At 66.2% G+C, this 54479-nt stretch carries 59 protein-coding genes, 4 tRNA genes and 2 rRNA genes (2 of these 65 running past the window's edge); 60 read left to right on the forward strand and 5 right to left on the reverse strand.

Annotation, left to right across the window (positions count from 1 at the left end; genetic code table 11):
• From KGQ91_RS05510 to rplQ, 48 genes are all read left to right on the forward strand, one after another.
• Nucleotides 1-1161 (forward strand): 23S ribosomal RNA (locus KGQ91_RS05510) (it extends 1525 nt beyond the left edge of the window).
• Between the two features lie 145 nt (nucleotides 1162-1306).
• Nucleotides 1307-1422 (forward strand): 5S ribosomal RNA (rrf, locus tag KGQ91_RS05515).
• A gap of 171 nt (nucleotides 1423-1593) precedes the next feature.
• Nucleotides 1594-2580, forward strand: coding sequence for a biotin--[acetyl-CoA-carboxylase] ligase (locus KGQ91_RS05520; RefSeq protein ID WP_224415934.1), 987 nt, complete (start codon nucleotides 1594-1596; stop codon nucleotides 2578-2580).
• Nucleotides 2577-3416, forward strand: coding sequence for a type III pantothenate kinase (locus KGQ91_RS05525; protein ID WP_163648083.1), 840 nt, complete (start codon nucleotides 2577-2579; stop codon nucleotides 3414-3416). The genes KGQ91_RS05520 and KGQ91_RS05525 overlap by 4 nt, the downstream gene beginning before the upstream one ends.
• A 107-nt stretch (nucleotides 3417-3523) precedes the next feature.
• Nucleotides 3524-3607 (forward strand) — tRNA-Tyr (locus KGQ91_RS05530).
• A 47-nt stretch (nucleotides 3608-3654) separates the two neighbouring features.
• Nucleotides 3655-3728: transfer RNA gene (locus KGQ91_RS05535), tRNA-Gly, on the forward strand.
• A 14-nt stretch (nucleotides 3729-3742) separates the two neighbouring features.
• Nucleotides 3743-3817, forward strand: a tRNA-Thr gene (locus KGQ91_RS05540).
• A 143-nt stretch (nucleotides 3818-3960) separates the two neighbouring features.
• Nucleotides 3961-4036, forward strand: a tRNA-Trp gene (locus tag KGQ91_RS05545).
• 73 nt (nucleotides 4037-4109) lie between these two features.
• Entirely contained in the window at nucleotides 4110-4478 is a 369-nt protein-coding gene (gene secE / locus KGQ91_RS05550) for a preprotein translocase subunit SecE (RefSeq protein ID WP_163648084.1), read from the forward strand.
• Nucleotides 4479-4486: 8 nt separating this feature from the next.
• Nucleotides 4487-5020 (forward strand): transcription termination/antitermination protein NusG, encoded by a 534-nt coding sequence (nusG, locus tag KGQ91_RS05555; protein WP_224415933.1) that lies wholly within the window; start codon nucleotides 4487-4489, stop codon nucleotides 5018-5020.
• A gap of 92 nt (nucleotides 5021-5112) precedes the next feature.
• Entirely contained in the window at nucleotides 5113-5544 is a 432-nt protein-coding gene (gene rplK, locus KGQ91_RS05560) for a 50S ribosomal protein L11 (protein ID WP_133484167.1), read from the forward strand.
• 2 nt (nucleotides 5545-5546) lie between these two features.
• Complete coding sequence (rplA, locus tag KGQ91_RS05565) at nucleotides 5547-6239, forward strand: 50S ribosomal protein L1 (protein WP_163648086.1); 693 nt, start codon at nucleotides 5547-5549, stop codon at nucleotides 6237-6239.
• 239 nt (nucleotides 6240-6478) lie between these two features.
• Nucleotides 6479-6979 (forward strand): 50S ribosomal protein L10, encoded by a 501-nt coding sequence (gene rplJ / locus KGQ91_RS05570; protein ID WP_224415932.1) that lies wholly within the window; start codon nucleotides 6479-6481, stop codon nucleotides 6977-6979.
• A 90-nt stretch (nucleotides 6980-7069) separates the two neighbouring features.
• Nucleotides 7070-7441, forward strand: a complete 372-nt coding sequence (rplL, locus tag KGQ91_RS05575) for a 50S ribosomal protein L7/L12 (RefSeq protein WP_163648088.1) — start codon at nucleotides 7070-7072, stop codon at nucleotides 7439-7441.
• A gap of 247 nt (nucleotides 7442-7688) precedes the next feature.
• Nucleotides 7689-11765 (forward strand): DNA-directed RNA polymerase subunit beta, encoded by a 4077-nt coding sequence (gene rpoB, locus KGQ91_RS05580; RefSeq protein ID WP_224415931.1) that lies wholly within the window; start codon nucleotides 7689-7691, stop codon nucleotides 11763-11765.
• 83 nt (nucleotides 11766-11848) lie between these two features.
• A complete protein-coding gene (rpoC, locus tag KGQ91_RS05585; RefSeq protein ID WP_224420489.1) occupies nucleotides 11849-16066 on the forward strand; it encodes a DNA-directed RNA polymerase subunit beta' in 4218 nt (1405 codons plus the stop codon).
• Nucleotides 16067-16205: 139 nt separating this feature from the next.
• Nucleotides 16206-16580: a 30S ribosomal protein S12 gene (gene rpsL / locus KGQ91_RS05590; RefSeq protein WP_026300677.1), complete on the forward strand. Its 375-nt coding sequence runs from the start codon at nucleotides 16206-16208 to the stop codon at nucleotides 16578-16580.
• A 115-nt stretch (nucleotides 16581-16695) separates the two neighbouring features.
• Nucleotides 16696-17166, forward strand: a complete 471-nt coding sequence (gene rpsG / locus KGQ91_RS05595) for a 30S ribosomal protein S7 (protein ID WP_163648091.1) — start codon at nucleotides 16696-16698, stop codon at nucleotides 17164-17166.
• An 18-nt stretch (nucleotides 17167-17184) separates the two neighbouring features.
• Nucleotides 17185-19305 (forward strand): elongation factor G, encoded by a 2121-nt coding sequence (fusA, locus tag KGQ91_RS05600; protein WP_224420490.1) that lies wholly within the window; start codon nucleotides 17185-17187, stop codon nucleotides 19303-19305.
• Nucleotides 19306-19334: 29 nt separating this feature from the next.
• Entirely contained in the window at nucleotides 19335-20528 is a 1194-nt protein-coding gene (tuf, locus tag KGQ91_RS05605; RefSeq protein ID WP_163648093.1) for an elongation factor Tu, read from the forward strand.
• 160 nt (nucleotides 20529-20688) lie between these two features.
• Nucleotides 20689-21000: a 30S ribosomal protein S10 gene (gene rpsJ / locus KGQ91_RS05610; RefSeq protein ID WP_011505728.1), complete on the forward strand. Its 312-nt coding sequence runs from the start codon at nucleotides 20689-20691 to the stop codon at nucleotides 20998-21000.
• A 145-nt stretch (nucleotides 21001-21145) separates the two neighbouring features.
• Nucleotides 21146-21784, forward strand: a complete 639-nt coding sequence (gene rplC / locus KGQ91_RS05615) for a 50S ribosomal protein L3 (protein ID WP_224420491.1) — start codon at nucleotides 21146-21148, stop codon at nucleotides 21782-21784.
• Nucleotides 21785-21797: 13 nt separating this feature from the next.
• Nucleotides 21798-22403 carry a 50S ribosomal protein L4 gene (rplD, locus tag KGQ91_RS05620; RefSeq protein WP_224420492.1) on the forward strand — a complete coding sequence of 202 codons (606 nt, stop codon included), beginning with the start codon at nucleotides 21798-21800 and terminating at the stop codon, nucleotides 22401-22403.
• Nucleotides 22400-22696, forward strand: a complete 297-nt coding sequence (rplW, locus tag KGQ91_RS05625; protein ID WP_163648096.1) for a 50S ribosomal protein L23 — start codon at nucleotides 22400-22402, stop codon at nucleotides 22694-22696. Before rplD ends, rplW begins: the two co-directional genes overlap by 4 nt.
• A 17-nt stretch (nucleotides 22697-22713) precedes the next feature.
• Complete coding sequence (rplB, locus tag KGQ91_RS05630) at nucleotides 22714-23541, forward strand: 50S ribosomal protein L2 (RefSeq protein WP_224420493.1); 828 nt, start codon at nucleotides 22714-22716, stop codon at nucleotides 23539-23541.
• A 22-nt stretch (nucleotides 23542-23563) separates the two neighbouring features.
• Complete coding sequence (gene rpsS / locus KGQ91_RS05635; RefSeq protein WP_009098993.1) at nucleotides 23564-23839, forward strand: 30S ribosomal protein S19; 276 nt, start codon at nucleotides 23564-23566, stop codon at nucleotides 23837-23839.
• 18 nt (nucleotides 23840-23857) lie between these two features.
• Nucleotides 23858-24190, forward strand: coding sequence for a 50S ribosomal protein L22 (gene rplV, locus KGQ91_RS05640; RefSeq protein ID WP_129141358.1), 333 nt, complete (start codon nucleotides 23858-23860; stop codon nucleotides 24188-24190).
• 11 nt (nucleotides 24191-24201) lie between these two features.
• On the forward strand, nucleotides 24202-24903 hold the full coding sequence (rpsC, locus tag KGQ91_RS05645; RefSeq protein ID WP_163648099.1) for a 30S ribosomal protein S3: 702 nt from the start codon (nucleotides 24202-24204) through the stop codon (nucleotides 24901-24903).
• A gap of 15 nt (nucleotides 24904-24918) precedes the next feature.
• A complete protein-coding gene (rplP, locus tag KGQ91_RS05650; protein ID WP_224420494.1) occupies nucleotides 24919-25332 on the forward strand; it encodes a 50S ribosomal protein L16 in 414 nt (137 codons plus the stop codon).
• Nucleotides 25332-25523 carry a 50S ribosomal protein L29 gene (gene rpmC, locus KGQ91_RS05655; protein WP_019020535.1) on the forward strand — a complete coding sequence of 64 codons (192 nt, stop codon included), beginning with the start codon at nucleotides 25332-25334 and terminating at the stop codon, nucleotides 25521-25523. The genes rplP and rpmC overlap by 1 nt, the downstream gene beginning before the upstream one ends.
• A gap of 1 nt (nucleotide 25524) precedes the next feature.
• Nucleotides 25525-25785, forward strand: coding sequence for a 30S ribosomal protein S17 (gene rpsQ, locus KGQ91_RS05660; RefSeq protein WP_163648313.1), 261 nt, complete (start codon nucleotides 25525-25527; stop codon nucleotides 25783-25785).
• Between the two features lie 50 nt (nucleotides 25786-25835).
• Nucleotides 25836-26207 (forward strand): 50S ribosomal protein L14, encoded by a 372-nt coding sequence (gene rplN / locus KGQ91_RS05665; RefSeq protein ID WP_031384770.1) that lies wholly within the window; start codon nucleotides 25836-25838, stop codon nucleotides 26205-26207.
• A gap of 14 nt (nucleotides 26208-26221) precedes the next feature.
• Nucleotides 26222-26539, forward strand: coding sequence for a 50S ribosomal protein L24 (rplX, locus tag KGQ91_RS05670; protein ID WP_163648101.1), 318 nt, complete (start codon nucleotides 26222-26224; stop codon nucleotides 26537-26539).
• Nucleotides 26540-26557: 18 nt separating this feature from the next.
• Nucleotides 26558-27097, forward strand: coding sequence for a 50S ribosomal protein L5 (rplE, locus tag KGQ91_RS05675; protein ID WP_163648102.1), 540 nt, complete (start codon nucleotides 26558-26560; stop codon nucleotides 27095-27097).
• 10 nt (nucleotides 27098-27107) lie between these two features.
• Nucleotides 27108-27413, forward strand: a complete 306-nt coding sequence (gene rpsN, locus KGQ91_RS05680) for a 30S ribosomal protein S14 (protein WP_224420495.1) — start codon at nucleotides 27108-27110, stop codon at nucleotides 27411-27413.
• 31 nt (nucleotides 27414-27444) lie between these two features.
• Nucleotides 27445-27837: a 30S ribosomal protein S8 gene (gene rpsH, locus KGQ91_RS05685; protein WP_163648104.1), complete on the forward strand. Its 393-nt coding sequence runs from the start codon at nucleotides 27445-27447 to the stop codon at nucleotides 27835-27837.
• A gap of 9 nt (nucleotides 27838-27846) precedes the next feature.
• Nucleotides 27847-28377, forward strand: coding sequence for a 50S ribosomal protein L6 (rplF, locus tag KGQ91_RS05690; protein WP_224420496.1), 531 nt, complete (start codon nucleotides 27847-27849; stop codon nucleotides 28375-28377).
• Nucleotides 28378-28386: 9 nt separating this feature from the next.
• Nucleotides 28387-28737, forward strand: coding sequence for a 50S ribosomal protein L18 (gene rplR / locus KGQ91_RS05695; RefSeq protein WP_224415925.1), 351 nt, complete (start codon nucleotides 28387-28389; stop codon nucleotides 28735-28737).
• Nucleotides 28738-28748: 11 nt separating this feature from the next.
• A complete protein-coding gene (gene rpsE, locus KGQ91_RS05700) occupies nucleotides 28749-29249 on the forward strand; it encodes a 30S ribosomal protein S5 (RefSeq protein ID WP_163648107.1) in 501 nt (166 codons plus the stop codon).
• 6 nt (nucleotides 29250-29255) lie between these two features.
• Complete coding sequence (gene rpmD, locus KGQ91_RS05705) at nucleotides 29256-29438, forward strand: 50S ribosomal protein L30 (protein ID WP_129141347.1); 183 nt, start codon at nucleotides 29256-29258, stop codon at nucleotides 29436-29438.
• A 3-nt stretch (nucleotides 29439-29441) separates the two neighbouring features.
• On the forward strand, nucleotides 29442-29876 hold the full coding sequence (rplO, locus tag KGQ91_RS05710) for a 50S ribosomal protein L15 (RefSeq protein ID WP_163648108.1): 435 nt from the start codon (nucleotides 29442-29444) through the stop codon (nucleotides 29874-29876).
• A complete protein-coding gene (gene secY, locus KGQ91_RS05715) occupies nucleotides 29877-31208 on the forward strand; it encodes a preprotein translocase subunit SecY (protein ID WP_163648109.1) in 1332 nt (443 codons plus the stop codon).
• Between the two features lie 31 nt (nucleotides 31209-31239).
• Entirely contained in the window at nucleotides 31240-31353 is a 114-nt protein-coding gene (gene rpmJ / locus KGQ91_RS05720) for a 50S ribosomal protein L36 (RefSeq protein ID WP_031384759.1), read from the forward strand.
• 123 nt (nucleotides 31354-31476) lie between these two features.
• On the forward strand, nucleotides 31477-31833 hold the full coding sequence (gene rpsM, locus KGQ91_RS05725; RefSeq protein ID WP_163648110.1) for a 30S ribosomal protein S13: 357 nt from the start codon (nucleotides 31477-31479) through the stop codon (nucleotides 31831-31833).
• 37 nt (nucleotides 31834-31870) lie between these two features.
• Nucleotides 31871-32257: a 30S ribosomal protein S11 gene (gene rpsK, locus KGQ91_RS05730; protein WP_011505752.1), complete on the forward strand. Its 387-nt coding sequence runs from the start codon at nucleotides 31871-31873 to the stop codon at nucleotides 32255-32257.
• A gap of 12 nt (nucleotides 32258-32269) precedes the next feature.
• Complete coding sequence (gene rpsD / locus KGQ91_RS05735; RefSeq protein ID WP_224415923.1) at nucleotides 32270-32890, forward strand: 30S ribosomal protein S4; 621 nt, start codon at nucleotides 32270-32272, stop codon at nucleotides 32888-32890.
• Between the two features lie 90 nt (nucleotides 32891-32980).
• The gene (locus tag KGQ91_RS05740; RefSeq protein ID WP_224415922.1) at nucleotides 32981-33979 is read left to right on the forward strand and encodes a DNA-directed RNA polymerase subunit alpha; all 999 of its coding nucleotides are present in this window, start codon (nucleotides 32981-32983) and stop codon (nucleotides 33977-33979) included.
• Between the two features lie 34 nt (nucleotides 33980-34013).
• Nucleotides 34014-34400, forward strand: coding sequence for a 50S ribosomal protein L17 (gene rplQ / locus KGQ91_RS05745; protein ID WP_163648113.1), 387 nt, complete (start codon nucleotides 34014-34016; stop codon nucleotides 34398-34400).
• Nucleotides 34401-34526: 126 nt separating this feature from the next.
• On the opposite strand, the gene uvrA is transcribed toward rplQ, so the two are convergent.
• Entirely contained in the window at nucleotides 34527-37397 is a 2871-nt protein-coding gene (gene uvrA, locus KGQ91_RS05750; RefSeq protein WP_224420497.1) for an excinuclease ABC subunit UvrA, read from the reverse strand.
• Nucleotides 37398-37675: 278 nt separating this feature from the next.
• Here uvrA and KGQ91_RS05755 point away from each other — a divergent pair, with 278 nt between their 5' ends.
• From KGQ91_RS05755 to KGQ91_RS05765, 3 genes are all read left to right on the forward strand, one after another.
• The gene (locus KGQ91_RS05755) at nucleotides 37676-39055 is read left to right on the forward strand and encodes an MFS transporter (RefSeq protein ID WP_224420498.1); all 1380 of its coding nucleotides are present in this window, start codon (nucleotides 37676-37678) and stop codon (nucleotides 39053-39055) included.
• Nucleotides 39056-39083: 28 nt separating this feature from the next.
• Nucleotides 39084-39632, forward strand: coding sequence for a single-stranded DNA-binding protein (gene ssb, locus KGQ91_RS05760; protein ID WP_224420499.1), 549 nt, complete (start codon nucleotides 39084-39086; stop codon nucleotides 39630-39632).
• Between the two features lie 239 nt (nucleotides 39633-39871).
• Nucleotides 39872-41995 carry a sensor domain-containing diguanylate cyclase gene (locus KGQ91_RS05765; protein WP_224420500.1) on the forward strand — a complete coding sequence of 708 codons (2124 nt, stop codon included), beginning with the start codon at nucleotides 39872-39874 and terminating at the stop codon, nucleotides 41993-41995.
• 38 nt (nucleotides 41996-42033) lie between these two features.
• Here the strand turns inward: KGQ91_RS05765 and norR are convergent, their stop codons facing one another.
• Nucleotides 42034-43614 carry a nitric oxide reductase transcriptional regulator NorR gene (norR, locus tag KGQ91_RS05770; RefSeq protein WP_224420501.1) on the reverse strand — a complete coding sequence of 527 codons (1581 nt, stop codon included), beginning with the start codon at nucleotides 43612-43614 and terminating at the stop codon, nucleotides 42034-42036.
• A 229-nt stretch (nucleotides 43615-43843) separates the two neighbouring features.
• Between norR and hmpA the strand changes: the two genes are divergently transcribed.
• The 6 genes from hmpA to mnmH all read left to right on the forward strand — a co-directional run bounded on the left by hmpA (nucleotide 43844) and on the right by mnmH (nucleotide 50662).
• Complete coding sequence (hmpA, locus tag KGQ91_RS05775; protein WP_224415915.1) at nucleotides 43844-45022, forward strand: NO-inducible flavohemoprotein; 1179 nt, start codon at nucleotides 43844-43846, stop codon at nucleotides 45020-45022.
• 132 nt (nucleotides 45023-45154) lie between these two features.
• A complete protein-coding gene (locus KGQ91_RS05780) occupies nucleotides 45155-46252 on the forward strand; it encodes an alkene reductase (protein ID WP_224415914.1) in 1098 nt (365 codons plus the stop codon).
• Nucleotides 46253-46350: 98 nt separating this feature from the next.
• Nucleotides 46351-46824, forward strand: a complete 474-nt coding sequence (locus KGQ91_RS05785) for a copper resistance protein NlpE N-terminal domain-containing protein (protein WP_224415913.1) — start codon at nucleotides 46351-46353, stop codon at nucleotides 46822-46824.
• 91 nt (nucleotides 46825-46915) lie between these two features.
• On the forward strand, nucleotides 46916-48295 hold the full coding sequence (radA, locus tag KGQ91_RS05790) for a DNA repair protein RadA (RefSeq protein ID WP_224415912.1): 1380 nt from the start codon (nucleotides 46916-46918) through the stop codon (nucleotides 48293-48295).
• Nucleotides 48296-48530: 235 nt separating this feature from the next.
• Nucleotides 48531-49568 (forward strand): selenide, water dikinase SelD, encoded by a 1038-nt coding sequence (selD, locus tag KGQ91_RS05795; protein ID WP_224415911.1) that lies wholly within the window; start codon nucleotides 48531-48533, stop codon nucleotides 49566-49568.
• Nucleotides 49565-50662 carry a tRNA 2-selenouridine(34) synthase MnmH gene (mnmH, locus tag KGQ91_RS05800; protein ID WP_224420502.1) on the forward strand — a complete coding sequence of 366 codons (1098 nt, stop codon included), beginning with the start codon at nucleotides 49565-49567 and terminating at the stop codon, nucleotides 50660-50662. Before selD ends, mnmH begins: the two co-directional genes overlap by 4 nt.
• Nucleotides 50663-50704: 42 nt before the next feature.
• Here mnmH and KGQ91_RS05805 read toward each other — a convergent pair whose 3' ends face one another.
• On the reverse strand, nucleotides 50705-51388 hold the full coding sequence (locus tag KGQ91_RS05805; protein WP_224415909.1) for a type 1 glutamine amidotransferase: 684 nt from the start codon (nucleotides 51386-51388) through the stop codon (nucleotides 50705-50707).
• Nucleotides 51389-51511: 123 nt separating this feature from the next.
• Here KGQ91_RS05805 and KGQ91_RS05810 point away from each other — a divergent pair, with 123 nt between their 5' ends.
• The 3 genes from KGQ91_RS05810 to KGQ91_RS05820 are packed head-to-tail and all read left to right on the forward strand — an operon-like array spanning nucleotide 51512 to nucleotide 53247.
• Nucleotides 51512-51808: an MGMT family protein gene (locus tag KGQ91_RS05810; RefSeq protein WP_224415908.1), complete on the forward strand. Its 297-nt coding sequence runs from the start codon at nucleotides 51512-51514 to the stop codon at nucleotides 51806-51808.
• 26 nt (nucleotides 51809-51834) lie between these two features.
• Nucleotides 51835-52434 (forward strand): YjaG family protein, encoded by a 600-nt coding sequence (locus tag KGQ91_RS05815; RefSeq protein ID WP_224415907.1) that lies wholly within the window; start codon nucleotides 51835-51837, stop codon nucleotides 52432-52434.
• Nucleotides 52435-52461: 27 nt separating this feature from the next.
• Nucleotides 52462-53247: a CHAD domain-containing protein gene (locus tag KGQ91_RS05820; RefSeq protein WP_224415906.1), complete on the forward strand. Its 786-nt coding sequence runs from the start codon at nucleotides 52462-52464 to the stop codon at nucleotides 53245-53247.
• Between the two features lie 35 nt (nucleotides 53248-53282).
• On the opposite strand, the gene KGQ91_RS05825 is transcribed toward KGQ91_RS05820, so the two are convergent.
• Both KGQ91_RS05825 and hisF read right to left on the reverse strand, forming a co-directional pair.
• Nucleotides 53283-53798: a hypothetical protein gene (locus KGQ91_RS05825; protein ID WP_224420503.1), complete on the reverse strand. Its 516-nt coding sequence runs from the start codon at nucleotides 53796-53798 to the stop codon at nucleotides 53283-53285.
• Between the two features lie 7 nt (nucleotides 53799-53805).
• Nucleotides 53806-54479 carry the 3' portion of an imidazole glycerol phosphate synthase subunit HisF gene (gene hisF / locus KGQ91_RS05830; RefSeq protein ID WP_224415904.1) on the reverse strand. The gene runs 100 nt beyond the window's last position, so only the last 674 of its 774 coding nucleotides appear in the window; its start codon lies beyond the right edge, outside the window; its stop codon occupies nucleotides 53806-53808.

Below are 54479 nucleotides of genomic sequence, written 5' to 3' on the forward strand. Positions count from 1 at the left end.
GCCGGTCGAAGATACCAGGTGGCTGCAACTGTTTATTAAAAACACAGCACTCTGCCAACGCGTAAGCGGACGTATAGGGTGTGACGCCTGCCCGGTGCCGGAAGGTTAATTGATGGTGTTAGCCGCAAGGCGAAGCTCCTGATCGAAGCCCCGGTAAACGGCGGCCGTAACTATAACGGTCCTAAGGTAGCGAAATTCCTTGTCGGGTAAGTTCCGACCTGCACGAATGGCGTAATGATGGCCACGCTGTCTCCACCCGAGACTCAGTGAAATTGAAATCGCAGTGAAGATGCTGTGTACCCGCGGCTAGACGGAAAGACCCCGTGAACCTTTACTATAGCTTCACACTGGACGCTGATGTTGCTTGTGTAGGATAGCTGGGAGGCTTGGAAACCCGGACGCCAGTCCGGGTGGAGCCAACCTTGAAATACCAGCCTGGCATCATTGGCGTTCTAACTCCGGCCTGTCATCCAGGTCGAGGACAGTGTGTGGTGGGTAGTTTGACTGGGGCGGTCTCCTCCCAAAGTGTAACGGAGGAGCACGAAGGTACCCTCAGCACGGTTGGAAATCGTGCATTGAGTGCAAGAGCATAAGGGTGCTTGACTGCGAGACAGACACGTCGAGCAGGGTCGAAAGACGGTTCTAGTGATCCGGTGGTTCTGTATGGAAGGGCCATCGCTCAACGGATAAAAGGTACTCCGGGGATAACAGGCTGATACCGCCCAAGAGTTCACATCGACGGCGGTGTTTGGCACCTCGATGTCGGCTCATCACATCCTGGGGCTGAAGTCGGTCCCAAGGGTATGGCTGTTCGCCATTTAAAGTGGTACGCGAGCTGGGTTTAGAACGTCGTGAGACAGTTCGGTCCCTATCTGCCGTGGGCGTCGGAAGTTTGAGAAGTGCTGCTCCTAGTACGAGAGGACCGGAGTGGACGTACCGCTGGTGTTCCGGTTGTGATGCCAATCGCATTGCCGGGTAGCTATGTACGGACGGGATAACCGCTGAAAGCATCTAAGCGGGAAGCCCCCTTCAAGATGAGACTTCCCCGGGGCCTCGCGCCCCCTGAAGGACCCTCGAAGACGACGAGGTTGATAGGCACGGTGTGGAAGCGCTGCAAGGCGTTGAGCTAACGTGTACTAATGGTCCGTGAGGCTTGACCATATAACACCCAAGGGGCCTGTGTGGCCCATGGGCGAGACACAGCGCGGATACGCGCGAGTCGATCAAGACGCTTGATTGCCCATTGTTGAAGACAGGTAAACAGGGCGCTGGCCCGGCAACCGCCACCCAGCGTGCCAGAGTTACGCCTGACGACCATAGCGAGCGGGTCCCACCTGATCCCATGCCGAACTCAGCAGTGAAACCGCTCAGCGCCGATGGTAGTGTGGAGCTTCTCCATGCGAGAGTAGGTCATCGTCAGGCATCTATCCCGCAAAACCCCGGCCCAACGGCCGGGGTTTTTGCGTTGGGGGCCGGGAAAATTGGCCCGCGCTCCTCTCGCGCTACCCTGTCGTTTATCCACTTTGGTCGCTAACATTCCCGCCGACCGGCGCCTTCCGCTAAAATGACGGTTTTTCCGGCGGGACGAGGCCCATGACCATCGGCGATCTCATACGCTTGCTGAGCGACGGCGGCTATCACTCCGGCGAGCAGCTCGGCGAACGCCTCGGCGTTTCGCGCACGGCCATCTGGAAGCAGCTCAAGAAGCTCGAGGCCATGGATATTCCTCTCGAGGCGGTCAAGGGGCGGGGCTATCGCGTGGCCCAGCCGCTCGAGCTGCTCGACGGCCAGGCGATCATCGCCGAGCTGCCACGCGATTCGCGACGCCGCCTGGCCAGGCTGTTCATCGAGGAAACCCTGCCTTCCACCAATCTCTTCGTGCGCGAACGCTTTACCCAGGGGGCCGGGCACGCCGAGGTGTGCCTGGCGGAAGGGCAGAGCGCCGGGCGAGGGCGTCGTGGCCGTCAGTGGGCGAGCCCCTGGGGACGCAACCTGCTGCTCTCGGTGGGCTGGCGGTTCGAGGGCGGGGCCGCCGTGCTCGAGGGGCTGAGCCTGGCCGTCGGCGTCGTGCTGGCCCGCGTGCTGGAGCATCACGGCGTCGAGGCGCTGCTGAAATGGCCCAACGATGTTCTGATGCGGGATCCGGCCAGCGGCGAGCTGCGCAAGCTCGCCGGCATCCTGCTGGAGCTCAGCGGCGATGCCCAGGGCCCCTGCGAGGTGGTCGTCGGCATCGGCCTGAACATGGCGCTGCCGCCCGAGGTGCGCGAGCGCATCGACCAGCCGGTGGCGGCGGTCGCGGATCTGGCGCCTGATGCGGGGCGCAACACGCTCGCCGCCGAACTGATCGCCGGCCTGCTGGATCTGCTGGACGGCTTCGAGGCGACCGGCTTCGCCCCTTGGCGGGCGGAATGGAACCGGCGTCACGCCCATGCCGACACGGCCATCGACATCATTCGTGGCGACGAGCGCCAGGCGGCGATCGCCACGGGGGTCGATGCGGCCGGTTGTCTGCTGGTCCGCCGCGAGGGCGTCGAGGAACGGCTGTTCGGCGGCGAGATCAGCGTGCGTGGGCGATCATGATTCTCGATCTGGACATTGGCAACACGCTGTCCAAGTGGCGCCTGAAGGATATCGCCAGCAGCGAGATCCGCTCGCGCGGTGCGGTGTGGACGCGCGAGGAATGGCGCCCGCGTGCCGACATTCCCGATCTCGACGTGGTCAGTACCGTGCGTATCTCCAGCGTGGCGCGGCGTGCCGTACTGGACGAGACCGTGGCGCTGCTGAGGCGCCGGGTGGGGGCCGTGCACGTGGCCCGCTCGATGCCCGAGGCGCTGGGCGTGACCTGCGGCTACGAGGAGCCCGAACGGCTGGGTGTCGATCGCTGGATGGGCGTGCTGGCCGGCTACCACCTCACCGGTGGCTGCTGCACGGTGGATTGCGGCAGCGCCATCACCGTCGACTTCGTGCTCCCGGGCGGCCGCCACCTGGGCGGCTATATCGTGCCCGGGCTGCGCCTGATGAAGGAAAGCCTCAAGCTGGGCACGCGCAACGTGGCGATCGACCCCGACAGCGAGGCGGACGATCTGCTGCTGCCGGGCCGCAACACCGCGGCGGCGGTCAATCACGGCATCTTCATGGCCGCGGTCAGTGCCGTGAACCGCATCTACAGCGAGGTCTGTGACTCCGAAGGGACCGCGCTGCCGCTGCTGCTGACCGGCGGAGACGCCCGGGTCGTGTCGCGGGGGTTGCGCATTCCGCATGCCGTCTGGCCCGACATGGTGTATGCCGGGCTGGAAGCCTGCTTTCCGCTGACTGCCGCCGAGCGGGCGGGGCGCATGTCGGGGGCGCCGAGGGTGCCGCAGGCGGCGTCCCTGGAAAAAATTCGCGCAAGCCTTGCAATCTCCATGCTGCTTTGACACAATGCGCGGCGTTCGAGGCGATGCCGGGCCGAAACGGCCGTCAAGTTACTGAAAAACAAGTGCTTGACACTATCGTCTCAAGCGGTAAAATTTGCCGCCATGCTGGAGGGGTTCCCGAGTGGCCAAAGGGAGCAGACTGTAAATCTGCCGCGAAAGCTTCGAAGGTTCGAATCCTTCCCCCTCCACCAGTTTGCTGTCGGCACGGCGCTGGCGGGTCGACAAGAAGAGTGGGCAGGCGGGCATAGTTCAATGGTAGAACCTCAGCCTTCCAAGCTGATGATGCGGGTTCGATCCCCGCTGCCCGCTCCAGAAAGTGTTGTAACGCTCATGTAGCTCAGGGGTAGAGCACACCCTTGGTAAGGGTGAGGTCGACGGTTCAAATCCGTCCATGAGCTCCAGTTTCGACAGGAAGGCGAGCCGAGGCTCGCCTTCCTGCTTTCGAAAGCCTCGAAACGACGGGGTTGTCAGGGCAAGTTGGTTACGCTATCATCCTGCCCGCTGTCGCGTTGCAGCCTGCAACAGGTTGCCGCGCTATCCATGCAGGCCAGTAGCTCAATTGGCAGAGCAGCGGTCTCCAAAACCGCAGGTTGGGGGTTCGATTCCCTCCTGGCCTGCCAGTCTTCCCCAGGCTGGCGTTGTCCCATATACTTCCGTCTTTTCGATTGCCGCACCTTGAGGAGTTCCATTGTCATGAAACAAAACGCCGAGGTGCAGGAGTCGCGCCACGACGGTCTCAAGTGGGCGGTGGTCGTTGTTCTCGTTGCGCTGGCCGTGGTCGGCAATGCCTATTTCTCGGACCAGGCTCTCCTGTATCGCGTGCTGGGCGTCGTTGCCCTGGGGCTTGCTGCCGCCGGCGTGGCACTGACCACGGCGAAGGGGCGCAGCCTCGTCGAGCTGGCTCGCAGCTCGCGCCGTGAAATCCAGCGCGTCGTCTGGCCGACGCGTCAGGAAACCGTCCAGACGACCGCCATTGTGCTGGTGGCCGTGCTGCTGGTCGGCCTGATGCTGTGGCTGATCGACACCCTGCTGGGCTGGGCCATGTCCAGCATCATCGGTTAGGAGATTCCATGTCCAAGCGTTGGTACGTCGTTCACGCCTATTCCGGCTTCGAGAAGCATGTCATGCGCTCGCTGATCGAGCGCGTGAAGCTTTATGGCATGGAGGATCAGTTCGGCGAGATCCTGGTGCCTACCGAAGAAGTCGTCGAGATGCGTGACGGCAAGCGGCGCAAGAGCGAGCGCAAGTTCTATCCCGGCTATGTGCTGGTCGAGATGGAAATGAACGACCAGACCTGGCACCTGGTCAACGAGACGCCGCGCGTCATGGGCTTCATCGGCGGCACGCCCGAGAAGCCGGCGCCGATCACCCAGAAGGAAGCCGACGCCATCCTGCGCCGTGTCCAGGACGGCACCGACAAGCCGCGGCCGAAGACGCTCTTCGAGCCGGGTGAGGTGGTGCGCGTCGTCGACGGTCCGTTTGCCGATTTCAACGGGGTCGTCGAGGAAGTCAACTACGAGAAGAGTCGCCTGCAGGTCAGCGTGCTGATCTTCGGACGTGCGACGCCGGTCGAGCTCGAGTTTGCCCAGGTCGAGAAGGACTGAGCGAACCTCGCTGTCACGATTTTCGCCGGGCCGCTGCGGCGGCCCGCTAAACCGGGGAGCCGCAAGGCGCTACTACCCAACTGGAGTGCAACATGGCTAAGAAAGTCCAGGCCTACATCAAGCTGCAGGTTGCAGCGGGCAAGGCCAACCCGAGTCCCCCCGTGGGCCCCGCGCTGGGTCAGCACGGTGTCAACATCATGGAGTTCTGCAAGGCGTTCAACGCCGCGACCCAGGACATCGAGCCGGGTCTGCCGACACCCGTGGTCATCACCGTCTATTCCGACCGCAGCTTCACCTTCATCACCAAGACGCCGCCCGCGGCCGTCCTGCTGAAGAAGGCGGCCGGCATCAAGTCCGGCTCCGGCGAGCCGAACAAGACCAAGGTCGGCACCGTGACCCGCGAACAGCTCGAGGAGATCGCCAAGACCAAGGAGCCGGACCTGACGGCTGCCGATCTCGACGCCGCGGTGCGCACCATCGCCGGTAGCGCCCGCAGCATGGGCCTCAACGTGGAGGGTCTCTGATCATGGCCAAACTGTCCAAGCGCGCACAGATGATCCGCGAGAAGGTCGACGGTACCAAGGTCTACTCCATCGACGAGGCCGTGGCCCTGCTCGGCGAGCTTTCCAAGGTCAACTTCAAGGAATCGCTCGACGTCGCCATCAACCTGGGCGTTGACCCGCGCAAGTCCGACCAGGTCGTGCGTGGCGCCACCGTCATGCCCAATGGTACCGGCAAGGACGTGCGTGTCGCCGTCTTCACCCAGGGTGCCAACGCCGATGCCGCCAAGGAAGCCGGTGCCGACATCATCGGCATGGAAGAGCTGGCCGAGGACGTCAAGAAGGGCAACCTGAACTTCGACGTGGTCATCGCCTCGCCGGACGCCATGCGCGTGGTCGGCCAGCTGGGCCAGATCCTGGGGCCGCGTGGCCTGATGCCGAACCCCAAGGTCGGCACCGTGACGCCCGACGTCGCCACCGCGGTGAAGAACGCCAAGGCCGGCCAGGTGCGTTTCCGTACCGACAAGAATGGCATCATCCACACCACGCTGGGCAAGGTCGATTTCCCGGCGGATGCCATCCGCGGCAACCTGGAGGCGCTGGTCAACGACCTCAAGCGTCTCAAGCCCAGCACGTCCAAGGGCGTCTACTTCAAGAAAATGACCCTGTCCACCACCATGGGCCCGGGTCTGACCGTCGACCACTCCGCGTTCGTCTGACGTGTCAAGCCGAGCAGTCACTTTGCGGTCCCCGGCCCTCGCGGGCGGGGCGCCGTCAAAGACCGCAGGCGTCACCTCCGGGTGACTTAATGGCCCTCGGTCGCCTGCGCAGATGGTGCGCCCCGCCAGTTCGCTGGTGAGCACCATCATTCCGCGATCCGCCGCCCGCGGCGGGTCGAGAAGGTAACCTCCGAGGTGGTCTTGCCCGGCAAGCCCCTCGGCACGAAGGAGTGAACACTGTGCCACTAGGTCTCGAAGACAAGAAAGCGATTGTTGCAGAGGTCAGTGAAGCAGCCAAGGACGCTCTCTCCGTTGTAGTGGCCGACTCTCGCGGCGTCGATGTTGGCGCGATGACCGACCTGCGCAAGCAGGCGCGCGAGAATGGCGTGCAGATCCGTGTTGTGCGCAACACCCTGGCACGCCGTGCCCTGTCAGGTACTCCCTGGGAGTGCCTGAGCGAGACGTTCGTGGGTCCGACTCTGCTGGCCTTCTCCTACGAGCATCCGGGCGCCGCCGCCCGCCTGTTCAAGGAGTTCGGCAAGAGCGAGAAGGACTTCGAAGTCAAGGCGCTGGCCTACGAAGGTGAGTTCATCCCGGCCGCCGATCTGGACCGTCTGGCAACACTGCCGACGTACGACGAGGCGATCGCCAAGCTGATGTCCGTCATGAAGGAAGCTTCTGCCGGCAAGCTGGTGCGTACCCTCGCCGCGCTGCGTGATCAGAAGGAAGAGGCCGCCTGAGGCCCCTGCTGACCGCAGTCGACATCGTCTACCCAGTTACCGAGCGCCGATACCGGTTCGGGGCGCTCCGCAAAGTTTAGGAAAGCAATCATGGCACTGACCAAAGAAGACATCATCAACGCCGTCGCCGACATGACCGTGATGGAAGTCGCCGAGCTGATCGAGGCGATGGAAGAGAAGTTCGGCGTGACCGCCGCGGCTGCCGTCGTGGCCGGCCCGGGTGGCGGTGAAGCGGCCGCTGCTGAAGAGCAGACCGAGTTCGACCTGGTGCTGACCGGCGCCGGCGAGAAGAAGGTCAACGTCATCAAGGTGGTTCGCGAGATCACCGGTCTCGGCCTGAAGGAAGCCAAGGGTGCCGTCGACGGCGCTCCGGCGACCCTCAAGGAAGCCATGAGCAAGGATGACGCTGAAGAAGCCAAGAAGAAGCTGGAAGAAGCCGGCGCGTCCGTGGAGCTCAAGTAACCCTTGTGCCCCAAGGCTTCACGCGCTGCGTAAGCTTCCATGGCTGGTGGCGGGATGCCCGCTGCCGGCCTTTTTCTGTTGTCACTAGCGTCCTATCGTGTACCCATCACTGACGATTCGAACGCTAGGCGAATTCCGACGGCGAGCCTCCCGAGGGGGCTTGCCGTCAGCGCCTGACAGGGACGCCCCCGTCAGGTGGCGCCGACCACGCATCGGTCACCCATGGTGAACAAGCTGGGGAATACAGATGGCTTACTCATACACTGAGAAAAAACGCATCCGCAAGGATTTCGGCAAACTGCCCCAAGTGATGGATGTGCCCTACCTGCTGGCCATCCAGCTTGATTCCTACTACGACTTCCTCCAGCAGGACCGGGCGCCCCAGGAGCGCCTCGAGGTCGGCCTGCACGCCGCCTTCAAGTCCGTGTTCCCGATCGAGAGCTTCTCCGGCAACGCCGCCCTCGAGTACGTCAGCTATCGCTTCGGCACTCCGGCGTTCGACGTCAAGGAATGCCAGCTGCGCGGCGTCACCTATTCGGCACCGCTGCGGGTCAAGGTTCGCCTTATCATCTACGACAAGGACTCGGCGAACAAGGCGATCAAGGATATCAAGGAGCAGGAAGTCTACATGGGGGAAATCCCCCTGATGACCGAGAACGGTACCTTCGTGGTCAACGGTACCGAGCGGGTCATCGTCTCCCAGCTTCACCGCTCGCCGGGCGTGTTCTTCGACCATGACAAGGGCAAGAGCCACTCCTCCGGCAAGCTGCTGTATTCCGCGCGGGTGATTCCCTACCGTGGTTCCTGGCTGGATTTCGAGTTCGATCCCAAGGACAGTGTCTTCGTGCGCATCGACCGTCGCCGCAAGCTGCCGGCGACCGTGCTGCTGCGCGCGTTGGGCATGAGCGCCGAGGAGATCCTCGACCTGTTCTTCGACACCAGCACCTTCCACATCGAGAAGTCCGGCTTCTCCGTGGATCTGGTGCCGTCGCGGCTGCGCGGCGAGACCGCGACCTTCGACATCAAGGATGCCGACGGCAGCGTGATCGTCGAGGAAGGCCGGCGCATCACCCAGAAGCACATCCGGCAGATGGAAAAGTCGGGCCTCGAGCGTCTCGAGGTGCCGATGGAGTACCTGTACGGCAAGGTGCTGGCCAAGGATCAGGTCGACCCCAACACCGGCGAGCTGGTCTGCGAGTGCAACACCGAGATCACCCCGGAGGTGCTGGAGAAGCTGGCCCAGGCCGGCATCACCCGGCTCGAGACCCTCTACACCAACGATCTCGACTGCGGTCCGTTCATCTCCGACACGCTGAAGCTCGACACCACGCGCTCCCAGCTGGAGGCGCTGGTCGAGATCTACCGCATGATGCGCCCCGGCGAGCCGCCCACCAAGGAAGCGGCCGAGACGCTGTTCCACAACCTGTTCTTCACCGAGGACCGTTACGACCTGTCCTCGGTGGGGCGGATGAAGTTCAACCGCCGGCTGCGTCGCGAGTCCGACACCGGCCCCGGCGTGCTCGACAACGGCGATATTGTCGCCGTGCTCAAGGAGCTGATCGCCATCCGCAACGGCTTCGGTGACGTCGACGACATCGACCACCTGGGCAACCGTCGCATCCGCTGCGTCGGCGAGATGGCCGAGAACCAGTTCCGCGTGGGTCTGGTGCGCGTCGAGCGTGCGGTCAAGGAACGCCTGTCCATGGCCGAGAGCGAAGGCCTGATGCCGCAGGACCTGATCAACGCCAAGCCGGTGGCGGCGGCGGTGAAGGAGTTCTTCGGCTCCAGTCAGCTCTCGCAGTTCATGGACCAGAACAACCCGCTCTCCGAGGTCACCCACAAGCGCCGTGTCTCCGCGCTCGGCCCGGGCGGCCTGACCCGCGAGCGGGCGGGCTTCGAGGTGCGCGACGTTCACGCCACCCACTACGGCCGCCTGTGCCCGATCGAGACGCCGGAAGGGCCGAACATCGGCCTGATCAACTCGCTGGCCACCTACAGCCACGCCAACAGCTACGGCTTCCTCGAGACGCCGTACCGCAAGGTGGAGAACGGTCAGGTCACCGACGACGTGGTGCGCCTGTCGGCGATCGAGGAAGGTGGCTTCGTCATCGCCCAGGCCTCGGCCACCGTGGACGAGGCCGGCCGGCTGGTCGACGACCTGGTGCAGGTCCGCCACAAGGGCGAGACCACCTTCATGGCACCCGACAAGGTGACCCTGATGGACGTCTCCCCGCGCCAGGTGGTGTCGGTGGCCGCGGCGCTGATCCCGTTCCTCGAGCACGATGACGCCAACCGCGCCCTGATGGGGGCGAACATGCAGCGTCAGGCGGTGCCGACCCTGCGTGCCGACAAGCCGCTGGTGGGCACCGGCATGGAGCGCTTCGTCGCCCGTGACTCCGGCGTCTGCGCGGTGGCGCGGCGCGGCGGGGTGATCGACTCGGTCGACGCCAAGCGCATCGTGGTGCGCATCAACGAGGACGAGATCATCGGCGGCGAGGCCGGCGTCGACATCTACAACCTCACCAAGTACGTGCGTTCCAACCAGAACACCTGCATGAACCAGCGGCCGATCGTGCGTCCGGGCGACGTGGTCGCGCGCGGCGACATCCTGGCCGACGGGCCGTCCGTGGACATGGGCGACCTGGCGCTGGGCCAGAACATGCGCATGGCCTTCATGCCCTGGAACGGCTACAACTTCGAGGACTCGATCCTGGTCTCGGAGCGCGTGGTGCAGGAAGACCGCTTCACCACCATCCACATCCAGGAGCTGACCTGTGTCTCGCGCGACACCAAGCTGGGCGCCGAGGAGATCACCTCGGACATCCCCAACGTCGGCGAGTCGGCACTGTCCAAGCTCGACGAGGCGGGCATCGTCTACATCGGCGCCGAGGTCGGTGCCGGCGACATCCTGGTCGGCAAGGTCACGCCCAAGGGCGAGACCCAGCTGACCCCGGAGGAGAAGCTGCTGCGCGCGATCTTCGGCGAGAAGGCCTCCGACGTGAAGGACACCTCGCTGCGTGCCCCGACCGGCATGAAGGGCACGGTCATCGACGTCCAGGTGTTCACCCGCGACGGTGTCGAGAAGGATTCGCGCGCGCTGTCCATCGAGCAGATGCAGCTCGACGAGGTGCGCAAGGATCTGCAGGAGACCTACCGCATCGCCGAGGAGGCCACCTTCGAGCGCCTCAAGCGTCAGCTCTCCGGCCAGCCGGTCAACGGCGGGCCCAAGCTGACGAAGGATGACGTGCTCAGCGAGGAGTACCTCGACGAGCTGCCGCGTCAGCAGTGGTTCAAGCTGCGTCTGCAGGACGAGTCGCTCAACGAGCTGCTGGCCCAGGCCGACGAGCAGCTCGAGAACCGCCGCAAGGAGATGGACGAGCGTTTCGAGGACAAGAAGCGCAAGCTCACCCAGGGCGACGACCTGGCGCCGGGCGTGCTCAAGATCGTCAAGGTCTACCTGGCGGTGAAGCGTCGCATCCAGCCGGGTGACAAGATGGCCGGTCGCCACGGTAACAAGGGTGTCATCTCGGCGATCATGCCTATCGAGGACATGCCGTTCGACGATCAGGGCGAGCCGGTCGACGTGGTGCTCAACCCGCTGGGCGTCCCGTCGCGCATGAACGTCGGCCAGATCCTCGAGACCCACCTGGGCATGGCCGCCCGCGGGCTGGGCGTGAAGATCGACGCCATGCTGCGCGACGCCCGCGAGCAGCAGCTCGCCGAGCTGCGCGAGTTCCTCGGCAAGGTCTACAACACGCCGGGCACCCGCCAGGAGGACATCGACTCGCTGTCCGACGAGGAGGTGATTGCCCTGGCCAAGAACCTGCGCGGCGGCGTGCCGATGTCGTCGCCGGTGTTCGACGGCGCCCAGGAGAAGGAGATCAAGGGCCTGCTGCGGCTGGCCGACCTGCCGGATTCCGGGCAGATGGATCTCTACGATGGCCGTACCGGCGAGAAGTTCGACCGTCCGGTGACGGTGGGCTACATGTACATGCTCAAGCTCAACCACCTGGTGGATGACAAGATGCATGCGCGCTCCACCGGCTCCTACTCCCTGGTCACCCAGCAGCCGCTGGGCGGCAAGGCGCAGTTCGGCGGTCAGCGCTTCGGCGAGATGGAGGTGTGGGCGCTGGAGGCCTACGGCGCCGCCTACACCCTCCAGGAGATGCTCACGGTCAAGTCCGACGACGTGGAAGGGCGTACCAAGATGTACAAGAACATCGTCGACGGCGACCACAGCATGCAGGCCGGCATGCCGGAATCCTTCAACGTGCTGGTGAAGGAGATCCGCTCGCTGGGCATCGATATCGAGCTGGAAGGCTGAAACGCCCGACGCTTGCCAAAGACGGTCCGCGGGGCCCCTAGATCCGGGCCCCGCTCATGACAACTCCGCAACGGAGCGACCCCATGAAAGATTTGGTGAAAGTCCTCAAATCGCAGTCACAGTCCGACGAGTTCGATGCGATCAAGATCTCGCTGGCCTCGCCGGACATGATCCGCTCCTGGTCGTATGGCGAAGTGAAGAAGCCGGAGACCATCAACTACCGGACGTTCAAGCCCGAGCGTGACGGCCTGTTCTGCGCCAAGATCTTCGGTCCGGTGAAGGACTACGAGTGCCTGTGCGGCAAGTACAAGCGCATGAAGCATCGCGGCATCATCTGCGAGAAGTGCGGCGTCGAGGTGACCAAGGCGGTGGTGCGCCGCGAGCGCATGGGCCACATCGAGCTGGCCAGCCCGGTCGCGCACATCTGGTTCCTCAAGTCGCTGCCGTCGCGCATCGGCATGTTCCTCGACATGACCCTGCGCGACATCGAGCGCGTGCTCTACTTCGAGAGCTTCGTGGTCATCGACCCGGGCATGACCACCCTGGAGCGCGGCCAGCTGCTCAACGACGAGCAGTACTTCGAGGCCCTCGAGGAGTTCGGTGACGACTTCGACGCCCGCATGGGTGCCGAGGCGATCCAGGCGCTGCTCAAGGACATCGACCTCGAGGAAGAGATCGAGCGCCTGCGCGAGGAGATTCCGCAGACCAACTCCGAGACCAAGATCAAGAAGCTCTCCAAGCGGCTCAAGCTGCTCGAGGCCTTCTACAAGTCCGGCAACGCCCCGGCGTGGATGGTCATGGAGGTGCTGCCGGTGCTGCCGCCGGACCTGCGTCCGCTGGTCCCGCTCGACGGTGGCCGCTTCGCGACCTCGGATCTCAACGATCTGTACCGCCGCGTGATCAACCGCAACAACCGCCTGAAGCGGCTGCTGGATCTCAACGCGCCGGACATCATCGTGCGCAACGAGAAGCGCATGCTGCAGGAGTCGGTCGATGCGCTGCTCGACAACGGCCGCCGCGGCCGCGCCATCACCGGGTCCAACAAGCGCCCGCTGAAGTCGCTGGCCGACATGATCAAGGGCAAGCAGGGGCGTTTCCGCCAGAACCTGCTGGGCAAGCGCGTCGACTATTCCGGCCGCTCGGTGATCACCGTGGGCCCGACCCTGCGTCTGCACCAGTGCGGTCTGCCCAAGAAGATGGCGCTGGAGCTGTTCAAGCCGTTCATCTACTCCAAGCTGCAGTCCACCGGCCAGGCCTCGACCATCAAGGCCGCCAAGAAGATGGTCGAGCGCGAGCTGCCCGAGGTGTGGGACATCCTCGCCGATGTCATCCGCGAGCATCCGGTGCTGCTCAACCGCGCGCCGACCCTGCACCGTCTGGGCATCCAGGCCTTCGAGCCGCTGCTGATCGAGGGCAAGGCGATCCAGCTGCACCCGCTGGTGTGTGCCGCCTACAACGCCGACTTCGACGGTGACCAGATGGCCGTGCACGTGCCGCTGACGCTGGAAGCCCAGCTCGAGGCGCGCGCGCTGATGATGGCCACCAACAACGTGCTGTCGCCGGCCAACGGCGAGCCGATCATCGTGCCGTCCCAGGACGTGGTGCTGGGTCTGTACTACATGACCCGCGAGCGCATCGGCGCCCAGGGCGAGGGCATGGTGTTCGCCAACCTCGACGAGGCGGAGCGTGCCTTCGGCACCCAGAGCGTGTCGCTGCACGCCCGGGTCAAGGTGCGCATGACCGAGTACGAGCGTGACGAGGAAACCGGCGAGCTGACGCCGAAGACCGCGCTGTACGACACCACCGTGGGCCGGGCGATGCTGTTCCGCATCCTGCCCAAGGGCGCGCCGTTCGCACTGGTCGACCAGCCGATGAAGAAGAAGGCGATCTCGCGGCTGATCAACGAGGTCTACCGCAGCGCCGGGCTCAAGGAAGCGGTGATCTTCGCCGACCAGCTGATGTACACCGGTTTCCGCCTGGCGACCTGGTCGGGGGCGTCGATCGGCGTCAACGACTTCGTTATCCCCGACGAGAAGCGCGAGATCGTCGAGGCCGCCGAGGACGAGGTCAAGGAGATCGAGGACCAGTTCTCCTCGGGTCTCGTGACCGCCGGCGAGAAGTACAACAAGGTCATCGACATCTGGTCCAAGGCCAACGACAAGGTGGCCAAGGCGATGATGGCGGGCATCTCCAAGGAGACCGTCACCGACCGCGAGGGCAACCGGGTCGAGCAGGACTCGTTCAACAGCGTGTTCATCATGGCCGACTCCGGGGCCCGCGGCAGTGCCGCGCAGATCCGCCAGCTGGCGGGCATGCGCGGCCTGATGGCCAAGCCGGACGGCTCGATCATCGAGACGCCGATCGTCGCCAACTTCCGTGAGGGCCTGAACGTACTCCAGTACTTCATCTCGACCCACGGGGCGCGCAAGGGGCTGGCGGACACCGCACTCAAGACCGCCAACTCCGGTTACCTGACCCGTCGCCTGGTCGACGTGGCCCAGGATCTGGTGGTCACCGAGACCGACTGCGGCACCGAGGAAGGGCTGACCCTGCACCCGGTGATCGAGGGCGGCGACATCATCGTCTCCCTGGCGCAGCGCGTGCTGGGCCGTGTGGTCGCCCAGGACGTCATCGATCCGGCGACCGAGGAGGTGCTGATCCCGCGTGGCACGCTGCTCGACGAGGCCTGGTGCGAAGACCTCGACACCATGGGCGTCGACGAGATCGTGGTGCGCAGCGCGATCAGCTGCGAGACCTCGCACGGGGTCTGCTCGGCCTGTTACGGTCGTGACCTGGCGCGTGGCCATCAGGTCAACATCGGCGAGGCCGTGGGCGTCATCGCCGCGCAGTCGATCGGCGAGCCGGGCACCCAGCTGACCATGCGCACGTTCCACATCGGCGGTGCCGCCTCGCGGGCTTCCGCGCAGGACAGCGTCCAGGTCAAGCACGGCGGCAAGGTGCGCCTGCACAACATCAAGCACGTCGAGCGTGCCGACGGCAAGCTGGTGGTGGTGTCCCGCTCCAGCGCCCTGGCGGTGGCCGACGAGCACGGTCGCGAGCGCGAGTACTACAAGCTGCCCTACGGCGCCGAGCTGTCCGTCAAGGACGGCGACCATGTCGAAGGCGGTCAGGCCGTGGCCAAGTGGGACCCGCACACCCACCCGGTCATCGCCGAGGTGGCGGGCAAGGCGCAGTACATCGACATGGACGAGGGCATCACCATCCACCGCAGCGTGGACGAGATGACCGGCCTGTCCTCCATCGAGGTGATCGAGTCGGCCTCGCGGCCGGCGGCGGGTCGCGACAAGCGGCCGATGATCATGCTCACCGACGAGGCGGGCGAGCACATCACCCTGCCGGGTTCCAATACCCCCGTGCAGTACCTGCTGCCCGGCAATGCGGTGGTGTCCGCCGAGAACGGTGCGCAGATCGGCGTGGGTGAGGTCATCGCCCGTATTCCGGTCGAGGCGTCCGGCAACAAGGACATCACCGGGGGTCTGCCGCGCGTCGCCGACCTGTTCGAGGCGCGCAAGCCCAAGGAACCGTCGATCCTCGCCGAGATCAGCGGCGTGATCAGCTTCGGCAAGGAGACCAAGGGCAAGCGTCGTCTGACGATCACCCCGGAATCCGGCGACCCGTTCGAGATGCTGATCCCGAAGTGGCGCCAGATCAGCGTCTTCGAGGGCGAGACCGTCGAGAAGGGCGAGGTGATCTCCGACGGCCCGAGCAACCCGCACGACATCCTGCGGCTGCTCGGCGTGGCGGAGCTGGCCAAGTACATCACCGCCGAGATCCAGGAGGTCTATCGCCTCCAGGGCGTGGGCATCAACGACAAGCACATCGAGGTGATCGTGCGTCAGATGCTGCGCAAGGTGGAGATTACCGATGCCGGCGACGCCGACTTCATCCCCGGCGATCAGGTCGAGCTGGTGCGGGTGCTCGAGGAGAACGCCCGGCTGGCCGCGGAGGACAAGTTCCCGGCCAAGTTCGGTCGCGTGCTGCTGGGCATCACCAAGGCCTCGCTGGCCACCGAGTCGTTCATCTCCGCGGCCTCCTTCCAGGAGACCACCCGCGTGCTGACCGAGGCGGCGGTGACCGGCAAGCGCGACTACCTGCGTGGCCTGAAGGAGAACGTCGTGGTGGGTCGTCTGATTCCGGCGGGTACCGGCCTGACACACCATGCCGAGCGTCGGCGCAAGCGCGAGGACGCCGAACGCACCCTGCACCCCTCGGCCTTCGAGGTCGAGCAGGAGCTGGGGGCCCAGCTCACCGCGCTGGATGCCGATGACGACGAGTTGTGAGCCGCAGCCGGCGCCCCGCGGGGCGCCGGCCTTGACGCCGCTCATCATGAGACTTTAGAATGCGCAGCCTTTAACAGTGGGGTGGGTGCGCCCGTGCCTGCTGTTGAGGCGAGGCAATCACTGGAGACAGCTACAGACTATGGCAACGATCAACCAGCTCGTGCGCAAGCCGCGCAAGCGCCCGGTCGCCAAGAGTGACGTGCCGGCGCTGCAGGCCTGCCCGCAGCGTCGTGGGGTTTGCACCCGCGTTTACACCACCACGCCGAAGAAGCCGAACTCCGCACTGCGCAAGGTGTGCCGTGTTCGTCTGACCAACGGCTACGAGGTGACCTCCTACATCGGTGGCGAAGGCCACAACCTGCAGGAGCACTCCGTGGTGCTGATCCGCGGCGGCCGAGTCAAGGACCTGCCGGGTGTGCGTTATCACACCGTGCGCGGCGCCCTGGACACCTCCGGCGTGCAAAACCGCAAGCAGGGCCGTTCCAAGTACGGCACCAAGCGTCCCAAGGCCTGAGGCCGGGGCACCGAGATTCTTACGTAACATTGGTCGGATAAGAGTAAGGTCGAGCGTCGCCCGACGGGGCGGGAGTCTCGGGTTTACCTGAAGGACCCTTCGACGAGGGCTTATCATGCCTAGAAGACGCATTGCCGCCAAGCGCGAGATCCTGCCGGATCCGAAGTTCAACAGCGAGCGCCTGGCGAAGTTCATGAACCATCTGATGATCAGCGGCAAGAAGTCCGTAGCTGAGCGCATCGTCTATGGTGCGCTGGACCGGGTTGCCGAGCGTGCCCAGGAAGCACCGCTGGATGTGTTCGACAAGGCGCTGGAAGCCATCCAGCCGATGGTCGAGGTCAAGTCACGCCGCGTCGGCGGCGCGACCTATCAGGTGCCGGTCGAGGTGCGTCCCTCGCGCCGTCAGGCGCTGGCCATGCGCTGGCTGGCCGATGCCGCCCGCAACCGTGGTGAAAAGACCATGGTGCAGCGTCTGGCCGGTGAAATGCTGGACGCCGCCGAAGGCAAGGGTGCTGCCGTGAAGAAGCGTGAAGACGTGCATCGCATGGCAGAAGCCAACAAGGCCTTCTCTCACTACCGCTTCTAATCTACGGGGGTTTCATCCGTGGCACGCAAGACTCCGCTCAAGCGTTACCGCAATATCGGTATCGTGGCCCACGTCGACGCCGGGAAGACCACCACTACCGAGCGTGTCCTGTTCTACACCGGCCTCTCCCACAAGGTCGGCGAGGTCCATGATGGCGCAGCCACCATGGACTGGATGGAGCAGGAGCAGGAGCGTGGCATCACGATCACCTCCGCGGCGACCACCTGCTTCTGGCAGGGCATGAACAAGCAGTTCGACGAGCACCGCATCAACATCATCGACACCCCGGGGCACGTCGACTTCACCATCGAGGTGGAGCGTTCCCTGCGCGTGCTCGACGGTGCCGTCGTCGTGCTGTGCGGTTCCTCCGGTGTGCAGCCGCAGACCGAGACCGTCTGGCGTCAGGCCAACAAGTACGAAGTGCCGCGCATGGTGTTCGTCAACAAGATGGACCGCGCCGGGGCCGACTACTTCATGGTGCTCGACCAGCTCAAGCAGAAGCTGGGCGCCAACGTCGTGCCGATCCAGATCAACTGGGGGGCCGAGGACGAGTTCAAGGGCGTCATCGACCTGATCCAGATGAAGGCGATCCTCTGGGACGAGGACAACTTCGGCATGAACTACGAGCTGGTCGACATCCCGGCCGAGCTCCAGGAAACCGCCGAAACCTACCGCGAGCAGATGGTCGAGGCCGCTGCCGAGGCGTCCGAAGAGCTGATGGACAAGTACCTCGAGGAAGGTGACCTGTCCGAGGCCGACATCAAGGCCGGTCTGCGTCGCCGTACCCTCGACAACGAGATCGTTCTGGTCACCTGCGGCTCCGCGTTCAAGAACAAGGGCGTTCAGGCCGTTCTGGACGGCGTCATCGAGTACATGCCGTCGCCCACCGAGGTCAAGGCCATCGAGGGCGAGCTGGACGACAAGGATGGCACCATTGCCACCCGCGAGGCGGATGACAATGCGCCCTTCGCCGCGCTGGCGTTCAAGATCGCCACCGACCCGTTCGTCGGCACGCTGACCTTCATCCGCGTCTATTCCGGCGTGCTGAAGTCCGGTGACAGTGTCTACAACTCGGTCAAGCAGAAGAAGGAGCGCGTCGGTCGTATCGTCCAGATGCACTCCAACTCCCGCGAGGAGATCAAGGAAGTCTATGCCGGCGACATCGCCGCCTGCATCGGGCTCAAGGATGTCACCACCGGCGACACCCTGTGCGACCTGAACGACAAGATCGTTCTCGAGCGCATGGAGTTCCCGGATCCGGTCATCTCGGTTGCCGTGGAGCCGAAGTCCAAGGCCGACCAGGAGAAGATGGGCGTCGCGCTGGGCAAGCTGGCCCAGGAGGATCCGTCGTTCCGCGTCAAGACCGACGAGGAAACCGGCCAGACCATCATCTCCGGCATGGGCGAGCTTCACCTCGACATCATCGTCGACCGCATGCGTCGCGAGTTCAAGGTCGAGGCCAACATCGGCAAGCCGCAGGTTGCCTACCGCGAGACCATCCGCCAGTCGGTCGAGCAGGAAGGCAAGTTCGTGCGTCAGTCGGGCGGTCGCGGTCAATACGGTCACGTACACCTGCGCATCGAGCCGCTGACCGCGGAAGACAAGGGCGAGGACGAAGAGCTTCACTTCAAGTTCGCGTCCGAGATCGTCGGCGGCGTGGTTCCCAAGGAATACGTGCCGGCCGTCGAGAAGGGGGCCTACGAGCAGCTGCAGAACGGTGTCATCGCGGGTTATCCGATGATTGACGTCAAGGTCACGCTGTTCGACGGTTCCTACCATGACGTGGACTCGAACGAGACCGCGTTCAAGGTCGCCTCGTCGATGGCGATCAAGGAAGGTGCTCGCAAGGCTAAGGCCGTGCTGCTCGAGCCGGTGATGAAGGTCGAGGTCGTGACCCCCGAGGAGTTCATGGGTGATGTCATGGGTGACCTTAACCGCCGCCGTGGCCTTGTACAGGGCATGGATGACTCTTCCTCAGGCAAGATCATTCGCGCCACGGTTCCGTTGGCTGAGATGTTCGGTTACGCGACCGATCTGCGTTCTCAGACCCAGGGCCGCGCAAGCTACACCATGGAGTTTGCGGATTACGAAGAGGCGCCCTCCAGCGTCGTAGAAGCCGTCATCAACCAGAACGGTTAACCGTTAGCTAACGTAAAGAGGTTATAGCAGTGGCTAAGGAAAAGTTTGAACGCTCCAAACCGCACATCAACGTCGGTACCATCGGTCACGTCGACCACGGCAAGACCACACTGACGGCGGCTCTGACCCGCGTTTCCGCCGAGGTCTTCGGTGGCGACTGGCGTGCCTTCGATACCATCGACAATGCGCCGGAAGAGCGCGAGCGTGGTATCACCATCGCCACCGCCCACGTCGAGTACCAGTCCGAAACGCGTCACTACGCACACGTCGACTGCCCGGGGCACGCCGACTACGTCAAGAACATGATCACCGGTGCCGCCCAGATGGACGGCGCGATCCTGGTCTGTTCCGCCGCCGACGGCCCCATGCCGCAGACTCGCGAGCACATCCTGCTGTCTCGCCAGGTCGGCGTGCCGTACATCGTCGTGTTCCTGAACAAGGCCGACATGGTCGACGATGAAGAGCTGCTCGAGCTGGTCGAGATGGAAGTCCGCGAACTCCTGAACGAGTACGACTTCCCGGGTGACGACACCCCGATCATCATCGGCTCCGCGCTGATGGCGCTGGAAGGCAAGGACGACAACGGCATGGGTACCACCGCCGTTGCCAACCTGATCAAGGCCCTGGACGACTACATCCCGGAGCCGGAGCGCGCCATCGACCAGCCGTTCCTGATGCCGATCGAGGACGTGTTCTCCATCTCCGGTCGTGGCACCGTGGTCACCGGCCGTGTCGAGCGCGGCATCGTCCGCACCGGCGACGAAGTCGAGATCGTGGGTCTGAAGGACACCACCAAGACCACCGTTACCGGTGTCGAAATGTTCCGCAAGATGCTCGACGAAGGTCGCGCCGGCGAGAACATCGGCGCCCTGCTGCGCGGCACCAAGCGTGACGAGGTCGAGCGTGGCCAGGTCCTGGCCAAGCCGGGCACCATCACGCCGCACACCAAGTTCGAGGCGGAAGTCTACGTCCTGTCCAAGGAAGAAGGTGGTCGTCACACCCCGTTCTTCAAGGGCTACCGTCCGCAGTTCTACTTCCGGACCACCGACGTGACCGGTACCTGTGAGCTGCCGGAAGGCGTCGAGATGGTCATGCCGGGCGACAACGTCCAGATGACCGTTTCCCTGATCGCGCCGATCGCCATGGAAGACGGCCTGCGCTTCGCGGTTCGCGAAGGCGGGCGTACCGTGGGCGCCGGCGTCGTCGCCAAGATCATCGAGTAAGCGGTATCCTGCGATGATCGAAGGGGGCTCCGCGAGGAGCCCCCTTTCTGCGCATGTCGGGCTTCGTTTGACGCGAAGTGCCTGCATGCCTATAATGCGCATCCTTTGATTGCGTGGGTAGGCGGCGACCGCCGTCGACATCCATTGGAGTGTAGGGCTAATGCAGAACCAGAAGATTCGCATTCGGCTGAAGGCTTTCGATCACCGCCTGATCGACCAGTCCGCCCAGGAAATCGTGGATACCGCGAAGCGGACAGGTGCCCAGGTGCGGGGTCCGATCCCTCTGCCGACCAATCGCGAGCGCTATACCGTGCTGATCTCGCCGCACGTCAACAAGGACGCGCGTGACCAGTACGAGATTCGCACGCACAAGCGCGTGCTCGACATCGTCGAGCCGACGGAGAAGACCGTCGACGCGCTGATGAAACTCGACCTCGCCGCCGGCGTGGACGTCCAGATCAAGCTCGACTGATAACACTAGACACACGCGGCACCGCGCTGGCCTGGAGCCAGCAGCAGCCGCCACGCCGGGATGGCGTCATACAACGTGCTAGTGGAATGCTCTGGAAAGGGCAGCCATAGCGGGTGATAGCCCCGTACACTATAGGAGACTGAACATGACTATCGGTTTGGTCGGTAAGAAGAGCGGCATGACCCGCGTCTTCACCGAAGATGGCACTTCCGTGCCCGTAACCGTGATCGAGGTTGAGCCCAACCGCGTGACTCGCGTCAAGACCGTCGACAGCGACGGCTACAGCGCGGTTCAGGTGACAACCGGCTCCCGCAAGGCCAAGCACCTCACCAAGGCGACTGCCGGTCAGTACGCCAAGGCGGGTATCGAGGCCGGTCGTTCACTGATGGAGTTCCGCCTGGCAGAAGGCGACGAGGCTCCCGAAGTGGGCGGCGAACTCTCCGTGTCCCTCTTCGAGGCTGGTCAGAAGATCGACGTGACCGGCACTTCCAAGGGTAAGGGGTACCAGGGCGCCGTTAAGCGCTGGAACTTCCGCACCCAGGACAACAGCCACGGCAACTCCCTGTCCCACCGTGCGCCTGGCTCCATCGGCCAGTGCCAGACCCCGGGGCGTGTCTTCAAGGGCAAGAAAATGGCCGGACAGATGGGCAACGAGCGCGTGACCGTTCAGAGCCTGGAAGTCGTCCGCGTCGATGCCGATCGCAACCTGCTGCTGGTCAAGGGCGCCGTTCCGGGCGCGCCGGGCAGCGACGTGATCGTCCGCCGTGCCGTTAAAGCTCGCTGAGGGGTAAAGTCCGATGAATCTGAATCTTGCAGGTGCTGGCGGCACCGTCGAAGTCGCCGACGCTACCTTTGGCAAAGAATTCAACGAAGCGCTGGTCCACCAGGTCGTCACCGCCTACCTCGCGGCCGGCCGTCAGGGTACTCGCGCCCAGAAGAACCGCTCCGACGTGCGTGGCGGCGGCAAGAAGCCGTGGCGCCAGAAGGGCACCGGTCGTGCCCGCGCCGGTACCATCCGCTCGCCGCTGTGGCGTAGCGGCGGCGTGACCTTCGCGGCGCGTCCCCAGGACTACACGCAGAAGGTCAACCGCAAGATGTATCGCGCGGCGATGCGCTCGATTCTCTCCGAGCTGATCCGCCAAGAGCGTCTGGTGGTGGTCGAGGAGTTCGCCGTCGAGACGCCCAAGACCAAGCAGCTGGTGTCCAAGCTGGGCGAGCTGGGCCTCGAGAAGGCGCTGATCGTCACCGACGAGGTCGACGAGAAGCTCTACCTGGCCGCGCGCAACATCCCCAACGTGGATGTCGTCGATGTCCCCGCCGCCGATCCGGTGAGCCTGGTCGCCTTCGACAAGGTGCTGGTCACCGTCTCCGCCCTGCGCAAATTCGAGGAGAAGCTGGCATGAACCAGGAACGCCTATTCAAGGTTCTGCTCGGACCGCACGTGACCGAGAAGGCTGCCATGGCCGCCGAGAACAACCAGTACGTGTTCAAGGTGGCCAGCGACGCGACCAAGCCGGAGATCAAGGCGGCCGTGCAAGCGCTGTTCGGCAAGAAGGTCGATAGCGTCCAGGTCCTCAACGTGAAGGGCAAGACCAAGCGCACCCTGCATGGCACGGGTCTGCGCAAGGGCTACCGCAAGGCCTACGTCACGCTGGCCGCGGGCGAGACCCTCGAAGACTTCTCTGGCGCCGAATAAGGGCAGGAGTACGGATCATGGCAGTAGTCAAGACTAAACCCACATCCGCCGGTCGCCGCCACCTGGTCAAGGTTGTCAGCGACGAGATCTACAAGGGCCGGCCCCATGCGCCGCTGCTCGAGAAGCAGTCCAAGTCCGGCGGACGTAACAATCATGGCCGCATCACCACGCGCCATGTCGGTGGTGGTCATCGTCACCATTACCGCGTGATCGACTTCAAGCGCACCAAGGATGGCATCCCGGCCATCGTCGAGCGCCTGGAGTACGATCCCAACCGCAGCGCCCACATCGCGTTGCTGAAGTACCTGGACGGTGAGCGTCGCTACGTCATCGCGCCCAAGGGCGTGAGTGCCGGCGACCAGCTGGAATCCGGCGTGAACGCACCGATCAAGCGTGGCAACACGCTGCCGCTGCGCAACATTCCGCTGGGTTCCACCGTCCACTGCATCGAGCTCAAGCCCGGCAAGGGTGCCCAGCTCGCGCGCAGCGCCGGTGCCAGTGCTCAGCTGGTCGCCCGCGAAGGCAACTACGCCACCCTGCGTCTGCGCTCCGGCGAGATGCGCAAGGTGCTGGCCGAGTGCCGCGCGACCCTGGGAGAGGTGAGCAACTCCGAGCACAGCCTGCGTCAACTCGGCAAGGCCGGTGCCAAGCGCTGGCGGGGTGTGCGCCCGACCGTTCGCGGTGTCGCCATGAACCCGGTGGATCACCCGCACGGTGGTGGTGAAGGTCGTACCAGCGGTGGTCGCCATCCGGTGACGCCGTGGGGGGTTCCGACCAAGGGCCACAAGACCCGCAAGAACAAGCGCACCGACAAGCTGATCGTTCGTCGCCGCAAGGCCAAGTAACAGACATTAAGAGGTAACGGCTGTGCCACGTTCACTGAAGAAAGGTCCCTTTATCGACCTTCATCTGCTGAAGAAGGTCGAGGCTGCAGTGGAGAAGAACGACCGCAAACCGATCAAGACCTGGTCGCGTCGTTCCATGATCCTGCCCAACATGGTCGGGCTCACCATTGCGGTCCACAATGGTCGCCAGCACGTCCCGGTGCACGTCTCCGAGGAAATGGTCGGCCACAAGCTGGGCGAATTCGCTGCCACCCGCACCTATCGCGGCCACGCGGCGGACAAGAAAGCCAAACGGTAAGCCGAGAGAGGATTAGAGATGGAAGTCACAGCAAAGCTGCGTGGCGCTAGCTTATCCGCCCAGAAGGCCCGTTTGGTGGCTGACCAGGTGCGCGGTAAGCCGGTCGCCGAGGCACTCGATCTGCTGGCCTTCTCCCCGAAGAAGGCCGCCAAGCTGGTCAAGAAGGTGCTGCAGTCCGCCATCGCGAATGCGGAAGAAAACAACGGCATGGACATCGACGAGCTGCGTGTCTCGACCATCTGCGTCGATGAGGGCATGACGCTCAAGCGCATCCAGCCGCGCGCCAAGGGCCGTGCGGATCGCATTTTGAAGCGCACTTGCCACATCACCGTCAAGGTAGCCGAGAAGTAGGAGTCGACCAGATGGGTCAGAAAGTAAATCCGACAGGCATTCGGCTGGGTATCGTCAAGGACCACACGTCCGTCTGGTACGCCGAGCGCGGTGCCTACGCCGACAAGCTGAACAACGATCTCGAAGTGCGTCGCTTCCTGGAGCAGCGTCTCAAGAACGCCTCCGTGAGCCGCATCACCATCGAGCGTCCCGCCAACAACGCGCGCATCACGATTCACACCGCGCGTCCGGGCATCGTGATCGGCAAGAAGGGCGAGGACGTCGATCGTCTGCGCCGTGAGGTCACCGAGATGATGGGCGTGCCGGTGCACGTCAACATCGAGGAAGTCCGCAAGCCGGAACTCGACGCCCAGCTCGTCGCGCAGAACGTCTGCGGCCAGCTCGAGCGTCGCGTGATGTTCCGTCGCGCCATGAAGCGTGCCGTGCAGAACGCCATGCGCCTGGGTGCCGGCGGCATCAAGATCCAGCTGTCCGGTCGTCTCGGCGGCGCCGAGATCGCCCGTACCGAGTGGTACCGCGAAGGCCGTGTGCCGCTGCACACCCTGCGTGCGGACATCGATTACGCGACCTACGAAGCCCACACCACCTACGGCGTCATCGGCGTCAAGGTGTGGATCTTCAAGGGTGAAATCCTCGGGGGCATCGAAGAGGTGCGCGCCAAGCAGAAGCAGCAGCAGAACCAGGGCGCACCCAAGAAGAAAGGTTCCAAGTAAGGGGAGATGTAGTCGATGTTACAACCCAAGCGTACGAAGTTCCGCAAGGTGCAGAAGGGCCGCAACCGTGGCCTGGCGCATCGCGGCAGCAAGGTGAGCTTCGGCGAGTACGGCCTCAAGGCTACCGGTCGCGGTCGCGTGACCGCGCGCCAGATCGAGGCCGGCCGTCGTGCCATCACTCGTCACGTCAAGCGTGGCGGCAAGATCTGGATTCGCGTCTTCCCGGACAAGCCGATTTCCAACAAGCCGCTGGAAGTCCGTATGGGTAAGGGCAAGGGCTCCGTCGAGTACTGGGTCGCGCAGATCCAGCCCGGCAAGGTGCTCTACGAGATCGAGGGGGTTCCCGAGGAGCTGGCGCGTGAAGCCTTCGCACTGGCGGCCCAGAAATTCCCGGTCTCGACCACCTTTGTGAAACGGACGGTGATGTGATGAAAGCCCAGGAAATTCGTGAAAAATCGGTCGAAGCGCTGCAGGAGCAGCTTTTCGAACTCCTCCGCGAGCAGTTCAACCTGCGCATGCAGAAGGCCACCGGCCAGTTGAGCCAGACGCATCTGCTCAAGCAGGTACGCCGGGACATCGCCCGCGTGAAGACGGTGCTCAACGAGAAGGCAGGTGACTGAGATGGCCGAAGAGAAGAAAGCTCGTACGCTCACCGGCAAGGTGGTGAGCGACAAGATGGACAAGTCCATTGTCGTCATGATCGAGCGCCGCGTGCGCCATCCGATCTACGGCAAGTACATGAAGCGCTCCACCAAGCTGCACGCCCACGACGAGGCGAACCAGGCGAAGCTGGGCGACACGGTTTCCATCGAGGAATGCCGTCCGCTGTCGAAGCGCAAGTCCTGGACGCTGGTCGAGGTCGTCGAGCAGGCCAAGGGCTGAACGGCTCGCGCCTGAAACCAGTGCAGTCAGATTAGGTTTGGAGAAAACCGATGATTCAGACTCAGACAATGCTGGATGTCGCCGACAACAGCGGGGCGCGCCGGGTGCAGTGCATCAAGGTGTTGGGCGGTTCCCACCGCCGCTACGCCCGCGTGGGTGACATCATCAAGGTAACGGTGAAGGAAGCCATCCCCCGTGGCAAGGTCAAGAAGGGCCAGGTCATGAAGGCGGTCGTGGTTCGCACCCGCAGTGGCGTCCGTCGTAACGACGGTTCGCTGATCCGCTTCGACGGAAATGCGGCGGTTCTGTTGAACAACACCAACGAACAGCCGGTCGGCACCCGTATCTTCGGGCCGGTCACTCGTGAGCTCCGCACCGAGAAGTTCATGAAGATCATTTCCTTGGCGCCCGAAGTGCTGTAAGGAGCGAGGCGGATATGCAAAAGATCAAACGTGACGATGAAGTGGTCGTCATCGCCGGCAAGGACAAGGGCAAGCGGGGCACGATCAAGCGTGTCCTCAAGGACGGCCGTTACGTCGTCTCAGGTGTGAACATGATCAAGCGTCACACCAAGCCCAACCCCATGCTGGGCAACCAGGGGGGTATCGTCGAGCGCGAGGCTCCGATTCACGCGTCCAACGTGGCCATCTTCAACGCGGAGACCGGCAAAGCGGATCGCGTCGGCTTCCAGGTTCAGGAAGACGGTACCAAGGTACGTATCTACAAGTCGACGCAGAAGCAGATCGACGCCTAACGCGAGTCGGATAGCAAAATGGCGAACTTGAAAGAACGTTATCAGAACGAGGTGATGGCTAAGCTGCAGGAGCAGTTCAGCTATGCCAACGTGATGCAGGTACCCCGGATCACCAAAGTGACCCTGAACATGGGTATCGGCGATGCGACCAGTGACAAGAAGCTGATCGACAACGCCATCGGCGACCTGGAGAAGCTCTCCGGTCAGAAGCCGATGGTGACCAAGGCACGCAAGTCCATCGCGGGCTTCAAGGTCCGTGAGGGCTGGCCGATCGGCATCAAGGTCACTCTGCGTCGCGAGCGCATGTGGGACTTCCTCGACCGTCTGGTGAACGTGGCGATTCCGCGCGTTCGCGACTTCCGGGGCCTGAACCCGAAGTCCTTCGACGGCCGTGGCAACTACTCCATGGGGGTGCGTGAGCAGATCATCTTCCCGGAGATCGAATATGATAAGATCGATCGGATCCGTGGTCTCGATGTCACCATCACCACCACTGCCAACAGCGATGAAGAAGGCCGTGCGCTGCTGAGCGCGCTGAACTTCCCGTTCAAGAAATAAGGGTGGGATCATGGCAAAGAAAAGCATGGTAGAGCGTGAGCTCAAGCGCGCGAAGCTGGCCGACAAGTACGCCGCCAAGCGTGCCGAGCTCAAGACCGTCATCTATGACGTCAACGCTTCCGATGAAGAGCGCTTCGACGCCCAGCTGAAGCTGCAGTCGTTGCCGCGCGATTCCAGTCCGGTCCGTCAGCGCAACCGCTGCCGGATCACTGGCCGTCCGCACGGCTACTACAACAAGTTCGGCCTCGGCCGCAACAAGCTGCGTGAAGCCGCCATGCGTGGCGACGTGCCCGGACTCAAGAAGTCCAGCTGGTAACGCCACGTAGAATCATCAGGAGCGCAACGTAATGAGCATGCAAGATACGCTGGCGGATATGTTCACCCGTATCCGCAATGCGCAGATGGCCACCAAGGAGGCGGTTTCCATGCCGTCCTCCAAGCTCAAGGTCGAGGTGGCCCGCGTATTGAAGGAAGAGGGTTACATCACCGACTACACCGTGGCCGAAAGCGCCAAGCCGGAGTTGTCCGTGGTCCTCAAGTACTTCGAGGGCAAGCCGGTCATCGAACACATCCAGCGCGCCTCCAAGCCGTCCCTGCGCAGCTACAAGGGCAAGGACGAGCTGCCGAAGGTCGCTGATGGCCTGGGCGTCGCGATCGTTTCCACCTCCCGGGGCGTGATGACCGATCGTGCGGCGCGGCAGGCCGGTGTCGGCGGTGAAGTCATCTGCACCGTATTCTAGGAGTGACGAATGTCCCGCGTAGCCAAATATCCGGTTAAACTGCCGAGCGGCGTCGAGTTCAAGCTCGACGGCGACCAGCTGACCGTCAAGGGCGGTCAGGGCACGCTGTCCATGACCGTTCACCCCGACGTGGTGATCGGCCAGGAAGAAGGCCAGCTGACCTTTGCGCCGAGCGAGTCGGCCAAGAGCTGGGCGATGGCAGGTACCACCCGCGCACTGGTCCAGAACATGGTCACCGGTGTGTCCGAAGGGTTCTCCCGGACCCTCGAGATCAATGGCGTCGGCTATCGTGCCCAGGCAAGTGGCAAGACGCTCAATCTGACACTCGGCTTCTCTCATCCGGTCGAATACGCGCTGCCCGAGGGTGTCTCGGCGGAAACGCCCAAGAACACCACTATCGTGCTCAAGAGCGCGAGCAAGCAGCAGCTCGGCCAGGTGGCAGCGGAAATCCGCGCCTTCCGTCCGCCCGAACCCTACAAGGGCAAGGGTATCCGGTACGGCGACGAGCAGGTCCGCCGCAAAGAAGCCAAGAAGAAGTAAGGCAGGGTTATGAACGCGAAGAAAGAATCTCGTCTCCGTCGTGCCCGCCGCGCTCGCGCCAAGATCCGCGAGCTGGGCGTGTATCGCCTGTGCGTCAACCGTACGCCGCGCCACATCTACGCGCAGATTATCTCGCCGGAAGGCGACCGCGTGCTGGCCAGCGCCTCCACGCTCGACAAGAGCCTGCGCGAGGGCGGTACCGGCAACACTGACGCCGCCGCCAAGGTTGGTGCGATGATTGCCGAACGCGCCAAGGAAGCGGGTATCACCCAGGTAGCCTTCGACCGTGCCGGTTTCAAGTACCACGGTCGCGTCAAGGCCCTGGCCGATGCCGCACGTGAAGGCGGCCTGGAATTCTAAAGGGTTTTACGATGGCGAATATCGAACAGAAAGGCGGCGACCTGCAGGAAAAGCTGGTGCAGGTCAACCGTGTCGCCAAGGTGGTCAAGGGCGGCCGCATCTTCGGTTTCACCGCACTGACCGTCGTCGGTGACGGCAACGGCCGCGTCGGTTTCGGTCGCGGCAAGGCCCGCGAGGTGCCGGTCGCGATCCAGAAGGCGATGGACCAGGCCCGCCGCAACATGGTCAAGGTCAGCCTGCGTGGCAGCACGCTGCAGTACCCGGTGAAGGCCCGTCACGGCGCCTCCAAGGTGTACATGCAGCCGGCGTCCGAAGGTACCGGGATCATCGCCGGTGGCGCCATGCGCTCCGTGCTCGAGCTGGCCGGTGTCCACGACGTCCTGGCCAAGTGCTACGGCTCCACCAATCCGGTGAACGTGGTCCGCGCGACCATCAACGGCCTGGCCTCCATGCAAGCGCCGGAAGACATCGCCGCCAAGCGCGGTCTGTCCGTCGAAGAGATCGCGGGGTAAGGCACCATGGCAGCGAAGATCAAGGTTACCCAGGTTCGCAGCACCATCGGCGTTCTGGAAAAGCACAAGGCCACCATGCGCGGTCTTGGGCTGCGCCGCATCGGTCACACCGTCGAGTTGGAAGACACCCCTGCCGTACGCGGTATGGTCAACAAGGTTAACTACCTTGTGCGTGTTGAGGGAGAGTAATCCATGAAACTCAATAGCCTGAGCCCGGCACCGGGCTCCAAGCACGCCGAGAAGCGTGTCGGCCGTGGCATCGGCTCCGGTCTGGGCAAGACCGGCGGCCGCGGCCACAAGGGCCAGAAGTCTCGTACCGGCGGCGGCGTCAAGCCCGGTTTCGAGGGCGGCCAGATGCCGCTGCAGCGTCGTCTGCCGAAGTTCGGCTTCACCTCCGCGAAATCGATGGTTTCCGAAGAGGTGCGCCTGGACGAGCTGGCACGGGTCGAGGGCGATGTCGCCGACCTGGAGACGCTGAAGAAGGCCAACGTGCTCAAGGATGCCACGCGCTTCGCGAAGGTCATCCTTTCCGGCGAACTGAACAAGGCGGTCACCGTGCGCGGACTCAAGGTCACCAAGGGTGCCCGTGCCGCGATCGAGGCCGCCGGCGGCAAGGTCGAGGACTAAATGGCTAAGTCAGGAAACATGCCGGCAACGGGGGGCGGCTTGAGTGAACTCTGGGCGCGTCTGCGCTTCGTGTTCATCGCCATCGTGGTGTACCGCATCGGTTCCCACATTCCCGTTCCCGGTATCGATCCTGACCAGCTCGCTGCCTTGTTCAGGGAAAATCAGGGCACCATCCTGGGCATGTTCAACATGTTCTCCGGGGGTGCACTGTCACGCATGAGTATCCTGGCGCTGGGGATCATGCCCTACATCTCCGCGTCGATCATCATGCAGCTTCTGACGGCGGTCTCGCCCCAGCTCGAGCAGCTGAAGAAGGAAGGTGAGGCCGGCCGGCGCAAGATCAGCCAGTACACCCGCTACGGCACCGTGGTACTGGCCTTGATCCAGGCGACCGGCATGGCAGTCGGTCTGGTCGGACAGGGCGTGACCTATACCAGCGACTTCAGCTTCTACTTCACCGCGATCGTCTCGTTCGTCGCCGGTGCGGTGTTCTTGATGTGGCTGGGCGAGCAGATTACCGAGAAGGGGATCGGCAACGGCATCTCGCTGATCATCTTCGCGGGGATCGTCGCCGGGCTTCCCGGGGCGATCGGTCAGTCCTTCGAACTGGCGCGCAACGATGGCGCGTGGAATGTCCTGCCGCTGCTGGCGCTTTCCGTGCTGGCAATCGCCACCGTGGCGTTCGTGGTGTTCATCGAGCGCGGCCAGCGCCGCATCACGGTGAACTACCCGCGTCGCCAGGTCGGCAACAAGATGTATGCTGGGCAGAGCAGCTACCTGCCGCTCAAGGTCAACATGGCCGGGGTCATTCCGGCGATCTTCGCCTCGAGCATCCTGCTGTTCCCCGCGTCGATCGGCCAGTGGCTGGGATCGGCCAAGGGCTTCGAATGGCTGCAGGCCATCTCCCAGTCCCTGGGGCCGGGGCAGCCGCTGTACATCTTGCTTTTCGCCGCGGCAGTGGTATTCTTCTGCTTCTTTTACACGGCGCTGGTCTTCAATCCCAAGGACGTGGCCGACAACCTCAAGAAGTCTGGTGCGTTCCTGCCGGGTATCCGTCCCGGTGAGCAGACCGCTCGCTACGTCGACAAGGTGATGACGCGCCTGACGCTGTTCGGTGCCCTCTACATCACCGCCGTTTCCCTGATGCCCCAGTTCCTGATCATCGCATGGAACGTTCCGTTCTTCTTCGGCGGAACCTCGTTGCTGATCGTGGTCGTGGTCATCATGGACTTCATGGCGCAGGTTCAGTCGCATCTGATGTCGCACCAGTACGAGTCGGTGATGAAGAAGTCCAACCTGAAAGGCTACGGAAGCGGCGGCCTGATGCGCTGAGCATCGCGCCTGCCGCGTAATGGAGAGAACGATGAAAGTTCGAGCTTCCGTCAAGAAAATGTGCCGCAACTGCAAGATCATTCGGCGTAATGGCGCGGTTCGCGTCATCTGCACCGAGCCGCGGCACAAGCAGCGCCAGGGCTGATCTGCCGCTGTTTCAATGCGGGCGCCGGCTTACGCCCTTGTCCCGGGAGGGACAAAGGTGTAAGCTGTTGCGCCCTTTGTAGATGACCAATCGAGCAAGCCGCTCAAATTTCGGAGAAAGCTGATGGCCCGTATTGCAGGCGTCAATATCCCGGACAACAAGCATGCGGCGATCTCGCTGACCTATATCTTCGGGATTGGCCGCACTCGTGCACAGGACATCTGTGCTGCGGTCGGTATTGCGCCGACCACCAAGATTCAGGAGCTGTCCGCCGAACAGGTGGATGCCCTGCGTACTGAAGTCGGCAAATACACCGTTGAAGGCGACCTTCGCCGTGACACGACGCTGAACATCAAGCGTCTCATGGACCTGGGTTGCTATCGTGGTCTGCGCCATCGTCGTGGTCTTCCGTTGCGCGGCCAGCGCACCAAGACCAATGCGCGTACCCGCAAGGGCCCGCGCAAACCGATTCGCAAATAATCACGTACGTTCTGGCGTTTAGACAGGAAACATCAACATGGCTAACCCGCGTAGTAACCGTAAAAAGGTGAAAAAGCAGGTAGTGGATGCGGTTGCCCACATCCATGCCTCCTTTAACAACACGATCGTGACGATCACAGACCGCCAGGGCAACGCCCTTTCCTGGGCGACTGCCGGTGGTTCGGGTTTTCGTGGTTCTCGCAAGAGCACCCCGTTCGCTGCTCAAGTGGCAAGCGAGCGTGCAGCGACCGCTGCAGCCGAGTATGGTGTAAAGAACGTCGACGTGCTGGTCAAAGGCCCCGGTCCGGGCCGTGAGTCCGCCGTGCGCGCACTGAATGCCGCCGGTTTCCGCGTGCAGAGCATCACCGACGCGACGCCCGTTCCCCACAACGGCTGCCGTCCGCCGAAGAAACGCCGCGTTTAAGGAGACAGACTCATGGCTCGTTATATTGGACCGAAGTGCAAACTGTCTCGTCGTGAAGGCACCGACCTCTTCCTCAAGAGCGGTGTCACTCCCTTCGAGAAGAAGTGCAAATCCGAGCAGATCCCGGGTGTGCACGGCCAGCGCCGTCAGCGTCTTTCCGACTACGGCTTGCAGCTTCGCGAGAAGCAGAAAGTACGTCGCATGTACGGCGTACTCGAGAAGCAGTTCCGCAACTACTACAAGGAAGCGGCCCGCCTGAAGGGCGCGACCGGCGAGTTGCTGCTGCAGTTGCTCGAATCCCGACTGGACAACGTCGTCTACCGCATGGGCTTCGGCTCGACGCGCTCCGAGGCGCGTCAGCTGGTCAGCCACAAGGCGATCGCCGTCAACGGCAAGACCGTCAACGTGGCTTCCTATCAGGTTCGCCCCGGTGATGTCGTCTCCGTCCGCGAGAAGGCCAGGAACCAGGTGCGCATCCAGAGCGCCCTGCAGCTGGCCGGTCAGCGCGGCGACATCGGCTGGGTCGATGTCGACTCGAAGAAGATGGAAGGCACTTTCAAGGCTGTCCCGGAACGCGGCGACCTGTCTGCCGACATCAACGAAAACCTGATTGTCGAGCTGTACTCGAAGTAAGCATCGCCACCGCGTGATGCCGGGCCCGCCCTCGGGCGGGCCCGGTGCAGAGTACCGAGTATCCGTTTGGCAGCCTGAAAAGGTGTTCATATGCAGCGTTCAGTGACAGAGTTTCTCCGTCCTCGCGACATCAAGGTCGAAGAGATCAGCGCGCACCACGCGAAGATCGTGCTCGAGCCGTTCGAGCGCGGCTTCGGTCACACCCTGGGGAATGCTCTGCGTCGCATCCTGCTGTCTTCCATGCCCGGCTGCGCCGTGGTGGAGGCGGAAATCGCCGGTGTCGACCACGAGTACAGCGCGATCGAAGGGGTCCAGGAAGATGTCATCGAAATCCTCCTGAACCTCAAGGACGTGGCGATCAAGATGCACAGCCGCGACGAGGCCGTACTCTCGCTGAACAAGCAGGGGCCGTGCGTCGTGACTGCCGGTGACATCGCCACGGATCACGATGTCGAGATCGTCAATCCCGAGCACGTAATCGCTCACGTCAACGAGGGCGCCGAGCTGAAGATGCAGCTCAAGATCGCCCGCGGGCGTGGCTATGAGCCGGCGGATACTCGTGCCAGCGCGGATGACGAATCCCGGGCCATCGGTCGCCTGCAGCTGGATGCGACCTTCAGCCCCGTGCGTCGTGTTTCCTATGCCGTCGAGGCCGCGCGTGTCGAACAGCGCACCGACCTCGACAAGCTGGTCATCAATCTGGAAACCGACGGCACCCTGGATCCGGAAGAGGCGATCCGTCGCAGCGCGACCATCCTGCAGGAGCAGCTGGCCGCGTTCGTCGACCTGGAAGCCGACAAGGAACAGGAAGTCGAGGAGGAAGAGGATCATATCGATCCCATCCTGCTGCGCCCCGTAGACGATCTCGAGTTGACCGTACGCAGCGCCAACTGCCTCAAGGCCGAGAACATCTACTACATCGGCGATCTGATCCAGCGCACCGAAGTGGAGCTGCTGAAGACGCCGAACCTCGGCAAGAAGTCCCTGAACGAAATCAAGGACGTCCTGGCAGCGCGCGGTCTCTCCTTGGGCATGCGGCTTGAGAACTGGCCGCCGGCCAGCCTCAAGGACGACAAGGCCTCCGCGTGAGCGTCGACTCGAGTCCCAGTTAAGGAACAAAACCATGCGTCATCGTAAGAGTGGTCGTCATCTGAACCGCAACAGCTCGCACCGCCAGGCCATGTTCAAGAACATGAGCGTGTCGCTGGTCGAGCATGAGGTGATCAAGACAACCCTGCCCAAGGCCAAGGAGCTGCGTCGTCATATCGAGCCGCTGATCACCCTGGCCAAGCAGGACAGCGTCGCCAACCGCCGTCTGGCCTTCAGCCGCACCCGCTCCAAGGAAGCGGTCGGCAAGCTCTTCAACGAGCTGGGTCCGCGTTACGCCAATCGCCCGGGCGGCTACGTCCGTGTGCTGAAGTGCGGTTTCCGCGCCGGCGACAACGCCCCCATGGCCTACGTCGAGCTGGTCGATCGGCCGGCCGTCGAGGAAGCTGCCGGCGAGGAGTGATCCTCCGCCAGGCTTCCCGGCCATCAGCGACGCCGAAAGCCGGCCCCCACGGGGGCCGGCTTTTTTCATGAGCGGAAGGCGGGACGAGCGGCGCTTCGTGGCGGAAGACGGGCTTCGCAGCCCGGATCATGTCTCCGCGGCGCTGGTGGCCTGTGGCTCGCGGCCTGCCGACTGCTTCTCCAGCAGCGGCTTGAGGAAGCGCCCGGTGTGTGATTGCTCGAGCGTCGCCACGTGCTCCGGGGTGCCCTCGGCGATGATCCGTCCGCCGCCGCAGCCGCCCTCGGGGCCCAGGTCGATCAGCCAGTCCGCGGTCTTGATCACGTCCAGATTGTGCTCGATCACCACGATGGTGTTGCCGTGGTCGCGCAGGCGGTGCAGCACCGTCAGCAGCTGGCGGATGTCCTCGAAGTGCAGCCCGGTGGTGGGCTCGTCGAGGATGTAGAGCGTCTTGCCGGTGTCGCGCTTGGCCAGCTCGCGGGCCAGCTTGACGCGCTGCGCCTCGCCGCCGGAGAGCGTGGTGGCGCTCTGGCCCAGGCGCACGTAGGACAGGCCCACGTCCATCAGCGTCTGCAGGCGCCGGGCGATCGCCGGCACCGGCGAGAAGAAGTCCAGCGCCTCCTCGACGGTCATCTCCAGCACCTCGTGGATGTTCCGGCCCTTGTAGGTGATCTCCAGCGTCTCGCGGTTGTAGCGCTTGCCCTTGCAGACGTCGCAGGGCACGTAGATGTCGGGCAGGAAGTGCATCTCGACCTTGATCATGCCCTCGCCCTGGCACGCCTCGCAGCGCCCGCCCTTGACGTTGAAGGAGAAGCGGCCCGGCTTGTAGCCGCGGGCGCGGGCCTCCTGGGTGCCGGCGAACAGCTCGCGGATCGGCGTGAAGATGCCGGTGTAGGTGGCCGGGTTGGAGCGTGGCGTGCGACCGATCGGGCTCTGGTCGATGTCGATGACCTTGTCGAGCTGGTCGAGCCCCTCGATGGCGGTATGCGCCGCCGGCGTCAGGGTCGAGGCCCGGTTGAGCTCGCGGGCGGCGATCGGCATCAGCGTCGAGTTGATCAGCGTCGACTTGCCGGACCCCGAGACCCCGGTGACGCAGACGAACAGCCCCAGCGGCAGTTCGAGGGTGACGTCCTGGAGGTTGTTGCCGCGCGCCCCGGTGAGCCGCACGACCTTCTCGGGATTGCCGGGAATCCGCCAGGGCGGCACCTCGATGCGCCGCGTGCCGGCCAGGTACTGACCGGTCAGCGACTCGCGGCTGGCCTCGACCTCGGCCGGCGTTCCCTGGGCGACGATGCGCCCGCCGTGCACCCCGGCGCCGGGGCCGATGTCGAGCACGTGATCGGCGGCACGGATGGCGTCCTCGTCGTGCTCGACGACGATCACCGTGTTGCCCAGGTCGCGCAGGTGCTCGAGGGTCTTGAGCAGGCGGTCGTTGTCGCGCTGGTGCAGGCCGATCGACGGTTCGTCGAGGATGTACATCACCCCCACCAGGCCGGCGCCGATCTGGCTGGCCAGGCGAATGCGCTGGGCCTCGCCGCCGGAGAGGGTGTCGGCGCTGCGCTCGAGGTTGAGGTAGTCGAGGCCGACGTTGACCAGGAACTCCAGCCGGGCATGGATCTCGCGGACGATCTTGGCGGCGATCTCGCCCTTGCGGCCGGGCAGCTCCAGCGCCTGGAAGTAGCCCCGGGCCTCGCCGATCGGCAGGCGCACGAGATCCGGCAGGGTATGGTCGTCGATGTAGACGTGGCGCGACTCGCGCCGCAGGCGGGTGCCGTGGCAGCTCGGGCAGGGCTGAACCGCCAGGTACTTGGCGAGATCCTCGCGGACCATGCTCGAGTCGGTCTCGCGGTAGCGCCGCTGCATGTTGGGCAGCACCCCCTCGAAGGGGTGCTCGCGGGTCACCTTGCGGCCGCGGTCGTTGACGTAGGAAAAGGCGATGGCATCGTCGCCGCTGCCGTTGAGGACGATGTCGCGCTCGTGGCGGGCCAGCGCGTTCCACGGCGTCTCGAGCTCGAAGCGGTAGTGGCGGGCGACCGCCTGCAGCTGATTGAAGTAGTAGACGCTGCGCCGGTCCCAGCCCTTGATCACGCCCTCGGCCAGCGACAGCTCGGGGTGGCTGATCAGCTTGTCCGGGTCGAAGTACTGCTGGCTGCCCAGGCCGTCGCAGGTCGGGCAGGCGCCGGCCGGGTTGTTGAACGAGAACATCCGCGGCTCGAGCTCGGCGATCGAGTAGCCGCACACCGGGCAGGCGAAGCGCGCCGAAAACGTCAGGTCGTCGCGCTCGCCGTCCATGAAGTGGACGATGGCGATGCCGTCGGAGAGGTTGAGCGCGGTCTCGAACGATTCGGCGAGGCGCTGCTGGAGATCGTCGCGCACCTTGACGCGATCCACCACCACGCTGATGTCGTGCTTCTTGTTCTTGTCGAGCGGGGGGATCTCGTCGAACTCGCAGACCCGGCCGTCGACCATCACCCGCACGAAGCCCTGGGCGCGCAGCTCGCTGATCAGCTGCTGGTGCTCGCCCTTGCGGCCCTTGATCACCGGTGCCAGCAGCATCAGCCGGCTGCCCTCGGGCAGGGCCAGCACCTGATCGACCATCTGCGAGACGGTCTGGGCCTCGAGATCGTTGCCGTGCTCGGGGCAGCGCGGCGTGCCGGCGCGGGCGAACAGCAGGCGCAGGTAGTCGTAGATCTCGGTGATGGTGCCCACCGTCGAGCGCGGGTTGTGGGAGGTGGACTTCTGTTCGATGGAGATCGCCGGCGACAGCCCCTCGATGTGATCGACGTCGGGCTTCTCCATCATCGACAGGAACTGCCGGGCATAGGTGGACAGCGACTCGACGTAGCGTCGCTGGCCCTCGGCGTAGAGGGTGTCGAAGGCCAGCGAGGACTTGCCGGAGCCGGACAGCCCGGTGACCACGATCAACCGGTCGCGCGGCAGCTCGACATCGATGTTCTGGAGGTTGTGGGTGCGGGCTCCCCTGACCTGGATCCTGTCCATTGCCACCTCGTGCGCAGCGCAAAGGGACCAGTATACGCGCTGGCCGGCCCGGGCTCTAACAACCTGGGTTGTCCGGTCATGGCGTAGGCCTCCTCTTCGATCTGCCCCCGGTGCCCCTTGTCGGGGCCAACGTCGATTGCCCTTGGTCAGGGGCGGCGCTTTCCCCCCTCTGGCCCGAACCGGTAGAATGGTCGGGTCGGGTGTCGCCGTCGTCACGAGGCGCCCCCGCGCTCGCAAGCTGTTCCCCCATCCCGTTCACCCAGACTGCGAACCTGCCAATGACTGCTCGACTACTCACGACCGAGCGCCGTGCCATCACCGGCCTGGCCGGCCTCTATGCCACGCGCATGCTCGGACTCTTCATGGTGCTGCCGGTGCTGGCGCTCTACGCCAATGACCTGAGCGGCGCCACCCCGCTGCTGGTCGGCGTGGCGCTCGGCGGCTACGGCCTGACCCAGGCCGTGCTGCAGATCCCCTTCGGCCTGCTCTCCGACCGTGTCGGTCGCAAGGCGGTGATCGCCGGCGGCCTGCTGCTGTTCATGCTGGGCAGCGTGATCGCCGCCGAGGCCGACACCATCTACCAGATCATCCTCGGCCGCTGCCTGCAGGGCAGTGGCGCGGTGGCCGGCGCGATCATGGCGCTGCTCGCCGACCAGACCCGCGAGGAGGTGCGCACCGCGGCGATGGCCACCATCGGTCTGTCGATCGGCGTGGCCTTCGCCATCGCCATGGTGATCGGTCCGCTGGTCGCCGCCCACTTCGGCCTGACCAGCGTGTTCTGGCTGACCGCGGTGCTCGCCCTGGTCAGCCTGCTGGTGCTGTGGAAGCTGGTTCCCGCCGCGCCGCGACTGGTCCGCCACCGCGACGTGGGGCTCGATCGCGACCAGCTGCGCAGCACCCTATCCAGCGCCAGCCTGCTGCGCCTGGACTTCTCGATCTTCTCCCTGCACCTGATCCTCACCGCCGCCTTCGTCGCCGTGCCGTTCCGGCTGGTCGACGTGGGCATCCAGGCCTCGCACCAGGGCTGGTTCTACCTGGCCGTGATGGGCCTGGCCTTCGTCTGCATGGTGCCGCTGGTGATCATCGCCGAGAAGAAGCGGCGGATGAAGGCCACCTTCGTCGGCGCGGTGGCCGGCATGACCCTGATCCTGCTGGCGCTGGGCGAGTTCGGCCATCAGCGCTGGACGCTGCTGGGCCTGCTGTGGGCCTTCTTCGTGGTCTTCAACCTGCTCGAGGCCACCCTGCCGTCGATGATCAGCAAGCTGGCCCCGGCGGGCGCCAAGGGCACCGCCATGGGCGTGTACTCGACCAGCCAGTTCCTCGGCGCCTTCCTCGGCGGCGTGCTGGGCGGCGCCCTGTCGTCGCATTTCGGCTATGATGCGGTATTCCTCGGGGCCGCCCTGCTGGGGGCCGTGTGGCTGGCGGTGATCTGGAAGATGCCCGCGCCGCGCCATCTGTCCAGCGAGATCGTGGCGCTCGACGACCATCCCGACGCGCTGGATACCCTGATGGCCAGGTTCGCCGAGGTGGCCGGCGTCGAGGACGTGATGGTGGTGCCCGACGAGCGGGTCGCCTATCTCAAGGTCGACCGGCAGCGACTGGACACCGACGCACTGGCCCGCGTGGCCGGTACCCGAGACGATTCATCGGGCGCCTGAGCGCCCGCCCAACAGCAAGGAGTCAAACATGGCCCGTGGTGTGAACAAGGTCATCCTGATCGGCAATCTGGGTCAGGACCCTGAAGTGCGCTTTACGCCGTCGGGAACGGCGGTGGCCAACCTCAACGTGGCGACGACCGATACCTGGATGGATCGCCAGAGCGGTCAGCGCCAGGAGCGGACCGAGTGGCACCGCGTGGTGCTGTTCAACAAGCTCGCCGAGATCGCCCAGCAGTACCTCAAGAAGGGCGGCAAGGTGTATATCGAAGGCCGGCTGCAGACCCGCAAGTGGCAGGACCAGAACGGTCAGGACCGCTACTCGACCGAGATCGTCTGCAACGACATGCAGATGCTCGACTCGCGCGGCGGCGGCGACTTCGCCCCGCAGCAGCAGCCGGGCAATTTCGGTGCCCAGCAGGGCGGCAACTACGGGCAGCAGGGCGGCTATGGCAACAATGCGCCCCAGCAGCGCCCGCCGCAGCAGCCGCCGGCCCAGGGTGGTCAGCAGGGCGGCGGCAACTACGGAGCGCCGCAGCCCGGCGGCTTCGACGACTTCGACGACGAGATCCCGTTCTGAGGCGCCGGCGGATGCCGCGCCGTGCCCCTCGTTTCGGCCCCGCCTCGGCGGGGCCGTTTTGATGGCGGGTCCGGCCCGGGCCTCTTGCACCATGGTGGCATTGACTCGGCGGCGGATTTGTCGAGGCTGTGGCCATTCTTCGCGGCGCCTCGCGCCGCACTCTCGGCCCGCACTCCTGCCCAGTGACGGTCCTGACCGGTTCGGTGCTCGCCGGAGCCCGGACATGGAGGCATGTCCCGATGCAATCAACGAGCACGTCCCTTCCCGAGCCGATGTCCACCGACGCCGACGCGGGCCTGACGATCCAGTCCTACGGCGGTCTGCTGGTGGCCGATGCCGAGGCGCGGTACGTCCTGCAGGCCAGCCGTAATCTCGCCGGGCTGCTGGGCAGGGCCCCCGGCGAGGCGGTGGACAGGCCGCTGGAGCAGGTGATCGGCGCCCGCCTGACCCACCGCCTGCGCCTCGAGCTACAGGGCGCGACCCGACTGACGGCGCCGTTGACCTTCAGCCGCTGGGTCGGTGGCCGCAACCGACGGTTGCAGCTGATGGCCCACCGCCACGGCGAGCGGGTGATGCTGGAGCTGGAGCCGCTGACGGGCAGCGGCCGGCGGCGGCTGCTGGGTGCGGTCAACCAGTGGCTGACCCGGGTCGCCGGAGCCAGCCACCCGGACGCCCTGCTGGAGGTGCTGGTGGCCGGTGTGCGTGACATGACCGGCTATCCGCGGGTGGTGGTCTACGGCTTCGATGGCCTGGGGCACGCCGCCGCGGTGGCCGAATCGCGCCATGCGGCCTGTCCGTCGTTGCTGGGGCAGCGCTTCGCGGCGCATGCCCTGCCGCCGCACCTGCAGGGGGGCGATGGCGACTTCCCGGTCTACTACCTGCCCGATGCAGCGGCCCCGGCGGTGGCGCTGACGCCGCCGCGCGATCCCCGGCAGGGGGCCCGGCTGGCGCCGCAGGCCAGCGCCCTGCGGGCCCCCTCGGCCGCCCTGCGACGCTTTCTGGACGGCATCGGCGTCACCTCGCTGCTGGCGGTGAGCATGCCCGGCGATGCCGGGGTCTGGGGGATGCTGGTGTGTCACAGCGATACCGCCGTGGCGCTGAGTCCGACGCGGCGCGACGCCACCCATACGCTGGTGCAGATGGCCATCCAGCGGCTGTTCCTGCTCAAGGCGCGGGTCGAGGCCGGCTTCCTGCAGCGGGTACGCGACAGCCGCGACCTGCTCTCCGAACAGCGCGGCCAGCCGCAGTCACCCCGGGCCCTGCTGGCGACCCACGGCGGGGAATGGCTGGAGCTGTTCCGTGCCGCCGGGGCCGTGCTGGTCCACGGCCATGAACTGGCCACCCTCGGCACGGTGCCGCCAGCGTCGCTGATCGATCCTCTGGTCGAGCGGCTGGCCGGCGCGCATCACCACGCCGGTCCCTGGCATACCCACCGCCTGGGCGAGCACCCGGTGACCGCGGATCTGCCGCTGGCGCCGGCCTGCGGCCTGCTGGCGATCCCCCTGCCCACCGAGAGCGGGCGCGACTGGCTGATGCTGTTCCGCGCCGCCCAGGCTGACAGCCACTGCTGGTCGGGCATGCCGGGCAGCGCCCGGCCCGCCGCCGGGCCGCCGGCTTGCCCGGTGCTGCGCGACGCGCTGGCGGACTGGCAGCGCGCGGTGCAGGACAGCAGTGATGCCTGGGAGCGCATCGAGCGGCTGGCCGCCATGGATCTGGCCGAGGTGCTGGCGATCGTTGCCTCGGCTCACGAGATCGCCGGCCTCAATCGCGAACTGCGCCAGGAGAAGGCCTCGCTGGCCGAGGCCAACCGGCGCCTCGAGCGGCTGGCGCTGCGCGACCCGCTGACCGGGGCCTACAACCGCTATCGTATCGAGCAGACGCTGGATGCCGAACTGAGCGCGGCGGAGCGTTACGCGCGCGACTGCGCGCTGCTGCTGTTCGATGTCGATCATTTCAAGCGGGTCAACGATGGGCACGGCCACGAGGTGGGCGACCGGGTGCTGATCGCGCTCACCGAGGCCATCGGCAGTGCCCTGCGTGGCTGCGACTACCTGGGGCGCTGGGGCGGCGAGGAGTTCGTGGTGGTGGCCTCGAGCACGCCGCTCAGCGAGGCCTGCCGGCTGGCGGAGCGTCTGCGCGCGCTGATCGCCGGGCTGGAGATCGACGGCTATCCGGAGTCGGTGACCGTCAGCGTGGGGGTGGCGGCGTGGCGACCCGGCGACGATCGCAAGTCGCTGGTCGCGCGTGCCGACCGGGCGATGTACCGGGCCAAGCGCCAGGGGCGCAACCGCGTGGTGAGCCAGGCCGATCGCGCCAACGAGGGGGCGCAGCGGCCGGCTCGCCCTCCCGGCGAGGCGACCTGAGTCCCCGAACCCGGGCTGCCTGAGTCCCCGACATTAGGCTACTTGAGCCCCAGGCGTCGGGCCAGGCGGTGCAGATTGCCGCTGTCCACCCCCAGGCTGCGGGCGGTGGCGGACCAGTTGCCATCGTGGGCGTCGAGGGCCGCGGCGATGTAGCGGCTCTGGAAGCGGTCGGTGGCCTGGCGCAGCGGTTCGTCGGGGGCGGCGGTCCGTCCGGCCGGGGGCTCGCCGGTGGCCGTCGCTGGCGCGGGCATCGCCGATGACGGCGCGGTGTCGGGCAGGTCGAGGTGCGCGCGGGTGATGCGCACCACGGCCTGGCGCCGGGTCTCGGGGTCCCGGCCGCCGGCCTCGCCCAGGCTGTCGCCCAGCGCCCGCAGCGCGGCGCGCCCCAGGGTGTGCTCCAGTTCGCGGACGTTGCCGGGCCAGTGCCAGTCCGCCAGCGCGGCCTCGGCGTCGGCCGACAGGCGCAGGTTGGTGATGCCCAGGCGTACCCGGTTGTCGGCGAGGAAGTGACCGGCCAGCAGCGGCAGATCCTCGCGGCGCTCGCGCAGCGGCGGCACCTGGAGAGGAAAGGCGCTGAGCCGGTGGTAGAGATCCTCGCGAAAGCGTCCGGCGGCGGCCTCCGCGGCCAGGTCGCGGTTGGTCACGGCTATCACCCGCACGTCGACGTGCTGCACGCGCTCGCTGCCCAGCGGCTGGATCTCGCCCTCCTGCAGGGCACGCAGCAGCTTGGGCTGCAGGGCCAGCGGCAGCTCGCCGATCTCGTCGAGCATCAGCGTGCCACCGTCGGCCATGGCGAAGTGGCCGCGGTGATCCTGGATCGCCCCGGAGAAGGCGCCGCGGCGGTGGCCGAACAGTTCGCTCTCGATCAGCGACTCCGGCAGGCTGGCGCAGTTGACCTGGACCAGCGGCCCCTGGTGGCGGGCCGAGCGCGCATGCAGGGCGCGCACCACGCGCTCCTTGCCGACCCCGGTCTCGCCCTGCAGCAGCACGCACATGTCGGTGGGGGCCACCAGGTCGATGGCCTCGTCGAGGCGCCGCATGGCGGGGCTGTTCCAGTGCAGGGCCGGCTGCGGCTGGCGCTCGTGGTCGAGGGCCTCGCTGAGCCGCGAGCGGGTCTGGTTGAGCTGGCTGGCCAGGCGCAGGCAGGTGCCCAGCAGGTGCGCCTTGGCCAGCAGCTCCTCGTCGTCCAGGGTGGCGAGTCGCCCGGCCTCCAGGGCGTCCAGCGTCAGCACGCCGATCAGCCGTTCGCCGTCGCGCAGCGCCACGCCCAGGCAGTCGTGCACCGTGCTCAGGTCCTCGTCGAGCAGGCCGTCGAAGGGGTCGGGCAGCGGGCTGTCGGGGGGAAAGCGACACACCGCGTCGTGGCTGGCGATGGCGGCCAGTCGCGGGTGATCGGCGAGCGCGAAGTGGCGCCCGCGCACGTCGGCGGGCAGGCCCAGCACCGCCACCGGCTGCAGGCCGGTATCGGTGGCGACCATCAGGGTGCTGGCATCGGCGGGATAGTCGCCCACCAGGGTGCCGAGCAGGTCCGACCACCAGCCGGGCAGCGAGTCGGGCGGGGCGCCATCGGCCAGCCGGGTCAGCAGCGCCCGCAGGGCTTGATAGAAGCGTGTCATCATGACACTCCTTGCAGCACGTGTGTCGGAATGACAGCAAAAAGTCTGTCATTTGTACAGTGGTGCGAAGGGCGCGGGGCCCAGGAGGCCGGACGCCCGGCCCATCACCTCGTGCCAGCGCCGTTGGCACGCGGCCTGCAAGGCAGACTGCGGCAGGCTGTCGCGGGGCCTGGGGGCTGGCACGTGCCTTGCGAAGGGTAGGGCGTCATCACTCAGTTCAGGAGTTTCACGCATGCTGACCCCGCAACAGGAAGAGTTGGTCGCCGCCACCGCCCCCGTCGTCGCCGAGAACCTCGAGGCGATCACCGCGCGCTTCTACCCGCTGATGTTCGAGCGCTACCCGGAAGTCAAGGCGCTGTTCAACGCCGCTCACCAGGCCAGCGGCGGCCAGCCGCGCGCCCTGGCCGGCGCGGTGCTGCGCTACGTGCAGCTGCGCGGCGATCGCGAGCAGGTCAAGGCGTCCCTGTCGCTGGTGGTCGGCAAGCACATTTCGCTGGGCATCCGTCCGGACCAGTACCCGATCGTCGGCGAGTGCCTGATGGCGGCGATCGGCGAGGTGCTGGGCGATGCCGTCACCCCCGAGATCGCCGCCGCCTGGCAGGGCGTCTACGAGGAACTGGCCGGCCTGCTGATCGAGCTGGAGGCGGAAGCCTACCATGAGTTCGCCTCGCGCCCCGGTGGCTGGCAGGGGGCGCGTGCCTTCCGTGTGGCCGAGACCCGCGACGAGAGCGCCGAGATCCGCTCCTTCGTGCTGGCGCCCGAGGATGGCGGCCAGGTGGCCGACTTCCGCCCGGGACAGTTCATCGGCGTCAAGCTGACCATCGACGGTGAGCCGGTGTATCGTCACTACAGCCTGTCCGCGCCGCCCAACGGCAGGACCTACCGTCTGTCGATCAAGCGCGAGCCGGGCGGCCGGGTCAGCCAGCACTTCCACGAAGCGATGAGCGAGGGTGCCCGGCTCGAGCTGCTGCCGCCGTCGGGCGACCTGACGCTGGAGACCGGCGCCGAGCCGGTGATGCTGATCAGCGGCGGCGTGGGCCAGACTCCGATGCTGTCGCTGGCCGCCGAGGCGCTCTCGCAGGGCCGTCAGGTCACCTACCTGCATGCCGCCCGCGACGGCAGCGTGCACGCCTTCGCCGATGAAGTGGCCGCGCTCGAGGCGCGCTACCCGCAGCAGTTCAAGGCCGTCACCCTCTACGAGGCGCCGCGCGAGAACGACACGCCGGATCACGCCGGCTTCGTCGACCGCGCGCTGCTGGCCCGCTACCTGCCCGGATCGCAGGCCCTGTGCTACATCGTCGGCCCGCAGGGCTTCATGAGCCACGTCAACGCCGAGCTGGCCGCGCTGGAGGTACCCGAGGCCAAGCGCCGCTTCGAGACCTTCGGTCCCACCCAGCCGCTGGCGGCGTAAGGCGCCGGCCGGCCTCATGGAGCCTCCCGATCGCGGGATAGGAAAAAACTATGATGGCCGGCCGTTGATTAGGGCTCTAACGAGCGCCATGTTCCCTCCACCACTCATGACGAGACTGGCCAAGGAGAGACCATGGCGCACGAGACACTGCTTTCCCCCCTGGACGTCGGCCGCCTGACCCTGCCCAACCGGGTGATCATGGCGCCGCTGACCCGTGCCCGCACCCCCGACAGCATCCCCGGCGACCTGCAGGCCGAGTACTACGCCCAGCGCGCCGACGCCGGGCTGATCATCAGCGAAGCCACCAACATCTCGCCCACCGCGCGGGGCTACGTCTATACCCCGGGCATCTACACCGACGCCCAGGAGGCGGGCTGGCGCAAGGTGGTCAAGGCCGTGCACGATGCCGGCGGGCGCATGGCGCTGCAGCTCTGGCACGTGGGCCGGGTGTCCCACGAGATCGTCCAGCCCGAGGGGCGCCAGCCGGTGGCGCCGAGCGCCCTGCGCGGCGAAGGGGCCGAGTGCTTCGCCGAGTTCCCCGACGGCAGCGCCGGACGCTATCCGGTGAGCACGCCGCGGGCGCTGGAACTCGACGAGATCCCGGCGCTCATCGACGACTACCGCCAGGCCGCGAAGCGGGCCAGGCGCGCCGGCTTCGACATGGTCGAGGTGCACGCCGCCAACGCCTACCTGCTGCAGCAGTTCCTGGCCACCGGCGCCAACCGGCGCAGCGACCGCTACGGCGGCAGCGTGGTCAATCGCGCGCGGCTGGTGCTCGAGGTGGTCGATGCGGTCAGCGAGGTGATGGGCGCCGACCGGGTGGGCATCCGCCTGTCGCCGTTCATCGAGATCTTCGGCCTCTCCGACGACGAGCCGGAAGCGATGATGCACTACCTGGCCGCGCAGCTCTCGCGGCGCGGCATCGCCTATCTGCACATCAACGAGCCGGACTGGACCGGCGAAGGCCCGCAGCTGACCGACGCCTTCCGGCGCGACCTGCGTGAGCGCTTCCGCGGGGTGCTGATCTACTGCGGCCACTACACCGCCGAGCGGGCCGAGGCGCTGATCGCCGACGGTCTGGGCGACGCGGCGGCCTTCGGCCGGCCCTACATCGCCAACCCCGACCTGGTCGAGCGCTTCCGCCGTGGGGCGCCGCTCAACGACCCGGACCCGTCGACCTTCTACGGCGGCGGCGCCGAAGGCTACACCGACTATCCGACGCTCGACTGACCCGGCGGCCGCGGGGCTGTCCAGCCGCGTGGCTTGCCGCTATCCTGTGGGCAGGATGTCGCCACGGCGGCTCACGCTCACAGGTTAGGAGGACTCACATGCAGATCAGGACGTTGCTGGCCGGTTCCGCGATGCTGGCGCTGCTGGCGGGGTGTGCCACCGGTACCCAGCAGGGCATGGCGCCGGGCGCGCCGGCCACAGCCGAACAGGCGGCCGTCTACGAGGGGACGCTGCCGTGCCGCAACTGCGCGGGCATCGACATCACGGTCGCGCTCAAGGGCGACGAGCAGGCCAGCGATGCCGAGCGTACCTTCAAGCTGGATGCCAGCTACCGCGAGCATCCGCAGGACCCGCCCACCGAGCACTATGAAGGCCAGTGGGACGTGCTCAGCGGCACCGCCAGCGATCCCGAGGCCACCGTCTACGAGCTGACGCCGGAGGGCGAGGGGCAGGTCTACTACTTCCTCAAGCTCAACCCCGACACCCTGGAACTGATCGACCCGCAGAAGCGCCGCTTCCAGAACGGCGAGGCGCTGCGACTGACGCGCCAGGGCAGCCAGGCCGGCCAGTAAGCCCGGCCGGCGGCACGTGAGGGGGCGGCCTGCGGGCCGCCCCTGTCGTTGCGTGCCCGTTTCCCGTCCATTTCGGTAATCAAGAGTCGTCATGGCCAGAGCGAAGAGCGCCTTCGTGTGCACCGAGTGCGGTGCCGAATACACCAAGTGGCAGGGGCAGTGCTCGAGCTGCCGCGAGTGGAACACGCTCAGCGAGGTGCGTCTGGCGTCCGCGCGCCCGGGGGCGGCGAGCACCGCCGGGGCGGCCGGGCGCGGCGGCTATGCCGGGGCGTTGTCCCGCGAGGTGGTCGATCTGGGCAGCGTCGATCTCGGCGAGGTGCCGCGCTTCTCGTCGACCTTCGGCGAGTTCGACCGGGTGCTGGGCGGTGGCCTGGTGCCCGGCTCGGCGGTGCTGCTGGGCGGCCACCCCGGGGCGGGCAAGTCGACCCTGCTGCTGCAGACCGCCTGCAAGCTGGCCCAGCAGCGCAGCGTGCTCTACGTCACCGGCGAGGAGTCGCTGTCGCAGGTGGCGATGCGCGCGCATCGCCTGCAGCTGCCCACCCGGGGGCTGAAGATGCTCGCCGAGACCAGTATCGAGACCATCCTCGGGGTCGCCGAGCGCGAGCGTCCCGACGTGCTGGTCATCGACTCCATCCAGACCATGCACCTCGAGGATATCGCCTCGGCGCCGGGCGGCGTGGCCCAGGTACGCGAGTCGGCGGCGGCGCTGACGCGCTTCGCCAAGGGCTCGAGCACCGTGCTGCTGCTGGTGGGACACGTCACCAAGGACGGCTCGCTGGCCGGTCCCAAGGTGCTCGAGCACATGATCGACGCCTCGCTGCTGCTCGAGGGTGGCAGCGACTCGCGCTTTCGCACCCTGCGCGGCCAGAAGAACCGCTTCGGCGCGGTCAACGAGCTGGGCGTGTTCGCGATGCTCGAGCAGGGCCTCAAGGAGGTCAGGAATCCCAGCGCGATCTTCCTGTCGCGCGGCGAGGAGCAGGCCGCCGGCAGCCTGGTGATGGTGGTCTGGGAAGGCACCCGGCCGATCCTGGTCGAGGTCCAGGCGCTGCTCGACGAGTCGGCGCTGGGCAACCCGCGCCGCGTCGCGGTGGGGCTCGACCCCAACCGGCTGGCCATGCTGCTGGCGGTGCTGCACCGTCACGGCGGACTGTTCACCGGCGATCAGGACGTCTTCCTCAACGTGGTCGGCGGGGTCAAGGTGCTCGAGACCAGCGCCGACCTGGCGGTGCTGCTGGCGGTGGTGTCGAGCCTGCAGAACCGCCCGCTGCCGCGCGAGCTGGTGGTGTTCGGCGAGGTCGGGCTGTCCGGCGAGATCCGCCCGGTACCCAGCGGCCAGGAACGCATCGTCGAGGCCGCCAAGCACGGCTTCACCCGGGCCATCGTGCCGCGCGCCAACGCGCCCAGGCAGTCGCCCGAGGGCATGACGGTGATCGCCGTGGACAAGCTGGCCGACGCCCTGGAAGCCCTGTAGCCATCAGAGCAACCACCGTTGGCTATGTCGAGGGCGCAGGGGGCAGGTCGTAGAGGGGGTTTTTGGCCATGGATGGCCAAAGTAGCGCCCACGGAAGGGTTCATAGCGCCCCTCGTAGACCGGCCGCCGGTCAGCCCGAGCGATGCTGCAGCTATCTGTGATAGCCCTGCTATAGCCATCCCGCCGCCGACACGCTTGACGTAGAATTGTCACAGGTTCGAACGAGGAGAACAGCATGAGCGCCATTCGCCTGACCCAGTACAGCCACGGAGCCGGCTGCGGCTGCAAGATCGCCCCCGACGTGCTCGACGGCATTCTCGCCAAGGCGGGCCCGGGAGCCAGCAACGCCCGGCTGATCGTCGGCAATCAGGGTCGCGAGGACGCGGCGGTGTACGATCTGGGCGACGGCCGCGGGCTGATCGCCACCACCGACTTCTTCATGCCGATCGTCGACGACCCCTTCGACTTCGGCCGCATCGCCGCCACCAACGCCATCAGCGACGTCTATGCCATGGGCGGACGCCCGGTGATGGCGCTGGGCATCCTCGGCTGGCCGCTGGACACCCTGGGCGCCGACGTCGCCGGCGACGTGGTGGCCGGGGCCCAGGCGGTGTGCCGCGAGCTGGGGCTGGCGCTGGCCGGCGGACATTCGATCGACGCGCCGGAGCCGATCTTCGGGCTGGCCGTCAACGGCCTGGTCGACCTCGAGCATCTCAAGCTCAACAAGGGCGCCCGGCCGGGGGACCTGCTGTATCTCACCAAGCCGCTGGGCGTGGGGCTGCTGACCACGGCGGAAAAGCGCGGGCTGCTCGAGCCCGGCCATCAGGGGCTGGCCCGGGAGACCATGCTCGAGGCCAACGACATGGGCGTCGAGCTGGCGAAGGTCGCCGGCGTGCATGCCATGACCGACGTCACCGGCTTCGGGCTGGCCGGGCACCTCAGCGAGGTGTGCAGCGCCAGCGGCGTCAGGGCGCGCATCGACTTCCGCCGCCTGCCGCGGCTGGCCGAGGCCGAGGCCTACCGCCGCCAGGGTGCGGTGCCCGGCGGGACCACGCGCAACCGCCAGGCGCTGGGCGCGAGCCTGCCGACGATGGACGACGCCCACTGGCAGTGGCTGTGCGATCCGCAGACCTCCGGCGGCCTGCTGCTGACGGTGGACCCGGCCTATGCCGACGACGTGGAGCGCATCGGCCGGGCCCACGGGGTCACGCTGGCGCCGTTCGGCGAGTGCCTGAAGCCCCAGGGCGAGGCGCTGATCGAGGTTCGGCGATGACCCTGCCGACGGTCGAGCCGGACCTGGCGTGGCTGGCCGAGGGCCGGGTGCTGATCGACGTGCGCGCGCCGGTGGAATTCGCCCAGGGCGCGCTGCCCGGCGCGGTCAACCTGCCGCTGATGGACGACGCCGAGCGCCACCGGGTCGGCATCCGCTACAAGACCCACGGTCAGCAGGCGGCGATCGCGCTGGGCGAGCAGCTGGTCAGCGGGCGTCTGCGCCGCGAGCGGGTGGCCGCCTGGCGACGTGTGGTCGAGGCGCATCCCGATGCGCTGCTCTACTGCTTCCGCGGCGGGCTGCGCTCGCAGATCGCCCAGCAATGGCTGGCCGAGGCAGGGATCACGCGCCCGCGCATCCGCGGCGGCTGGAAGGCCATGCGTCAGGCGCTGTGCCGGCGCATCGACGCCGCCGCCGAGCAGCCGCTGCTGGTGGTCGGTGGGCTGACCGGCTGCGCCAAGACCGAGCTGATCCAGCGCCTGAGCCATGGTCTCGACCTCGAGGGCTGCGCCCGCCACAAGGGCTCGGCCTTCGGCCGGCATCCGCTGCCGGCACCGAGCCAGATCGACTTCGAGCACGCCCTGGGCCTCGGGTTGCTGGGGCTGGACGGCGCCTGCGTGGTCGAGGACGAGTCACGGCACATCGGCAGCGCCAACATTCCGCTGAGCTTCTGGCGCGGCATGGAGCGGGCCCCGCGCATCCGCGTCGAGATGCCGCTGGACTGGCGGCTGGCGCGCATCCACAAGGACTACATCGAGGACCTGTGGGCGATCTACGTCACCCAGTACGGCGAGTGGCTGGGCTGGGCGCTGATGCGCAAGCAGCTCTCCGGCGCCCTCAAGCGCCTGCGCAAGCGTCTCGGCGGCGCCCGGCTGGCACGGCTGGTGCGCCTGCAGGAGCTGGCCTTCCGCGAGCACGAGCGCGGCAACCGTCAGGCCCACGAGGCCTGGCTGGCGCCGCTTTTGACCGAATACTACGACCCCATGTACCGCTATCAGCTGGAGAAGCACGACGACCAGCGCTTCCTCCACGTCGGCGACTGGGACAGCTGCCTGGCCTTCGCCGAGGCCTGGCAGGCGGCGCCGACACGCCAGTAGCGGCAGCGTGGCTCAGGCGGCCTGCGCTCAGGCGGCCTGCGCTCAGGCGGCGCCGACGAGCCAGCGGCTCAGCACCCGGTCGAGCAGCGGCGCCAGCCGGTCGAAGCGCCGCGGGTCGGCGAGGATCGCCTCGCGGCTCTGCACGTAGGGGCCCTCGGCGGGCAGGGGCTCATGGTCGAGCAGGGCAGCGGCGCTGGCAGCGGTGGCTTCCAGGTGGCACTGCAGGGCGATGACCCGCCCCGCGTCCCAGGCGAAGCCCTGTACCGGGCTGGCCGCGGTGCCGCCCAGCGGCAGGGCGTCCTCGGGCAGGCCGAAGATGTCGCGGTGCCAGAGGAAGGCCTCGAACTGCTCGGGCAGGTCGAAGGGGCTCTCCGGGGCCAGGGTCACGGTCTGCCAGCCGGCCTCGGCATGGGTGCCGCGGGAGACAATGGCGCCGAGCCGCGCGGCGATCAGGCGTGCCCCCAGGCCGAGGCCCAGCACCGGCTTGCCGCTCTTCAGCGCGCGGTCGAGCAGCTTGATCTCGCGCTTCAGCCAGGGGTGGGCTTCAGAGTCGTCGTGGGCCTGGGGGCCGTCGAGCAGGATCAGCGCGTCGCAGTCCTCGAGGCGCGGCGGCGCCTCGTCGGCATACAGGTGGCAGGTATTGTGGCTGTGTCCCATGCCGGCGAGCCAGTCGGCGAGACGGGCGGGCCCGGCGTGGGCGGCATGCTGGAGGAAGTAGATATGCATGCGGCCATCATCGGCCACGCGCTCCATCGACGTCCAGCGAATCTCGTCGGTCGGCCGGGTGGTCCCCGCACGCGGTCGACGGTGCCATAATGGGGCCGATAGCCGCCGACCCCTGAAGTGGACATGCCCCGCGCGGACCTGCTCGAGCAGATCTATACCATCGTGGCCCAGATTCCCGAAGGCCGGGTGACCACCTACGGCCGGGTGGCGAAGATGACCGAGGGTGCCACGGCGCGCATGGTCGGCAGTGCCATGCGCCATCTGCCCGACGGCCACGGCCTGCCCTGGCACCGGGTGATCAACGCCTCGCGGCGGATCACCGAGCATGGCGGCGCCGAGCGTCAGCGCGAGCGGTTGCGGGCCGAGGGCATCGCCTTCGAGGCCGGCGGTCGGGTGAGTGCCGAGCGGCTGTGGCCGTGAGCGGCCCCGCACAACCAGGAGAATCCATGACAGCGATATCCCGAGAGGGCTTCAAGGCCCGCCTGCGTGCCCTGAGTCGCCGCCAGCAGATCGCGTTCATGGCGGCGCTGTGCGAGCGGCTGCTGCCCAATTACGGCCTGTATGCGCAGATGACCGGCCAGGGCGATCCCGGCGCCCTGCGCGTGGTGCTCGACCTGGCCTGGGAGTCACTGATGGTGCGCGAGGCGAGGATCGACTTCGCGCGCCAGGCGGAGAAGCTGAGCGAGGCGGAACCCCCCGAGGACGACGAGAGCTTCGGGGCGCGCCGGGCCGTGGAGGTGATGATGGCCCTGTCGACCCTGCTCGACGCCCTGCAGGGCGAGACACCCGACGCGGCGCTGACGGTCAGCGGCCTGTCGAAGAGCGGGGTGCAGGCCTTCGTCGAGATGACCGAGGGGGCCGAGGACGATGACGCCGAGCGGGCCGCCGCGCGCCTGCGCGCGCATCCGCTGATGGCCGACGAGCGCGACTTCCAGGAAGCGGTGCTGGAGGCTGCCGAGGCGCGGCTCGACCGCGAGGCCCTCAAGGCGCTGCGTCGCCTGGGGCGCAACGACGGCGTCAGCAATCTCGGCCTGAGTCTGGAATGACGCCCGCCGGGGCGCCGGGAGGCCGGCATGAAGTACCGTCAGTGGCCGCTGGCGTGCATCGACGCGGCGCGTGCCCGGCTGGTCACGCCGCTCGATGACGACGATATTCACGAGCTGCGCCTGACCTGCAAGCGCCTGCGCGCCGCCCGCCAGCTGCAGCGTGCCGAGCGCCCCCGGGCGGCGATCAAGCCCCGCGAGGCCACGCCCCGGACGATCGCCAGACGCCTGGAAGGCCCCCGCGAGGCGCGGGTGCGTCACGCCATGCTGGGCTGGGCGCTGCCGCGCCTCGACCCCGAGTTGCGTCCGCTCGTCGCCCGGCTGCGGGCCGCCCTGGCGGCGTCGCTCGAGGCGACCGAGGTCGCGGATCGTGACGCCCTCGACGCCGAGTTCGTCCGCGAGGCGGGCAGCTGGCAGGCCGAGCCGCTGAAAGGCCGGCAGGTCAAGGCGGGCTATCGGCGCACCCGGCGCAAGGCGCGCCGTCTGGCCGAGAGGTGTGCCGCGTCACGCGATCCGGTGCGCTGTCATCGCTGGCGCAAGTGGGTGAAGTACCTGACCTATCAGCAGGAATTGCGCGCACGGGTGAAGGGCAAGCCGCCGCGGGTCGACCCGCGCCGTCTCAAGCGACTCGCCAGGCGGCTCGGTCGTCAGCATGACCTGATCAATCTGGCGGCGTGGCTGACAGGGCCGGAGAGCGAGGCGACGCCACTGGAGCCGGCGCAGCGCGAGGCACTGGCGGACGAACTGCGCCGCCTCGCCGAGACGCAGCTCGACAAGGGCCTGGGGCAGGCCGGCAAGCTCGGCTGGCTCCCCTGACCGGTCGGCTGCTTCCGGGGAAGCCCCCGGCCCTCCTAGAATCGGACCCCGGCAGTGACCATCAGGCCGGCGGTGCCGAAGAGAATGGCATCGCTCTCGACGCGCCCCCAGCGCACGCCCACGGTGGGCAGTATCGCGGGGGCGATACCGTAGTGGTTGTAGGCGATCTTGTTCCGCTTGTCGCCATCGTAGCCGCGTATTCCTCCGGCGGTCAGCTTGGCCCGCACCTCCAGGTCGGCACGCGGTCGCCATAGCGGGAATTCGCGCCCGGCATAGAAGTACCAGGTAGGTTGGTCGAAGGAGTTCTTCAGCCAGGCGGCGCCGGCCAGCCAGCGATCGGGGTTGTGCAGTTCGATGCCGATCAGGTTCTGGCGGTCGTTGTATGTCGTGTCGGATGAGTAGTGGTGTGTCCACAGGCTGGTCTGGATCAGCCCGTGGTCATAGGTGAGCAGGCCTGACGCCCTGGACGGCGGACCGAACCCCGCCGTCAGCCCGCCCTGGAACACGACCCCCAGGAGCCTGACGACGGTGATCCGTGCAAGGGGATTCACCACCCCCTCAGAGCCGCATCTCGATGCCGTGCTCGTTCATGTAGCGCTTGGCATCGGGGATGGTGTATTCGCCGAAATGGAAGATGCTTGCGGCGAGTACCGCGTCGGCCGCGCCCCGGGTCACGCCCTCCACCAGATGGTCGAGGTTGCCGACCCCGCCGGAGGCGATCACCGGCACTGCCACGGCCTCGGAGATCGCCCGTGTCAGCTCCAGGTCGAAGCCGGCCTTGGTGCCGTCGCGGTCCATGCTGGTCAGCAGCAGCTCGCCGGCGCCGTAGTTGACCATCTTGCGCGCCCAGTCGATGGCGTCGAGCCCGGTGGGCTTGCGCCCGCCGTGGGTGAAGATCTCCCAGCGCGGCGTTTCGCCCTCGGCACTGACGCGCTTGGCGTCGATCGCCACCACGATGCACTGGCTGCCGAAGCGCTCGGTGGCCTCGCGGACGAACTCGGGATTGGTCACCGCGGCGGTATTGATCGAGACCTTGTCCGCGCCGGCGTTGAGCATGGTGCGGATGTCCTCGCAGGTGCGGATGCCACCGCCCACGGTCAGCGGGATGAACACCTCGCCGGCGATGCGCTCGACCATCTCGACGGTGGTCGCGCGGTCCTCGTGGCTGGCGGTGATGTCGAGGAAGGTGATCTCGTCGGCGCCCTGCTGATTGTAGCGCTTGGCGATTTCCA

It is taken from the genome of Modicisalibacter tunisiensis, from assembly GCF_020148005.1.
Taxonomy (GTDB): domain Bacteria; phylum Pseudomonadota; class Gammaproteobacteria; order Pseudomonadales; family Halomonadaceae; genus Modicisalibacter; species Modicisalibacter tunisiensis.

Coding starts and splice junctions, on each gene's coding strand:
- KGQ91_RS05520 (WP_224415934.1), top strand. CDS start 1,594: ATGACCATCGGCGATCTCATACGCTTGCTGAGCGACGGCGGCTATCAC.
- KGQ91_RS05525 (WP_163648083.1), top strand. CDS start 2,577: ATGATTCTCGATCTGGACATTGGCAACACGCTGTCCAAGTGGCGCCTG.
- secE (WP_163648084.1), top strand. CDS start 4,110: ATGAAACAAAACGCCGAGGTGCAGGAGTCGCGCCACGACGGTCTCAAG.
- nusG (WP_224415933.1), top strand. CDS start 4,487: ATGTCCAAGCGTTGGTACGTCGTTCACGCCTATTCCGGCTTCGAGAAG.
- rplK (WP_133484167.1), top strand. CDS start 5,113: ATGGCTAAGAAAGTCCAGGCCTACATCAAGCTGCAGGTTGCAGCGGGC.
- rplA (WP_163648086.1), top strand. CDS start 5,547: ATGGCCAAACTGTCCAAGCGCGCACAGATGATCCGCGAGAAGGTCGAC.
- rplL (WP_163648088.1), top strand. CDS start 7,070: ATGGCACTGACCAAAGAAGACATCATCAACGCCGTCGCCGACATGACC.
- rpoB (WP_224415931.1), top strand. CDS start 7,689: ATGGCTTACTCATACACTGAGAAAAAACGCATCCGCAAGGATTTCGGC.
- rpoC (WP_224420489.1), top strand. CDS start 11,849: ATGAAAGATTTGGTGAAAGTCCTCAAATCGCAGTCACAGTCCGACGAG.
- rpsL (WP_026300677.1), top strand. CDS start 16,206: ATGGCAACGATCAACCAGCTCGTGCGCAAGCCGCGCAAGCGCCCGGTC.
- rpsG (WP_163648091.1), top strand. CDS start 16,696: ATGCCTAGAAGACGCATTGCCGCCAAGCGCGAGATCCTGCCGGATCCG.
- rpsJ (WP_011505728.1), top strand. CDS start 20,689: ATGCAGAACCAGAAGATTCGCATTCGGCTGAAGGCTTTCGATCACCGC.
- rplC (WP_224420491.1), top strand. CDS start 21,146: ATGACTATCGGTTTGGTCGGTAAGAAGAGCGGCATGACCCGCGTCTTC.
- rplD (WP_224420492.1), top strand. CDS start 21,798: ATGAATCTGAATCTTGCAGGTGCTGGCGGCACCGTCGAAGTCGCCGAC.
- rplW (WP_163648096.1), top strand. CDS start 22,400: ATGAACCAGGAACGCCTATTCAAGGTTCTGCTCGGACCGCACGTGACC.
- rplB (WP_224420493.1), top strand. CDS start 22,714: ATGGCAGTAGTCAAGACTAAACCCACATCCGCCGGTCGCCGCCACCTG.
- rplV (WP_129141358.1), top strand. CDS start 23,858: ATGGAAGTCACAGCAAAGCTGCGTGGCGCTAGCTTATCCGCCCAGAAG.
- rpsC (WP_163648099.1), top strand. CDS start 24,202: ATGGGTCAGAAAGTAAATCCGACAGGCATTCGGCTGGGTATCGTCAAG.
- rplP (WP_224420494.1), top strand. CDS start 24,919: ATGTTACAACCCAAGCGTACGAAGTTCCGCAAGGTGCAGAAGGGCCGC.
- rpmC (WP_019020535.1), top strand. CDS start 25,332: ATGAAAGCCCAGGAAATTCGTGAAAAATCGGTCGAAGCGCTGCAGGAG.
- rpsQ (WP_163648313.1), top strand. CDS start 25,525: ATGGCCGAAGAGAAGAAAGCTCGTACGCTCACCGGCAAGGTGGTGAGC.
- rplN (WP_031384770.1), top strand. CDS start 25,836: ATGATTCAGACTCAGACAATGCTGGATGTCGCCGACAACAGCGGGGCG.
- rplX (WP_163648101.1), top strand. CDS start 26,222: ATGCAAAAGATCAAACGTGACGATGAAGTGGTCGTCATCGCCGGCAAG.
- rplE (WP_163648102.1), top strand. CDS start 26,558: ATGGCGAACTTGAAAGAACGTTATCAGAACGAGGTGATGGCTAAGCTG.
- rpsN (WP_224420495.1), top strand. CDS start 27,108: ATGGCAAAGAAAAGCATGGTAGAGCGTGAGCTCAAGCGCGCGAAGCTG.
- rpsH (WP_163648104.1), top strand. CDS start 27,445: ATGAGCATGCAAGATACGCTGGCGGATATGTTCACCCGTATCCGCAAT.
- rplF (WP_224420496.1), top strand. CDS start 27,847: ATGTCCCGCGTAGCCAAATATCCGGTTAAACTGCCGAGCGGCGTCGAG.
- rplR (WP_224415925.1), top strand. CDS start 28,387: ATGAACGCGAAGAAAGAATCTCGTCTCCGTCGTGCCCGCCGCGCTCGC.
- rpsE (WP_163648107.1), top strand. CDS start 28,749: ATGGCGAATATCGAACAGAAAGGCGGCGACCTGCAGGAAAAGCTGGTG.
- rpmD (WP_129141347.1), top strand. CDS start 29,256: ATGGCAGCGAAGATCAAGGTTACCCAGGTTCGCAGCACCATCGGCGTT.
- rplO (WP_163648108.1), top strand. CDS start 29,442: ATGAAACTCAATAGCCTGAGCCCGGCACCGGGCTCCAAGCACGCCGAG.
- secY (WP_163648109.1), top strand. CDS start 29,877: ATGGCTAAGTCAGGAAACATGCCGGCAACGGGGGGCGGCTTGAGTGAA.
- rpmJ (WP_031384759.1), top strand. CDS start 31,240: ATGAAAGTTCGAGCTTCCGTCAAGAAAATGTGCCGCAACTGCAAGATC.
- rpsM (WP_163648110.1), top strand. CDS start 31,477: ATGGCCCGTATTGCAGGCGTCAATATCCCGGACAACAAGCATGCGGCG.
- rpsK (WP_011505752.1), top strand. CDS start 31,871: ATGGCTAACCCGCGTAGTAACCGTAAAAAGGTGAAAAAGCAGGTAGTG.
- rpsD (WP_224415923.1), top strand. CDS start 32,270: ATGGCTCGTTATATTGGACCGAAGTGCAAACTGTCTCGTCGTGAAGGC.
- KGQ91_RS05740 (WP_224415922.1), top strand. CDS start 32,981: ATGCAGCGTTCAGTGACAGAGTTTCTCCGTCCTCGCGACATCAAGGTC.
- rplQ (WP_163648113.1), top strand. CDS start 34,014: ATGCGTCATCGTAAGAGTGGTCGTCATCTGAACCGCAACAGCTCGCAC.
- uvrA (WP_224420497.1), bottom strand. CDS start 37,397: ATGGACAGGATCCAGGTCAGGGGAGCCCGCACCCACAACCTCCAGAAC.
- KGQ91_RS05755 (WP_224420498.1), top strand. CDS start 37,676: ATGACTGCTCGACTACTCACGACCGAGCGCCGTGCCATCACCGGCCTG.
- ssb (WP_224420499.1), top strand. CDS start 39,084: ATGGCCCGTGGTGTGAACAAGGTCATCCTGATCGGCAATCTGGGTCAG.
- KGQ91_RS05765 (WP_224420500.1), top strand. CDS start 39,872: ATGCAATCAACGAGCACGTCCCTTCCCGAGCCGATGTCCACCGACGCC.
- norR (WP_224420501.1), bottom strand. CDS start 43,614: ATGATGACACGCTTCTATCAAGCCCTGCGGGCGCTGCTGACCCGGCTG.
- hmpA (WP_224415915.1), top strand. CDS start 43,844: ATGCTGACCCCGCAACAGGAAGAGTTGGTCGCCGCCACCGCCCCCGTC.
- KGQ91_RS05780 (WP_224415914.1), top strand. CDS start 45,155: ATGGCGCACGAGACACTGCTTTCCCCCCTGGACGTCGGCCGCCTGACC.
- KGQ91_RS05785 (WP_224415913.1), top strand. CDS start 46,351: ATGCAGATCAGGACGTTGCTGGCCGGTTCCGCGATGCTGGCGCTGCTG.
- radA (WP_224415912.1), top strand. CDS start 46,916: ATGGCCAGAGCGAAGAGCGCCTTCGTGTGCACCGAGTGCGGTGCCGAA.
- selD (WP_224415911.1), top strand. CDS start 48,531: ATGAGCGCCATTCGCCTGACCCAGTACAGCCACGGAGCCGGCTGCGGC.
- mnmH (WP_224420502.1), top strand. CDS start 49,565: ATGACCCTGCCGACGGTCGAGCCGGACCTGGCGTGGCTGGCCGAGGGC.
- KGQ91_RS05805 (WP_224415909.1), bottom strand. CDS start 51,388: ATGCATATCTACTTCCTCCAGCATGCCGCCCACGCCGGGCCCGCCCGT.
- KGQ91_RS05810 (WP_224415908.1), top strand. CDS start 51,512: ATGCCCCGCGCGGACCTGCTCGAGCAGATCTATACCATCGTGGCCCAG.
- KGQ91_RS05815 (WP_224415907.1), top strand. CDS start 51,835: ATGACAGCGATATCCCGAGAGGGCTTCAAGGCCCGCCTGCGTGCCCTG.
- KGQ91_RS05820 (WP_224415906.1), top strand. CDS start 52,462: ATGAAGTACCGTCAGTGGCCGCTGGCGTGCATCGACGCGGCGCGTGCC.